General features: G+C 46.8%; 54 protein-coding genes and 2 other annotated features (2 of these 56 only partly in view). Of the genes, 48 read left to right on the top strand and 6 right to left on the bottom strand.

Annotated elements, in window-relative coordinates; translation table 11 throughout:
* The 8 genes from hemA to ysxE form a co-directional block, all read left to right on the top strand.
* Positions 1-575, top strand: partial view of a glutamyl-tRNA reductase gene (gene hemA, locus AC4E8B_RS18610; protein WP_490214799.1) — the 3' end only. The gene continues 775 nt to the left of window position 1, outside the view; 575 of the gene's 1,350 nt are visible here — the last part of the coding sequence; its start codon lies off the left edge, out of view; it ends in the stop codon at positions 573-575.
* Positions 576-590: 15 nt separating this feature from the next.
* Positions 591-1,424: a cytochrome C assembly family protein gene (locus tag AC4E8B_RS18605; RefSeq protein WP_490214798.1), complete on the top strand. Its 834-nt coding sequence runs from the start codon at positions 591-593 to the stop codon at positions 1,422-1,424.
* A gap of 59 nt (positions 1,425-1,483) precedes the next feature.
* Positions 1,484-2,419: a hydroxymethylbilane synthase gene (hemC, locus tag AC4E8B_RS18600; protein ID WP_490214797.1), complete on the top strand. Its 936-nt coding sequence runs from the start codon at positions 1,484-1,486 to the stop codon at positions 2,417-2,419.
* A complete protein-coding gene (locus AC4E8B_RS18595) occupies positions 2,416-3,195 on the top strand; it encodes a uroporphyrinogen-III synthase (RefSeq protein ID WP_490214796.1) in 780 nt (259 codons plus the stop codon). Before hemC ends, AC4E8B_RS18595 begins: the two co-directional genes overlap by 4 nt.
* A 1-nt stretch (position 3,196) precedes the next feature.
* Entirely contained in the window at positions 3,197-4,177 is a 981-nt protein-coding gene (gene hemB, locus AC4E8B_RS18590; protein ID WP_490214795.1) for a porphobilinogen synthase, read from the top strand.
* Positions 4,178-4,235: 58 nt separating this feature from the next.
* Positions 4,236-5,525 carry a glutamate-1-semialdehyde 2,1-aminomutase gene (gene hemL / locus AC4E8B_RS18585; protein ID WP_490214794.1) on the top strand — a complete coding sequence of 430 codons (1,290 nt, stop codon included), beginning with the start codon at positions 4,236-4,238 and terminating at the stop codon, positions 5,523-5,525.
* Positions 5,526-5,753: 228 nt separating this feature from the next.
* Positions 5,754-7,046 (top strand): LysM peptidoglycan-binding domain-containing protein, encoded by a 1,293-nt coding sequence (locus tag AC4E8B_RS18580; RefSeq protein WP_490214793.1) that lies wholly within the window; start codon positions 5,754-5,756, stop codon positions 7,044-7,046.
* A 117-nt stretch (positions 7,047-7,163) separates the two neighbouring features.
* The gene (gene ysxE, locus AC4E8B_RS18575) at positions 7,164-8,237 is read left to right on the top strand and encodes a spore coat protein YsxE (protein WP_490214792.1); all 1,074 of its coding nucleotides are present in this window, start codon (positions 7,164-7,166) and stop codon (positions 8,235-8,237) included.
* 5 nt (positions 8,238-8,242) lie between these two features.
* Here the strand turns inward: ysxE and AC4E8B_RS18570 are convergent, their stop codons facing one another.
* Complete coding sequence (locus tag AC4E8B_RS18570) at positions 8,243-8,434, bottom strand: hypothetical protein (RefSeq protein ID WP_009796068.1); 192 nt, start codon at positions 8,432-8,434, stop codon at positions 8,243-8,245.
* 160 nt (positions 8,435-8,594) lie between these two features.
* Positions 8,595-8,832, top strand: a binding site (T-box leader).
* Positions 8,833-8,903: 71 nt separating this feature from the next.
* Here AC4E8B_RS18570 and AC4E8B_RS18565 point away from each other — a divergent pair.
* From AC4E8B_RS18565 to AC4E8B_RS18550, 4 genes are all read left to right on the top strand, one after another.
* Positions 8,904-11,546: a valine--tRNA ligase gene (locus tag AC4E8B_RS18565; protein WP_490214791.1), complete on the top strand. Its 2,643-nt coding sequence runs from the start codon at positions 8,904-8,906 to the stop codon at positions 11,544-11,546.
* 77 nt (positions 11,547-11,623) lie between these two features.
* Positions 11,624-12,937, top strand: coding sequence for a bifunctional folylpolyglutamate synthase/dihydrofolate synthase (locus tag AC4E8B_RS18560; protein WP_490214790.1), 1,314 nt, complete (start codon positions 11,624-11,626; stop codon positions 12,935-12,937).
* A 119-nt stretch (positions 12,938-13,056) separates the two neighbouring features.
* A complete protein-coding gene (locus AC4E8B_RS18555; RefSeq protein ID WP_490214789.1) occupies positions 13,057-14,781 on the top strand; it encodes a sensor domain-containing diguanylate cyclase in 1,725 nt (574 codons plus the stop codon).
* A 196-nt stretch (positions 14,782-14,977) separates the two neighbouring features.
* Positions 14,978-17,839 (top strand): VWA domain-containing protein, encoded by a 2,862-nt coding sequence (locus AC4E8B_RS18550; RefSeq protein WP_490214788.1) that lies wholly within the window; start codon positions 14,978-14,980, stop codon positions 17,837-17,839.
* Between the two features lie 52 nt (positions 17,840-17,891).
* On the opposite strand, the gene AC4E8B_RS18545 is transcribed toward AC4E8B_RS18550, so the two are convergent.
* The 3 genes from AC4E8B_RS18545 to AC4E8B_RS18535 are packed head-to-tail and all read right to left on the bottom strand — an operon-like array spanning position 17,892 to position 20,977.
* Entirely contained in the window at positions 17,892-19,883 is a 1,992-nt protein-coding gene (locus AC4E8B_RS18545) for a hypothetical protein (protein WP_490214787.1), read from the bottom strand.
* Complete coding sequence (locus tag AC4E8B_RS18540; protein ID WP_490214786.1) at positions 19,873-20,478, bottom strand: PilW family protein; 606 nt, start codon at positions 20,476-20,478, stop codon at positions 19,873-19,875. The genes AC4E8B_RS18545 and AC4E8B_RS18540 overlap by 11 nt, the downstream gene beginning before the upstream one ends.
* Positions 20,462-20,977, bottom strand: coding sequence for a type IV pilus modification PilV family protein (locus tag AC4E8B_RS18535; RefSeq protein ID WP_490214785.1), 516 nt, complete (start codon positions 20,975-20,977; stop codon positions 20,462-20,464). The genes AC4E8B_RS18540 and AC4E8B_RS18535 overlap by 17 nt, the downstream gene beginning before the upstream one ends.
* Positions 20,978-21,206: 229 nt before the next feature.
* On the opposite strand from AC4E8B_RS18535, the gene AC4E8B_RS18530 reads away from it, so the two are divergent.
* The 30 genes from AC4E8B_RS18530 to pheA all read left to right on the top strand — a co-directional run bounded on the left by AC4E8B_RS18530 (position 21,207) and on the right by pheA (position 48,925).
* Positions 21,207-22,502 (top strand): hypothetical protein, encoded by a 1,296-nt coding sequence (locus AC4E8B_RS18530; RefSeq protein WP_490214784.1) that lies wholly within the window; start codon positions 21,207-21,209, stop codon positions 22,500-22,502.
* A 78-nt stretch (positions 22,503-22,580) separates the two neighbouring features.
* Positions 22,581-23,339, top strand: coding sequence for a PRC-barrel domain-containing protein (locus AC4E8B_RS18525; protein WP_490214783.1), 759 nt, complete (start codon positions 22,581-22,583; stop codon positions 23,337-23,339).
* 20 nt (positions 23,340-23,359) lie between these two features.
* Entirely contained in the window at positions 23,360-24,739 is a 1,380-nt protein-coding gene (locus AC4E8B_RS18520; RefSeq protein ID WP_490214782.1) for a G5 domain-containing protein, read from the top strand.
* Positions 24,740-24,763: 24 nt separating this feature from the next.
* Positions 24,764-26,425, top strand: coding sequence for a GspE/PulE family protein (locus AC4E8B_RS18515; RefSeq protein WP_490214781.1), 1,662 nt, complete (start codon positions 24,764-24,766; stop codon positions 26,423-26,425).
* 11 nt (positions 26,426-26,436) lie between these two features.
* Positions 26,437-27,477: a type IV pilus twitching motility protein PilT gene (locus AC4E8B_RS18510; RefSeq protein WP_490214780.1), complete on the top strand. Its 1,041-nt coding sequence runs from the start codon at positions 26,437-26,439 to the stop codon at positions 27,475-27,477.
* A 1-nt stretch (position 27,478) separates the two neighbouring features.
* Positions 27,479-28,684: a type II secretion system F family protein gene (locus tag AC4E8B_RS18505; RefSeq protein ID WP_490214779.1), complete on the top strand. Its 1,206-nt coding sequence runs from the start codon at positions 27,479-27,481 to the stop codon at positions 28,682-28,684.
* A gap of 116 nt (positions 28,685-28,800) precedes the next feature.
* Entirely contained in the window at positions 28,801-29,250 is a 450-nt protein-coding gene (locus tag AC4E8B_RS18500) for a prepilin-type N-terminal cleavage/methylation domain-containing protein (protein WP_490214778.1), read from the top strand.
* 14 nt (positions 29,251-29,264) lie between these two features.
* On the top strand, positions 29,265-30,011 hold the full coding sequence (locus AC4E8B_RS18495) for a prepilin peptidase (protein ID WP_490214777.1): 747 nt from the start codon (positions 29,265-29,267) through the stop codon (positions 30,009-30,011).
* Positions 30,012-30,023: 12 nt separating this feature from the next.
* Complete coding sequence (pilM, locus tag AC4E8B_RS18490) at positions 30,024-30,995, top strand: type IV pilus biogenesis protein PilM (protein WP_490214776.1); 972 nt, start codon at positions 30,024-30,026, stop codon at positions 30,993-30,995.
* A gap of 2 nt (positions 30,996-30,997) precedes the next feature.
* A complete protein-coding gene (locus tag AC4E8B_RS18485; protein ID WP_490214775.1) occupies positions 30,998-31,621 on the top strand; it encodes a PilN domain-containing protein in 624 nt (207 codons plus the stop codon).
* Complete coding sequence (locus AC4E8B_RS18480) at positions 31,618-32,421, top strand: pilus assembly protein PilO (RefSeq protein WP_490214774.1); 804 nt, start codon at positions 31,618-31,620, stop codon at positions 32,419-32,421. Before AC4E8B_RS18485 ends, AC4E8B_RS18480 begins: the two co-directional genes overlap by 4 nt.
* A 26-nt stretch (positions 32,422-32,447) precedes the next feature.
* The gene (locus AC4E8B_RS18475) at positions 32,448-32,906 is read left to right on the top strand and encodes a type II secretion system protein (RefSeq protein WP_490214773.1); all 459 of its coding nucleotides are present in this window, start codon (positions 32,448-32,450) and stop codon (positions 32,904-32,906) included.
* A 110-nt stretch (positions 32,907-33,016) separates the two neighbouring features.
* Positions 33,017-34,138, top strand: coding sequence for a hypothetical protein (locus tag AC4E8B_RS18470; protein ID WP_490214772.1), 1,122 nt, complete (start codon positions 33,017-33,019; stop codon positions 34,136-34,138).
* A 177-nt stretch (positions 34,139-34,315) separates the two neighbouring features.
* Positions 34,316-34,891 carry a Maf family protein gene (locus AC4E8B_RS18465; RefSeq protein WP_490214771.1) on the top strand — a complete coding sequence of 192 codons (576 nt, stop codon included), beginning with the start codon at positions 34,316-34,318 and terminating at the stop codon, positions 34,889-34,891.
* 69 nt (positions 34,892-34,960) lie between these two features.
* Positions 34,961-35,632 carry a RadC family protein gene (radC, locus tag AC4E8B_RS18460; RefSeq protein WP_490219775.1) on the top strand — a complete coding sequence of 224 codons (672 nt, stop codon included), beginning with the start codon at positions 34,961-34,963 and terminating at the stop codon, positions 35,630-35,632.
* A gap of 157 nt (positions 35,633-35,789) precedes the next feature.
* A complete protein-coding gene (locus tag AC4E8B_RS18455) occupies positions 35,790-36,809 on the top strand; it encodes a rod shape-determining protein (protein WP_490214770.1) in 1,020 nt (339 codons plus the stop codon).
* Positions 36,810-36,895: 86 nt separating this feature from the next.
* The gene (gene mreC, locus AC4E8B_RS18450) at positions 36,896-37,762 is read left to right on the top strand and encodes a rod shape-determining protein MreC (protein WP_490214769.1); all 867 of its coding nucleotides are present in this window, start codon (positions 36,896-36,898) and stop codon (positions 37,760-37,762) included.
* 3 nt (positions 37,763-37,765) lie between these two features.
* Positions 37,766-38,290 (top strand): rod shape-determining protein MreD, encoded by a 525-nt coding sequence (mreD, locus tag AC4E8B_RS18445; protein ID WP_490214768.1) that lies wholly within the window; start codon positions 37,766-37,768, stop codon positions 38,288-38,290.
* A gap of 425 nt (positions 38,291-38,715) precedes the next feature.
* Complete coding sequence (gene minC / locus AC4E8B_RS18440; protein ID WP_490214767.1) at positions 38,716-39,396, top strand: septum site-determining protein MinC; 681 nt, start codon at positions 38,716-38,718, stop codon at positions 39,394-39,396.
* A 1-nt stretch (position 39,397) separates the two neighbouring features.
* On the top strand, positions 39,398-40,201 hold the full coding sequence (minD, locus tag AC4E8B_RS18435; RefSeq protein WP_490214766.1) for a septum site-determining protein MinD: 804 nt from the start codon (positions 39,398-39,400) through the stop codon (positions 40,199-40,201).
* 451 nt (positions 40,202-40,652) lie between these two features.
* Complete coding sequence (locus AC4E8B_RS18430; RefSeq protein WP_490214765.1) at positions 40,653-41,429, top strand: peptidoglycan DD-metalloendopeptidase family protein; 777 nt, start codon at positions 40,653-40,655, stop codon at positions 41,427-41,429.
* A complete protein-coding gene (locus AC4E8B_RS18425; protein WP_490214764.1) occupies positions 41,422-42,288 on the top strand; it encodes a M50 family metallopeptidase in 867 nt (288 codons plus the stop codon). The genes AC4E8B_RS18430 and AC4E8B_RS18425 overlap by 8 nt, the downstream gene beginning before the upstream one ends.
* 50 nt (positions 42,289-42,338) lie before the next feature.
* Positions 42,339-43,817 carry an Rne/Rng family ribonuclease gene (locus AC4E8B_RS18420; protein ID WP_490214763.1) on the top strand — a complete coding sequence of 493 codons (1,479 nt, stop codon included), beginning with the start codon at positions 42,339-42,341 and terminating at the stop codon, positions 43,815-43,817.
* A gap of 81 nt (positions 43,818-43,898) precedes the next feature.
* Positions 43,899-43,980, top strand: a sequence feature (ribosomal protein L21 leader region).
* Between the two features lie 13 nt (positions 43,981-43,993).
* Positions 43,994-44,302, top strand: coding sequence for a 50S ribosomal protein L21 (rplU, locus tag AC4E8B_RS18415; RefSeq protein ID WP_009796103.1), 309 nt, complete (start codon positions 43,994-43,996; stop codon positions 44,300-44,302).
* Between the two features lie 10 nt (positions 44,303-44,312).
* A complete protein-coding gene (locus AC4E8B_RS18410; RefSeq protein ID WP_490214762.1) occupies positions 44,313-44,645 on the top strand; it encodes a ribosomal-processing cysteine protease Prp in 333 nt (110 codons plus the stop codon).
* Between the two features lie 12 nt (positions 44,646-44,657).
* A complete protein-coding gene (gene rpmA, locus AC4E8B_RS18405) occupies positions 44,658-44,948 on the top strand; it encodes a 50S ribosomal protein L27 (protein WP_009796105.1) in 291 nt (96 codons plus the stop codon).
* 406 nt (positions 44,949-45,354) lie between these two features.
* On the top strand, positions 45,355-45,900 hold the full coding sequence (locus AC4E8B_RS18400; protein WP_490214761.1) for a Spo0B C-terminal domain-containing protein: 546 nt from the start codon (positions 45,355-45,357) through the stop codon (positions 45,898-45,900).
* 128 nt (positions 45,901-46,028) lie between these two features.
* The gene (obgE, locus tag AC4E8B_RS18395; protein ID WP_490214760.1) at positions 46,029-47,321 is read left to right on the top strand and encodes a GTPase ObgE; all 1,293 of its coding nucleotides are present in this window, start codon (positions 46,029-46,031) and stop codon (positions 47,319-47,321) included.
* 106 nt (positions 47,322-47,427) lie between these two features.
* Complete coding sequence (locus tag AC4E8B_RS18390; RefSeq protein ID WP_490214759.1) at positions 47,428-47,883, top strand: ACT domain-containing protein; 456 nt, start codon at positions 47,428-47,430, stop codon at positions 47,881-47,883.
* Between the two features lie 154 nt (positions 47,884-48,037).
* Positions 48,038-48,925 (top strand): prephenate dehydratase, encoded by an 888-nt coding sequence (pheA, locus tag AC4E8B_RS18385; protein WP_490214758.1) that lies wholly within the window; start codon positions 48,038-48,040, stop codon positions 48,923-48,925.
* Between the two features lie 59 nt (positions 48,926-48,984).
* Here the strand turns inward: pheA and AC4E8B_RS18380 are convergent, their stop codons facing one another.
* Together AC4E8B_RS18380 and AC4E8B_RS18375 are read right to left on the bottom strand one after the other, a co-directional pair.
* Positions 48,985-49,527, bottom strand: a complete 543-nt coding sequence (locus tag AC4E8B_RS18380) for a transcription repressor NadR (RefSeq protein WP_490214757.1) — start codon at positions 49,525-49,527, stop codon at positions 48,985-48,987.
* A 61-nt stretch (positions 49,528-49,588) separates the two neighbouring features.
* Positions 49,589-50,746 carry an IscS subfamily cysteine desulfurase gene (locus AC4E8B_RS18375; protein ID WP_490214756.1) on the bottom strand — a complete coding sequence of 386 codons (1,158 nt, stop codon included), beginning with the start codon at positions 50,744-50,746 and terminating at the stop codon, positions 49,589-49,591.
* Between the two features lie 104 nt (positions 50,747-50,850).
* Here AC4E8B_RS18375 and nadB point away from each other — a divergent pair, with 104 nt between their 5' ends.
* The 6 genes from nadB to AC4E8B_RS18345 all read left to right on the top strand — a co-directional run.
* Entirely contained in the window at positions 50,851-52,437 is a 1,587-nt protein-coding gene (gene nadB, locus AC4E8B_RS18370; protein ID WP_490214755.1) for an L-aspartate oxidase, read from the top strand.
* Positions 52,406-53,254, top strand: a complete 849-nt coding sequence (nadC, locus tag AC4E8B_RS18365; RefSeq protein ID WP_490214754.1) for a carboxylating nicotinate-nucleotide diphosphorylase — start codon at positions 52,406-52,408, stop codon at positions 53,252-53,254. Before nadB ends, nadC begins: the two co-directional genes overlap by 32 nt.
* Entirely contained in the window at positions 53,254-54,360 is a 1,107-nt protein-coding gene (gene nadA / locus AC4E8B_RS18360; protein ID WP_490219773.1) for a quinolinate synthase NadA, read from the top strand. The genes nadC and nadA overlap by 1 nt, the downstream gene beginning before the upstream one ends.
* A 264-nt stretch (positions 54,361-54,624) precedes the next feature.
* Positions 54,625-56,151, top strand: a complete 1,527-nt coding sequence (safA, locus tag AC4E8B_RS18355) for a SafA/ExsA family spore coat assembly protein (RefSeq protein WP_490214753.1) — start codon at positions 54,625-54,627, stop codon at positions 56,149-56,151.
* Positions 56,135-57,124 (top strand): phosphotransferase, encoded by a 990-nt coding sequence (locus AC4E8B_RS18350; protein WP_490214752.1) that lies wholly within the window; start codon positions 56,135-56,137, stop codon positions 57,122-57,124. The genes safA and AC4E8B_RS18350 overlap by 17 nt, the downstream gene beginning before the upstream one ends.
* A gap of 87 nt (positions 57,125-57,211) precedes the next feature.
* Positions 57,212-57,671 carry the 5' portion of a YhcN/YlaJ family sporulation lipoprotein gene (locus AC4E8B_RS18345; RefSeq protein WP_490214751.1) on the top strand. The gene runs 149 nt beyond the window's last position, so only the first 460 of its 609 coding nucleotides appear in the window; its start codon is at positions 57,212-57,214; its stop codon lies beyond the right edge, outside the window.

The following is a 57,671-nucleotide window of genomic DNA, read 5'->3' as shown; positions in this document are numbered from 1 at the left end:
AAGAAATGATGGTTCATGTAGAGAAGATGCGCAAAGGCAAACCGCTCTTTATGGTGGATATTGCTGTGCCGCGCGATCTTGATCCGAAACTTTCCGAGCTCGACAGCGTCTTCCTTTATGATATTGATGACCTGGAAGGCATCGTAGAGGCAAATCTTCAGGAACGCAAGAAAGCGGCAGCAAGCATCATGCTGCTGATTGAAGGCGAGATTGTGGAATTCAAGCAATGGCTCAACCTCCTTGGGGTTGTTCCAGTCATTTCCGCCCTGCGTGAGAAAGCCTTGGCCATCCAGTCCGAAACCATGAACAGCATTGAAAGAAAACTGCCTCATCTCAGTGAGCGCGACAAAAAAGTGCTGAACAAACACACGAAGAGCATCATCAACCAGATGCTGAAAGATCCAATCCTGCAGGCCAAGGAAATGGCTGCACAAGCTGATGCCGATAAGGCCCTGGATTTATTTGTGAAAATCTTCAATATAGAAGACCTAGTTGCAGAACATGATGATGAAGTGAAGGCAGCAGCACCAATGCGGGCAGCAGTGAAGCAAGCCGTGCCTTCCCTTCAATCATAAGCGGGGTTCTGGGCAATGTTTGACATCTATATGACAAGGCTGCATGAACTAACAGTCGTACTGTATGCTTTATGCGTGCTTTTATATTTCATCGACTTTCTTCACAATAACCGGAAGGCCAACAGGGTTGCCTTCTGGTTACTTGCATTTGTGTGGACTTTGCAGACGGTTTTTCTGTTTCTATATATGAAGAACACAGGGCGTTTTCCGGTCCTGACCATTTTTGAAGGGCTCTATTTTTATGCCTGGGTGCTTATCACCCTTTCGCTCGGGATCAACCGCCTGCTCAGGGTGGATTTTATCGTCTTTTTCACGAATGTGCTCGGTTTTGTCATCATGGCCATCCATACCTTCGCACCTGTTCAGTACGAATCTGAAGTCATGGCCCAGCAGCTTGTATCGGAATTGCTCCTGATCCACATAACAGTCGCAATCCTTTCATACGGCGCCTTTTCACTGTCATTTGTCTTCTCTTTGCTGTATCTTATTCAGTATGACCTGCTAAAGAGGAAGAAATGGGGATCCAGGCTCCTGAGAATTGCAGATTTGTCGAGGCTTGAGCATATGTCATATGTATTAAATGTAATCGGTGTACCAATGCTGATTATAAGTCTGATCCTCGGGACGCAGTGGGCCTATATTAAGGTAGCTGATATGCATTGGTATGATGCGAAGGTCATTGGCTCATTCATCGTGCTTGGCGTATACAGCGTATACCTGTATGTGAGGGTGGCAAGGGGGTTTTCCGGCAAATCGCTGGCCCTGTGGAATATCGCATCCTTTTTAATTGTACTCATCAACTTTTTCCTGTTTGGAAGACTTTCATCCTTCCATTTTTGGAATTCGTAATAATGGTTTATATCAGGGGGCTTGGCAAAAGCCTTGCCCCCTATACATAGGAGGCTGTCATGAGAAAAATTATTGTCGGTTCTAGACGCAGCAAGCTTGCATTAACACAGACAAACTGGGTGATGGACCAGTTGAAGAAGATAGACGATTCTTTCGAGTTTGAAGTGAAGGAGATCGTGACTAAAGGAGACCGGATCCTTGATGTGACTTTATCCAAGGTGGGCGGAAAAGGCTTATTTGTAAAAGAAATTGAGCAGGCTATGCTCGATGAGGAAATCGACATGGCTGTCCACAGCATGAAAGACATGCCTGCGGTCCTTCCGGAAGGGCTTGTTATCGGATCTATCCCTGAAAGAGAGGATCACCGCGATGCATTGATTTCCAAAGGGCATCAGACGCTGGATCAGTTAAAGCCGGGATCGGTAGTCGGCACAAGCAGCCTGCGGAGGGGCGCACAGCTGCTCGCGAAGCGCCCTGATCTTGAAATCAAATGGATCAGGGGCAATATTGATACGAGACTTGCAAAGCTTGAAACAGATGAGTATGATGCCATCATTCTGGCTGCAGCTGGTCTATCAAGGATGGGCTGGACATCTGATACTGTTTCGGAATTCCTGGAGCCTGAAGTTTGCCTGCCGGCCGTTGGACAGGGAGCCTTATCCATCGAGTGCCGCGAAAGCGACAAGGAGCTGCTGGAGCTGCTGAGCAAATTCACTTGCCAGACAACCAATCAGACAGTCCTGGCCGAGCGTGCATTCCTGCATAAAATGGAGGGCGGATGCCAGGTGCCGATTGCAGGGTATGCCGTGCTGAATGGCCAGGGCGAAATCGAGCTCACGGGCCTTGTGGCATCACCTGACGGCAAGACGATTTATAAAGAAAAAGTCAAAGGTGCCGATCCTGAAGAAGTCGGCCTGAGAGCTGCAGAAAAGCTGATTGAAATGGGCGCAAAAAAGCTTATTGATGACGTGAAAAAGGAGCTTGACGGAGAATGACCGGCGAGAGCCTTCCTCTTGCAGGCAAAAACGTGCTTGTACCAAGGGGGAAGGATCAGGCGGAACCATTTTCGGAGCTGATCCGCAGCTATGGCGGCATAGCGGTTGAGATCCCGCTGCTTGCATTCAGGCCGGCAGCAGAAACTGAAGAAATCCTTCAAGCTGTCAGGGAGCTTCCTGCATACGACTGGGTTATTTTCACAAGTAAAAATGCTCTTGAAACTTTTATATCTTTTGCCGGACAAAACGCATCCTTTCCCAGGATTGCCGCCATTGGCGCGAAAACAGAGAGAGCTGCAAAAGAGCTTGGGCTTGCCGTCAGCTTTACTCCTGCCGAATTTGCCGCCGAGGGATTTATAGAAGAGTTCCTTCCCTTTGCTGAAAATGGCATGAAGGTGCTGATTCCAAAAGGCAATAAAGCCAGGAGCTATATTGCAGACCAGCTCAGGCAGGCGGGTGCTGAGCCGAAGGAGATCATTATCTATGAAACGGGCTTTCCTGAGGAAAGCGCAGAAAAGCTTGCCATGATGCTGAAAAGCAGGTCATTGGACGTACTGGCTTTCACCAGTCCGTCGACAGTTGAGCATTTTATGGAAATTGTCCGCCAGTCTGATGCTGAAGAAAATATCAGGGGCTGCCTTGTAGCCTGCATCGGCCCGGTTACACAGAAAAAGGCAGAAGAGCTCGGGCTTGATGTCCGGGTGGTCCCTGCAGAATATACAATTGAAGAAATGGTAAAAAGCATTGTAAGTGAATTGAATCCGAGGAGGAAATAAAATGGATATGCAGTTCAGCAGATACCGCCGCTTACGGCAGACTGCCAGTATGAGAGCGCTTGTAAGGGAAAATCATCTCCGTATTGAAGACTTGATTTATCCCATCTTCGTTGCAGAAGGAGAAAACATTAAAAGGGAAATCGCTTCTATGCCAGGCCAGTACAATCTTTCTCTTGACCGCCTTGAGGAAGAAATGGAAGAGGTTGTATCGTTAGGAATCAAATCTGTCCTTTTATTCGGGATTCCGCTGGAAAAGGACGAATGCGGACAACAGGCCTATCATGATCATGGAATTGTCCAGGAAGCCACAAGGCTGATCAAGTCTAAGTTTCCCGAAGTGGTCATCATCGCTGATACCTGCCTGTGCGAATATACGAGCCACGGCCATTGCGGGCTGATAGAGGATGGCAAGGTGCTGAACGATCCTTCCCTTGAGCTCCTTGTCCAGACGGCAGTCAGCCAGGCTAAAGCAGGCGCTGACATCATTGCCCCCTCCAATATGATGGACGGTTTCGTTGCAGCCATCAGGGCCGGACTGGATGAAGCTGGCTTCCTGGATGTGCCGATCATGTCATACGCAGTCAAATATTCTTCTGCATTCTACGGCCCTTTCCGTGATGCAGCCGGCAGCACCCCTCAATTCGGGGACCGGAAAGCTTATCAGATGGATCCGGCAAACCGCATGGAGGCTCTCAGGGAAGCAGAAGCCGACCTGCTCGAAGGTGCAGACTTCCTGATTGTAAAACCTGGAATGCCTTATCTGGACATTGTAAGAGACGTGAAAAATGCAGTGAACCTGCCAATGGTCATCTATAATGTGAGCGGCGAATATTCAATGGTGAAAGCAGCTGCGCAAAATGGCTGGATTGACGAGAAGAACATTGTGATGGAGATGCTGACGGGGATGAAGCGCGCCGGCTCTGATTTGATCATCACCTATCATGCCAAAGATGCCGCAAGATGGATTAAAGAACAGCAGTAATGCTAGGTAAAGCCATCCTATTCTTGAATAATCCAAAAAGAAGAAAAGAGGGAAAAGCATGCGTTCTTATACTAAGTCGGCTGAAGCCTACAAGGAAGCTAAATCGCTGATGCCAGGCGGCGTCAACAGCCCGGTCCGTGCATTCAAATCGGTCAATATGGATCCGATTTTCATGGAGCGCGGAAAAGGATCGAAAATCTATGATATTGACGGAAATGAATATATCGATTATGTGCTGTCCTGGGGGCCTTTAATCCTTGGGCACACAAATGACAGGGTCGTGGAAGGGATCAAGAAGATCGCGGAACTCGGTACAAGCTTCGGCGCCCCGACCATTGCCGAAAATGAGCTGGCCAAGCTTGTGATTGAACGGGTGCCGTCCATCGAGATCGTCAGGATGGTTTCTTCAGGTACAGAGGCGACAATGAGCGCCCTGCGCCTTGCCCGCGGATATACAGGCCGGAATAAGATATTGAAATTCGAAGGATGCTACCATGGCCATGGCGATTCCCTGCTGATCAAAGCAGGCTCAGGTGTCGCCACGCTCGGACTTCCTGACAGCCCCGGGGTCCCTGAAGGCATAGCCAAAAATACCATTACAGTACCTTATAATGATATGGAAAGCGTCAAATATGCTTTTAAGCAATTCGGTGATGATATTGCAGGTGTCATCGTAGAACCTGTTGCCGGCAATATGGGGGTTGTCCCTCCGCTGCCAGGTTTCCTTGAAGCATTAAGGGACATTACGAGTGAATATGGGACACTGCTGATTTTTGACGAAGTCATGACAGGCTTCCGCGTCGGCTATAATTGCGCGCAAGGCTATTGCGGCGTTACGCCTGACATTACCTGCCTCGGCAAAGTAATCGGGGGCGGCCTGCCGGTAGGCGCCTATGGCGGAAAAGCGGAAATCATGGAAAGAATCGCCCCGAGCGGCCCGATCTATCAGGCAGGAACATTATCAGGCAATCCGCTGGCCATGACTGCCGGATACGAAACGCTGAGCCAGCTTACCCCTGAATCTTACACAGAATTTGAACGGAAGTCAGACAGGCTGGAAGAAGGGCTTTATGCAGCAGCGAAAAAGCATGATATCCCCTTGACCGTTAACCGTGCCGGTTCAATGATCGGCTTCTTCTTTACAAACGAAGAAGTGATCAACTATGAAAAAGCTAAAACCTCCAATCTGGACTATTTCGCTTCTTATTACCGTGAAATGGCAAATGAAGGAGTCTTCCTGCCTCCATCCCAATTCGAGGGTCTATTTTTATCAACCGCCCATACCGATGAAGATATTGAAAAAACACTGAACGCAGCCGAGCTTGCATTTTCCAAGCTGAAAGGCTGATTGAAGCAGGCCGGATGAATCCGGCCTGTTTTTTAATGTATCTCCGTTTGACCAGCCCTGCTCCCAGCGCGTCTTTAATAATAATAGTCCCCTCCTAGAGTACATTGCCCTTTCTCGTCTCCTTCCTGCCCATAAGTTTTCACAATCTAATCATAATTAATATCTGCCGTTCATAGAGTGTTAATGACATAGTGATTATACGTGAAAGTGCTGAAAGGGGGAGTCGCTTTGTCCCAGGAAGATCAATCTTGCCTGCGCTTTTCTTTGGAAGAATCCGTCTGGTTCCAAAAAGGACAGGAAGTATCTGAGCTTGTTTCTATTTCGCTTGATCCGAATATAACCATCCAGGAGCATGAACAATATGTATCAATCCAAGGATCGCTGAAACTGGCAGGAGAGTACAGGAAAAATGAAGAAGCTGAACAGGAAGAACCGTTTTCCAGTCCAAAGTTCATTCAATCCGTTGAAGAGAGGGAAGGGGGGATCTTCGAATTTTCTCACCATTTTCCGGTTGATATAACCATTCCGAATAATAGGATAGGAAGCGTCTATGATTTGGATGTCTATATTGATTCTTTTGATTATCAGTTTCAGGAAAGAAGCTGCATGAGGCTGACAGCTGATCTGACCATCACCGGCCTGTACGGGGAACAGCAGCATCCTGCCGCTGAGTATGAGGGGGAGGATGGTGCACAGGAATACGCTGAAAGGCCGGAAGAGCAGGAAGAAGAGGCAGATGCTCAGGAAGAGGAGCCGCAGCAGGATCATTTTGAGCCATTGCTGGCAGAAGAAGCGGAGACTGAAAAGGAGCTGGAGCCTTTATTCCGTTCGGCAGCGCCGGCAGAGTTAATAACAGAGAACAATGAAGAGGTGCAGCTCCCGGAATATACTGGCTACAAGGACTCTATTTATAAAGCCGGGGCAGGAGCGGAAGAGGAAGAAGAAACAGAAAACACAGAGGGATCAGATATATTTGCCCCTTTTACTGCCGAAGCGAGAAAGCAGCCGGAGGAGGCTGAAAAAGAAGAAAAGCCTGCGGCGTTTTTTGATGCCATCAGCAAAGATCATGAGCTTCCGGCACCAGAAGCAGCATACCATGCTGAACCAGCAGAACAAGTGCCTGACATTGCCTTTTCATCGTTCAGGAGTGAAATTCCAGCAGATAATACTTATGCCGGCGATAAGAAGACAGAAGTGCAGCCTGCAGAAATACTGACCGGCTTCAAGGCGCAGCAGGAAGAAAGCGAATCTTCCTCTGACCAGGCGCCAAAGAAGAAGAAATCAGCTGCTAAGAAAAAAAGCAAGAGCTTGTCGCTGGCTGAGTTTCTTGCCCGAAAGGAAGAAGAGCAGTCTGCCAGGATGAAGGTGTGCATCGTTCAGCAGGGCGATACGCTCGATATCATCGCTGAAAGATATGAGGTTCCTGTTCCGGCGCTGCTAAGAGTCAATCACCTGGAGCTGAGCCAGGATATTTATGAAGGCCAGGTGCTTTATGTTCCTGCACATGCCTATCAGAAATAGCCGGCTGCAGCCAATAAGGCAAGTTTGAAACAGGCTGGGCAGGTATGCAGGTACCTGTTCAACTGTTTCTTTTATTTCCGGAGTATCACCAACCCAATAAGAAAGTGGGACACTCGTATGGAAGGAAGCAACAGATTAGCAGCGGTTTCCCCGATTTTAAAGCACTATGCTGTCCAGCCCCACTTTGTGGAGGACTACGGCAGGACCAGGAAGATTTATTCCGATAAAGGCGTATTTGCTCTGAAAAAGCTGAAAGCCCAGCAAGGGACCGATTTTATCAGGCAGGTGCAGTCCCTTTATCAGAGAGGCTACAACCGGATCGTACCGATATATCCGGCTGCAGACGGCCGCTATGCTGTTTTTCATGAAAGTGAACTGTATTATTTAATGCCATGGCTGGCCAACGAAGAAAAGGAAAACCGATTTGAACGCCATCAGCAGATGTTCCGGGAGCTTGCAAGGCTGCATACGCTCTCATTGAAGGAAGTCAATGTGACCGGTGAGGAGCGGCAGGAGCATTATGAGAAGACCCTGCTTGCCTGGGAGAAAGAGACCGAGTTTTGTGAGGGATTCATTGAAGAATGCGAAAGAAAGCAGTATATGGCGCCATTTGAGCTTCTGTTCTGCCTGTATTACCATGATATAACCCAGGCCCTGAAATTCTCGAAAGGCAAACTGAAGGACTGGCATGAAAAAACGAAAGATGATGAAAAAGCGCGGACCGTCATTATCCATGGGAAGGTCTCGACAGAGCATTTTCTGTATGATGAAAGAGGCTACGGCTATTTCAGCAATTTTGAAAAGTCGCGCCAGGCTTCCCCGCTGCATGATCTCCTGCCGTTTCTGTCACGATCGCTCAGAAGTTACCCGAAGCGGAGCGATGAAAGTGTTGAATGGCTGTATACTTACTTCAAATATATGCCGTTCAAGCAGGATGAAATGCTTTTGTTCCAGAGCTATCTTGCCCATCCGGGCCCTGTTCTGAGGGAGGCGGAAACCTATCACAAAAACCGCGGTGCCGCAAATGAAAGAAAGCTTGTCCAGCAGTTCCAGCGGCAATTCTGGCTGCTGAAGAACACCGAATACATTGTCATGAGGATCGATGAAGTCGAGAGGCAGAAGCAGCAGGCCCAGGAAGCAGCCGCAAAGGCACAGGCCGAACAGGAAGGAGCCCCGGACAATTCGTCCTGAGGGCTCTAAATGAATTCAAGATGCAGCGCCAAAGCAAGCAAAATAAAGACCGAAAGCAAAAGAACATCAAAGGTGGTCGGAATGAGAATGGTCCGTATTCCCTGAAAAACGCAGAAGGGAATAATGAATTGGGCACAAACGCTTCTAAAGGTCCTCAGCCACGGAGGCAAAGTATAAGGATTGAATTTCCTCTTCATCTGTTCTCCCCCTAATCTCTTTTACTCCATTCTATGACCCCTTCCCTGGTTAAGTGCCTATTTTTTAGAATCGTACGGGGTGATGTATGATTTTAAAAAATATTGCCGATACTTATTGACTATAAACAGCGAAATTCGGTACTATATCATATATATCATCAGAAAAGCATTGACAGGGAAGAGTACAGTGCAAGCTGCTTAAAGAGAGGAAAACCGGAGGCTGAGAGGTTTTTCAGGCAGAATCATTGGAATGTCGCCCTTGAGCTTCTTCCGCGAACAGAATCTGTTCACAGTAGTGGAAGACGGGAAAACCGTTATCTTATTAAGCGCCTGGCAGGACTGCAATACTTGCCCGGAAAAAAGGTGGTACCGCGAAATCAACTCCATTCGTCCTTTTATTGACGAATGGAGTTTTTTATTTGTCCAGGTACTTAAAACACGCATAGATACAAGGAAGGAAGGAAATCAAATGGAAAATAATGAACTGGCGATGCCAACAAAGTATGATCCCCAGAATATTGAAAAAGGACGGTATGAATGGTGGATCGGGAGCAAATTTTTTGAAGCGAAGGATGATGAAAGCAAAGAGCCTTATACCATCGTCATCCCGCCGCCGAATGTAACAGGCAAACTGCACCTGGGCCATGCCTGGGATACGACGCTGCAGGATATCCTTACCCGCATGAAGCGGATGCAGGGCTATGATGTATTATGGCTTCCGGGAATGGACCATGCCGGCATCGCAACACAGGCGAAAGTCGAGCAGAAGCTGAAAAGCGAAGGGAAATCCCGCTATGACCTTGGCCGGGAAAAATTTGTTGAAGAAACCTGGAAGTGGAAAGAGGAATATGCAGAGCATATCCGCCAGCAATGGTCTAAGCTTGGCCTCGGGCTCGATTACAGCCGCGAGCGCTTCACAATGGATGAGGGGCTTTCAAAGGCAGTCAATAAAGTATTTGTCTCTCTTTATAAAAAAGGGCTGATCTACCGCGGCGAATATATCATCAACTGGGATCCTGCAACAAAGACGGCTCTTTCAGATATAGAGGTTATCCATCAGGATGTCCAGGGCGCCTTTTATCATATGAACTATCCGCTTGCTGACGGGTCAGGATATATTGAGGTTGCCACAACCCGTCCTGAGACCATGCTTGGCGATACAGCGGTAGCGGTTCACCCAGAAGACGAACGCTATCAGCATCTGATCGGAAAAATGGTTGTCCTGCCGATTACCGGACGTGAAATCCCGATTGTTGCCGATGATTATGTGGATAAGGAATTCGGATCTGGTGCAGTAAAAATCACTCCTGCCCATGACCCGAACGATTTTGAAATCGGGAACCGCCACGATCTTCCGCGCATCCTTGTTATGAACGAGGACGGAACCATGAATGAAAATGCCGGCAAATACAACGGCCTCGACCGTTTTGAGTGCCGCAAGCAGATCGTGAAGGACCTGCAGGACAGCGGTGTACTCTTCAAAATTGAAGAGCATATGCATTCTGTCGGCCATTCTGAGCGGAGCGGAGCTGTTGTCGAGCCGTATCTGTCCACACAGTGGTTCGTCAAGATGCAGCCGCTGGCAGATGAAGCGGTGGCCCTTCAGCAGAAGGAAGACAAAGTCAACTTCGTCCCTGACCGTTTTGAAAACACGTACCTCCGCTGGATGGAAAACATACGCGACTGGTGCATCTCCAGGCAGCTTTGGTGGGGCCACCGGATACCGGCATGGTATCACAAGGAAACAGGCGAGGTGTATGTAGATTCCGAGCCGCCGGCTGATGCGGAGAATTGGACCCAGGATAATGATGTTCTTGATACCTGGTTCAGCTCCGCCCTGTGGCCATTCTCTACAATGGGCTGGCCTGATGAAGAAAATCCTGATTTCAAACGCTATTATCCGACTGCAAGCCTTGTAACAGGCTATGATATCATTTTCTTCTGGGTATCGCGGATGATCTTCCAAGGCCTCGAGTTCACAGGAGAGCGCCCATTCAAGGATGTACTCATCCACGGACTGGTAAGAGATGAGCAAGGCAGGAAAATGAGCAAATCACTCGGCAACGGAGTAGATCCGATGGACGTAATTGCCCAGTATGGTGCCGATTCACTCCGCTACTTCCTTTCGACTGGCAGCTCGCCTGGACAGGATCTGCGCTTCAGCATGGAAAAGGTAGAAGCGACGTGGAATTTTGCCAATAAAATTTGGAATGCCTCCCGCTTTGCTCTTATGAATATGGCCGGCCTGAAATATGAAGACATCGACCTGACAGGAGAAAAGTCAGTAGCTGATAAATGGATCCTGACAAGATTGAACGAAACGATTGAAACGGTAACCAGGCTTTCTGACCGCTATGAATTCGGGGAAGTCGGCCGGGTGCTTTATAACTTCATCTGGGACGATTTCTGCGACTGGTATATTGAAATGGCGAAGCTTCCGCTTTATGGTGAAGACGAAGCTGCGAAGAAAACGACCCGTTCGATCCTTGCTTATGTACTGGATAATACCATGAGGCTCCTACACCCGTTCAAGCCTTTCATTACAGAGGAAATCTGGCAGAACCTGCCTCACAGCGGCGAATCAATCACGATCGCCGAATGGCCGAAGGTGAAGGAAGAATACTCTGATAAGAAGGCAGCAGGAGACATGAAGCTGCTTGTTGAAATTATCCGATCTGTCCGGAACAGCCGTGCAGAAGTGAATACACCATTGAGCAAAAAGATTAAGATGATCCTGAAGCCGAATGATGAGGAAGTTCTTGCTACACTCTCATCCAATAAAGCTTATATTGAGCGTTTCTGCAATCCGGAAGAGCTTGAAATCAGCCGCACTGCCGCAACACCTGATAAGGCGATGACAGCAGTCGTTTCCGGAGCTGAAATCATCCTGCCGCTGGAGGGCCTCATCAACATCGATGAAGAAATTGCCCGGCTGCAAAAAGAGTGGGATAAGCTGAACAAAGAGGTCGAGCGTGTACAGAAGAAGCTCTCCAATGAAGGCTTTGTTAAAAAAGCGCCTGAAAAGGTCATCGAAGAAGAGCGCGCCAAAGAAAAAGATTATACTGAAAAGAGAGCAATTGTCGAAGCTCGCTTAAATGAACTAAAAGGGTAAACCACCCATACAGGAAAAGGCGGATCCAGGCAGGATTCGTCTTTCCGTATGGTTTCCTATGTCAGGAGGCAGACACTATGTTTCAAACGTACGAAGAAGCAGTATCCTGGATCCATTCCCGCCTTCGCCTCGGTATCAAGCCAGGGCTCAAGCGGATGGAATGGCTGATGGAAAAATTGGACCATCCCGAGAGAAGGCTCAAGAGTGTACATATCGGGGGGACGAATGGCAAGGGCTCAACGGTTGCCTATCTGCGTTCCATCCTTGTAAATGCCGGCTTTAAAACGGGAACGTTCACTTCCCCTTATTTTGAACAATTCAATGAAAGAATCAGCCTGAACGGCCAGCCTGTGAAGGATGAAGAAATCCTCAGTCTCGTTAACGATATTTACCCGCTCAGCGAGGAGCTTGAAAAGACGGAGCTTGGGGCACCGACTGAATTTGAAGTCATCACTGCAATGGCCTTCCGTTATTTTGCCGATGTAAACCCGGTGGATATCGCCCTGTTTGAAGTCGGCCTGGGAGGAAGGTTTGATTCGACCAATATTGTCCACCCGCTTCTATCCGTCATTACCAGCATCGGCCTTGACCACACGGCGATCCTTGGAGATACCTATGAACAGATAGCCTTTGAAAAAGCGGGAATCATCAAAAGCGGCGTCCCTGCCATAACGGCAGTTTCGCAGGAAGGGGCACTCTCTGTTATTGAGAAAACCGCCAAAGAGAAAAAAGCAAAGCTGTACCGGCTAGGCAGTGAAATCGGGATCATGGGCCATGAATCGATTGACCATGGAGAAAGATTCACCGTCAGCACGATTTTCAGCGAATATAAGGACCTGGAAATCAGCATGCTTGGCTCGCATCAGACAAAGAATGCCGCGCTGGCTGTTGCAGCTGCAGGCCTCTTAAATCAGTACTACTCATTCATGATCGAAGAAAAAGATATCAGACAAGGCCTTGCTGAAGCCTATTGGCCAGGCAGGCTTGAACTTCTTTCGGAAGAGCCTGTCATCCTGATGGACGGCGCCCATAATGAAGAAGGCATCACGGCTCTTGCAGCAGAGCTGGAAAAAAGGTATCCGGGCAAACGCATTTCCATTGTTTTTGCGGCACTGTCAGACAAAAAGCTGGATAGTATGATCAGGATCCTTGATGAAGCTGCCGATAAAATTACATTTACCCAATTTGATTTCCCAAGGGCTGCAGATGCTGAAATGCTTGCCGGCCTCAGTGCATCCAAAAATAAAGCGGCATATGCCAGCTGGGAAGAGGCCATCGGGGCAGAGCTGACGAGCCTGCATTCTGCTGATGTTCTGGTAGTGACAGGATCGCTCTATTTCCTCTCTGCCGTTAAACCATTCCTGAAATCGCTGCTTGGGGAAAAATGTTAAATACTTTGGCGGAGCAGCGCATTATTAGAGTGACAAATATTTGGAAATTTGATACAATAATATTTATTTTGTGACTATTCTACCAGTTTGGATATATTTAGGGTTTTTGAGGCGGAAGGATGGAGATCATGGTTAAGCAGGGAGCGATAAAATACATATGGATCATCTGGGCGCTGACTGTGCCTGCCGGAGTCTGGCTTACCTATACCCTCTATCCCCCGCAGCCTGGGGCTTTGAACATTGATGTGCTGGCATTTATGCTGCTGATGTTTTTTGTGTCATCCATGCCGATCATCATCAATAATGTACCGGTGTTCATGCTGCAGTGGGTGGCATTTGCCGTTTTTTTATCTTTCGGCATATTTATCGAGCTGCTCCTTGTACAGGCTTCAGTCATCTTTCTCCTCCTGAAGCTCAGGCTAACGAAAAGCCAGACCTACAGGTTTCCGCTCAATTCATTCATGTTCTTTGTGGTGTCCTTTATAAGCGGGGTGTTCTATTATTCCCTTGGCGGGAAGCAGGGAGCCGACCTGATGGAGCACGGCCCATCCTTATGGCTGTCCATTCTGTATCCGATTGTCTATTATGTTGTGAATCAGCTTGTCCTTTCCCTGATCCTCTTTTTCCTGCACAAGCAGAAAACAGATTTCTTCGGGAAGGATTTTATATGGGAGTCGCTTACATCGCTTATGACGCTGCCAGTTGGATTCATGCTTTATATCCTCTATCGTGAAGTGGGGCTATTATCCATCCTGTTTGTGGGCGTCCCGTTCGCCAGTTTGTCTATCATCCTTGGACTCTATAATTCCAGTGAAAAGGTGAACGATTATCTGCACAAAGCAGCCGAAATCGGCCATCAGCTTGCTGAGCGCCTCAACAGGAATGAAGTGATGGAGCTTTTTATCGAAAAGCTGATCGGCATGCTGCCGGTTGACTATGCGTATATCCTCGATGTGGTCGATGAGTCGGAGCTCAAGCTTCTTTACCAGGTAGAGGATGGAGAGAGGACTGCACCGTCAGCACTTCCGCTGCGCAGAAATGAGGGCATCAGCGGGCTTGTATGGGCGACAGGGAAAGCTGCCCTTTTCAGCACGAAAAAAGAATGGAAGAAGGCTGCCAAAGGCTATATGCCGAAAGAGGTCGAAAGCGTCCTCTGCGTCCCGATCGCCCGCTCAAGCAAAGTTGTCGGCGTTCTCCTTCTCGCTTCCCGAAAGAAAAGGGCCTATGAGAAATATCAGCTGATGATTGTGGACATCCTCTGCTCCCACTTTGCCGTCGCCATTGAAAATGCAAGGAACTATGAAAGGACGAAGGAAAACAGCGAACGATGCGCATTGACGAAGCTGTATAACTACCGTTATTTTGACGGACTTCTTGCAGAAGAATTCACTGAGATGGAAGCTGGAAAAAGGAGCGTCCTCTCGCTCATCATCCTGGATATCGACCATTTCAAAAGCGTCAATGATACTTTTGGGCACCAGAGCGGGAACGAGATCCTGGTCGAGCTGGCAGAAAGGCTTTCCATGCTTACCGAGCCATTTGGAACTGTAGCTCGATATGGCGGAGAAGAGTTTGTCGTCCTGCTCCCTGACACGGAAAAGCAGGATGCTCTTGAACTGGCCGAAGTCATCCGCCTTGCCATCGCCACCCAGCCTTTTACCATCAGCCAGCATATGGACGGAGACGGCTCCAGCCTCCCTGTCAGCATCACATCCTCGATCGGCGTCGCCTCTGCACCAATGGATGCAGATGATCCGCTCGCCCTCATCCGCCATGCCGACCGCGCTTTGTATGTAGGCGCGAAAAGGGCAGGGAGGAATCGGGTGGCGGAGTATGTGAAATAGAAAAATCCCATGTGAGGGATTTTTTTATTTGTTCCTCTTTTTTGTAAGTTCCTGTGTTGAAGAATCAAACTGCAAAATATGATAAATTCCGCAAGATAAAGCTTTGGAATCTATAGGTAAATTGGTATAATAATAGTAAAAATGACACAGCTGACATCTGAGAGTTTTATATAAAGGAAAATGAGAAAGGGGGAACATGATGAGGAAATATAATAAAGCTATATCTGCCATCCTGATGCTGCAGCTGCTGATCCTTATGCTTTCCTATACAGGAAAGGACACAATGGCAGCAGAAGAGGCAGGGGTGGATTTTAGCGCAAAGGCATCGCAATCTGTCATCGTCAAACCGCAGAACGGCAATGCCGAGGGAAGCATCGATTTCCACCTGACGCCCAAAGGCAAAGCCACAAATGCCAACCGCGACCCGATTGATGTAGTGTTTGTATTTGATAAGTCGGGTTCGATGAATGACTCAGGCAAGAATCCGCAAAAGTTCCAGAGCGCCAAAGATGCCATGACGGCAGCTGTGAACTTTTTTAAGGAAAATGCCGGGCCAAATGACCGGTTTGGCTTTGTGCCGTTCGATGATGATGTTGAAACAGGGAAGGTTGTCACATTTTCTCCCAACAATAATGTAGCCAGCCTTAACCTGATTAACTCCAATTCTAATAGCCTTTCAGCAGTTGGAGGGACGAACTATACGCAATCTCTGGATGCTGCTTTAGGTATGTTTGGGAATAGCACTAATAATAAATATGTATTGTTTATGACGGATGGGGAGCCGACGTTTTCAAACGTGAATGAAAGGGTTACCTACAGATCCTGTGCATATATTTTCTGGGGCTGCGATAACGTATCAGCAGTGAAGGAAGTGCATTATGAAATATATGGGCAAAAGCCTAACTTAAGCAACTCAGTTTATTTTTATAATGGCAGTCAAAAGACTTCTATTAGCAAAACAGTTAACGAAACCGTTGACAGTATAAGAGCCCATGGAGTCAATATGGCCCAAAAACTTGCAGAGAAGGATATAAAGCTTTTTTCCATAGGTTTTGGCAATAACACTGAGGTTGATATGAATTATTTGAGGAGCCTTTCGTCTGTAACAGGTGTAGCGGCCAGGCAAGCAACTCAGGAAAATATTGCTTCCATTTTCCGTGATATTTCTGCTGACATGGATACGCCAGCCATCGGCGGGGAGATAAAGGTAGATTTGAAGGAATACAGCAATAAGGTAAGTTTGATTGAAGGCACCGGAGCAAGAATTGATGAACACGGCTTCGCCAGCATCAAGTTCAATCTGCCGTATCCAATAAATCAGAATGCACCACAGCCTATAGATTTAAACCTCCCGCTGAGTTTTAAAGATCTGGGTATTTATACTTTTGATAATATAAGCATGGTTTATACAGATTTGAGCGGGCGTAAAATCACAAAGCCTCATGGCTCAGTGACAATTGAGGTGAAAGCTGACGCTCCACCTGGCTTCAAAGGGACCATGGGCCTTAGCGGGACAATCAACACTCCTGACAACCTTATTAAAATGAGCGGGTCGAGTGAGAAGACAAATGAATTTGAAGTGCAGTATTCGCTAAATCCGTTTGGCCTTGTCAACAATACTGTAAAAGGCTCGCTGACAAATTTGAGGATAGTGCAGCCGCTTCCTGAAGGGGTTTCACTGGTAAACTCAGCAGGAGCAGCAGCCATCGATCTTCCGGACGGCCGGAAAGCGATTGAATTATCTTTAACAAATTCGGTCGGCTACAGCAATGGCCGTTTTACACCTGAGCTAGTGACAGGAGCTTTCAAGCTGAAGGGCGACTGGGCGCTCAGCAATGTCAAAATGCCGGCTGCTGTTTTATACTATAAGGATAGCCGTTTTGGAAACCAGCAGACGACAATCGCGGCTTCAAGCCAGGTCATTAATATGAAAGTCCGGCTGAAGGACACGACAAAGCAGCAGGCGTATGATGGTGATGCAGCAGGGATCATCAGCAAGATAGACCTTAGCGACAATGGGAAAAAGCTGGCGCAGACAGGCTTCCCGAATGATCAGGGGCTGCTTAATAAGCCAATCATGGATATGCGTTTCACTGATAACAATAAATCAATTGAAGTTATATACAGTGATGGCAGCAAGGCTACAATTTATCTGGTCCTTGATTATGAAATGAAAGGTGCAGACACGGGTAAATTATATAACAGCAGCGACAAGGTGAATGAACATGTCAACGTTAAACTGACAAAGCTGGTGGCAGGCCAGGGTGTTAAATATTATTACAAAATCATAAACGAAAAAGGCACAACTGAATGGAAAGAGTTCTCACCAGATGAAGACATCCTTCTGACAGAGCCTGGGGAAAACACCATTATGATTAAAGCAGTTGGGGGATTTTCGGCTACTGACCAGCCAGTTACAAAAACACTTACAATTGAGAAAAGAATAGAATCTATCAGCATTTCACCTAATCCAATTGAAGTGGAAATAGATAAAACAGCAGCATACAAAGTAGAAATCCTGCCGGTGGATGCAACCAATAAAAATTTGGAGATATCAATAGCAGATACCGAAATAGCAAGCCTGGTGGGAGATAGTTCTGTTTATGGTCATAAAAAGGGTGAAACAGAATTAATCGTCAAAACGACTGATGGATCAAAGCTCGAAAAAAGGGTCAAAATAATCGTCAAAGATCCATACATTGCCCTTGAAGAGATTAAATTTAAGAAAGCCGTTTATAAGCTGGAGAAGAATAAGAAAGTCAATATTGAATCACTATTGATATTCAATCCAGAAAAAGCTACAAAGAAAAAAATAGTTAATGTATTTTCAAATGAACAACCGAATGGTCCGATCGATAAGAAGCAGAACTTAACTATAGAGATAACTCAAGTTGGAGACCAGTTCTATTTACAAGCGAAGGATATTGGCTATTTAACTATTTCAGCTGTTGCCGAGGAACAAAGGGATAAATCCAAACCAAAAGCTTCGGCTCTGTTTGAAGTAGTCAATCCGGATGGATCTGGAAATGACGGTTCAGACAGCGGAGGACGCTGGTAAATAAATTTATGAAGTACAAGAAAAGGTGCTGCAGCAAGTGCAGCACCTTTTCTTATTCTACCAGCAGTTCATCTGAGAATATTTGCAGCTGTTCAGCGAGCGGTAATAATTCAATCCTTTTTAGAAGTACATCCTGGTCGTATTTTACTGCAAATCTGGAGAACTTCCCTTCCTGTGTTGAAGTTGGCAGATTATCTATATTTGAACCAACTTCTCCGCGGATTGCATTAATCGTCAGATTCTCCTTGGCAAAAATTCCGCCGTTTATATAAAACAGCGATCCTACTCCATATAGCACAGCATTTTCTTCAGTATAGAAAAATCCTTTTAGCGGTTTGATCTTTGAATCATTTTCAGGAAGATAAGGTTTAGCATCCTCATTTTTATCATCATAGTTATTAAATTCATCGATTCTTGTAATCATTAAATCCTTTTTGGCCAGCAAGATGATTTGCTGTTCCTCACCATCTTTCGATAAACCTAGAATATTTGCATTAGAAATGGAAGCCTTCCCCCCTGCATAAACAACGGAATCAAATTCCACGGCGTCGTCTTCCTGGACGGCATCAGAGTTTTCTCCTTTAACTGTAAATTTATCGGCAGCGATGATGTTTTCTCCAATTTCTATAGAAGTATTGGAAGGCAGAATGGTCAGGCTTTCCCCTGTCAGTATATCGCCTTTTGCTTTTAATTTGGCTCCTTCATGGGACTCGGCCATTATTGAATCTGCAGATATGACTTTTTTCTGTATATCGAGGTTTCCATTTAAGTTCAAAATGTAGGTTTTACCTGTTACATATACATTATCCATTAACGTTAGATTTTGATAGCTGGTAAGATAAAGGTCTCCTTCAACAATCAATTTACCGGCGAAGGTAATCGGGTTTTGTGTGCTCATGACCACAAGATTTCCATATATCTTAAAGTCGTCCGATATATAAAGTCCCTGTTCACTGCTGTCAATAATATAACTGCCAGCGGCAGGAGTTATATTATCACCGAGAGTAGATAATGGACTGCTTTGCCCTTCAATCACTTTTACAAAGCCATCCTCCGTAATTTCATAAGCCCTTACAGGCAAGGCGGAAATTTCGCTTCTGAGTTTTTCTTTAAAGCTTGTCCCTTCATCAGCGACGGATGGGCTGATTTCAGTATCCTTCAGCATATCCCGCAGACTTTGCCTGAAGGTTTTATCGTAATCAATATTGAAAAACTGGCTGTCATGCTTTAATGGAGGGGTGTCCCCTTTGTAGAAATTATCTTCATCTTTAACAATGTCAAGCAGATGGGATGAACTGCTGTACAAATCCCCCATTAGGGAAGGCATTGGTGTTCCATGTCTTTTCTCTGTTCCCCCGTCATCTTCATAGTGAGCGTCCTCGTCGATATACAGCCTGTTCGCATAAGTATTACCAACGATATTAGGGGAGCCATTTAAGAATAAGCCGGAATCCTCTTCATCCGACTCTGAGCCGACCGCATACTTTAAAAAGCTTGGCAGCGGCGACAGAATGATCCGCTTTTTGATGGTACGGGAGATCTCGCCTTCTGTTTCCTGAGGATTATTAGTCACTAAAACTAAATCAAGTACCCTGGTAAAATCAGCTTTTGTTTCAATTGCATAGTCGGCCTGATCGAAAGAGAGTTGTTTCCCACAGGTAACGGCAGGATCGATCGGAACTTCTGAACCTTCGCTGATATCTACAATATTGATGCACTCAAGCTGTGCTGCGTTCTCAGCCCTGCTTTTTTCAAGCACATCTTCTAAAATACTGTTCAGCAGGGTATTATAGCCGCTTTCCACTTCCTTTTTGTCATAATTCATATAATCTTCCAAATCCAAAGCTGACAAGGAGCGGGAAAGGTCAGCAGTCATATTCTCAAGCACTTTTATACTGCTGTATGTTAAGTCGATGTCCGATTCCCTCGTCTCCGTTCTTTTGGCACCTCCAATGGCAGAAGCAATAATGCTCAATCCCAGAATAGTGAATATAAGGGAAATGAGCAGAACGGTAATTAAAGCATTTCCTTGTTCATTCTTCATCAGGCGGCCCTCCTGCAGAAAAACCAAATTTGCTGTGAAGGTCTAGAGCTTCTTCCAGACGATGATTATCCAGGCTGAAGTCCAGATTGACCATGCCCTTTCCGCATGCAGCCTCTTCAGCCTCATTAGCACAGTTATAAACAAGCTTTGAGTTCTTAAAATCAGATTCTACTTCAAGCGGTTTTCCGTCAATTTCGAAAACCCGCAATGTTCCATCTTCTGTATCCTTTTCTGTCAATTCGATTCTCACAGAGGTTTCGATTGTATTTTTCTTATTGCGGTACACCCCATAAAATGTTGCCCCATTGCTGTTGTTTTTAACTTTGTCTACTCCGGTAGAGGTTGAATTGACCAGCTCGATGCATCCATCACCGCAGCTTTTAACATAATCAAATGGGTAGGAATAGAAAGCATTCATAATCATAGTAGAGGTATAGTCTGCATCATCACGCAGCTGCCCTTCGACCTGAATTTTGTTATAAAGCTTAATGCCTGAAGAGAAAACGCCGTATATTACCGGCAATACGATAGCTGTTATTGCTAGAACAGCGAGCAATTCATATAAGGTAAAACCTTTATTATCGAAGATCTTCACTTTTAATGGCTCCTTCAATTTCGACTGGCGTTTCGTTGCCTTCCCATTCTACAGTGGCCTTAAGCGGGATGGAGGATGCGGCAGGTTCAGCAACATGTCCTTCTGGCATCGCAATTGTAACATCGTATTCTACATTATTAATTACTATCGGAGTAGACGTGCAGCTTTGACCATCTTCAGCCTCAGTTGAATGCAGGTTGCTTCCATCTTTCCATTCTCCCCTGTAGCTCACATCGCAAATTGTGATCTTCATATTCTCAGCAGGATCATCAACAAATTTTTTTCTGATTTCTATAAAACTTTCATTTTCTATGTACATCAAAGCATTTCTTGCTACATTAATGCCAGCAGTTTTGTTTTGGCTGCCGCTGGTATAGCTGTATGCCTGTGTGAAAAATTTCATTGAGCCTAAAAGAACGATGCTTAAGATTGTAAGGGACAGGAGGACTTCAACAAGGGTTAGTCCATTGGAACTATTTATAATTTTTTTAAGTTTCATAAAGACCCTTCTTTCATTCTTTCTTCTTATATTATACAATATTTTATAGCTATAATTGTCTTAATAGGTCGAAAAAGACAAGTGAAATATAAAAGGAGATTAAAGCAAAAAGTTCAATAGGACTAAATTACTACTGAAAGGAGTAGTGTTTTTGAGCACATATATATTTGCAATGATTTCTCTATTGCTGCTCATCCCAATTGTTTATTTCTTGCCTATGGGCCTGACATTGAAAGGCAAGATGATTACTATTTCTGTTTCCCTGCTGTTTGCACTAATGGGGGTTGCTGCACAAGCAAGCTTTCTGTGGTGGCAGATTATACTGCTTCTGCTCGTTTTAGTGCTGGCGGCTGCTTATTTCATGGGAAGCAGAATGCCTGATGCCTTGTTTTCTTCTAATTCTGATGTTGAAACAGAAGAAGATCCTTTTATAGGCTTCAGTTATCCTCATGAAGAGTCAACTGCTATGAAGATTGAGCCTGATTTAGAAAGAGCTGCAGAAGAGGAAGCAGGTGTACAAGTTGCGCCGGATTTTCCAATTGAAACCGAACCGGTTATGGAGGAAGCTGGCGAACAGGGTGAATCGGCAGATTTCAGTGCCGGGTTGGAAGAAGAAGATCTGGAAGATTTATTTTCAGGAAGAAATCTTGAATCTGCTGAGGAAATAGAGGAACTTACTCCATTAGCAGACATCAACTCTGAAAACGAGAGAGAACTAGCATTATATGAATCAGGCTTACAGGATGATGAGGAAATAGAACCTATTCTCGAGTTCAGCTTAACAGGGGCTGAAGAGGAAGAAGAAGAGGAAGAGACCAAAATAGGGGAATCAGATCTTCCTGTTCCGGAATATATGGCAGATTTAGAAAAGCTGATGTCTGAAGAGACTGACTTGCCAGGAGGAAACGACAGCGAAGAAATAAGTGATATTCCATTTGTGCAGCAGGAAGAAACATCTGTTAACGAAGAATCTGATATTCCAATTAGCACAGGGGACACTATTGAAGAGATTTATGAGTTAAACAGACAAGCTGAGGCAGAATTACTTTTTGAGGCAAAAGAGGCAGAAGAATATTCTTATGAAGCTGCCGTTCATAATGACGAAGACCCTGCCCAGGAAAATAACGGCCTTATATTAACCGATTTTGAAAAATTGGACCCAGCCTTGGAAAACAGCGATGCTCCATATGAAAACCTTGATTCTGAGGAATTGAACGATAGAGGAACAAATGAACAGGCAATGCTGCAGAATCAGCTTCTTCACAATCTGCTGGCTCAATTGCAAGCATCTAAAAATGTTATTGGAATGAGTCAATATGAAGAGATGGTTAAAAGCTGTTTAAGCCCAAGCCTTCCGCTTTCTGATTATTATACATTTGCAAGTCTGCTCATTAAGCACTATGCAGGTTCAAAAGAATATCAAAAGCTTCAGCTGCTGCTGGATGATTTGGAATCAAAATACAAAGAATTTCCGGTAATTTTACAGGAAATCCATTTTTTACAAAAAATATATTTGTCGAAATAGAGTGTTGCTTGAGGAAAAAAGCTGTAATATAACTGTTATGAATGTAACGAATTTAAAATATAGGTGTGGTGACATAAATTGAAAACGAGTTTACAAATTACGGGTCTCCCGATTATCAGTATTTCAGATGGACAGCAAGTAGGAAAAGTAAAATCTTTAGTCATTAATCCTGAAAAAGGCTCTATTGATTTCCTGACCATTGAGCACGAAGATTGGCAAGTGAGCGTCAAAGCCATTCCCTTTAAAAAGGTGGTCGGTATTGGTGAATATGCTGTAACGGTAGAAAGCGATAATGCTGTTATAGACCTGAATGAAATCCCGATTGCCAATCAGCTTGTAAACAAAAAAATCAGGATTACCAATACAAAGGTCATGACTCGAAAAGGGGAATTGATCGGCGAAATTTCCGAATTCTATGTGGATGATGAGACAGGCAATATCCTTGGAATGGACATTAAGACCGGCAGCACTGAACAAATCCTGCGTTCTGATTTTGTATTAACATATGGCAAGGACATCATTATTGTAAAAGAAGATGCCGCTGATGGCTTCTTAACTGATGCAGCCCTTCTTGATCCGAACCAGGCTGCGCACGAATATAAAAACGAGGAAGCCACTGAAGCTCGCAGCAATTTCGAGATCGATGAAGAAGTCCAGCTTCTAAAGGAAAAGCAGGTTGAACTTCTTACTGGAAAAGCTGTCCTGAAGGATATATACGGTTTGGACGGTGAAGTGATCATCAGCAAGGGAACGATTTTAACAAAAGAACTTATTCATAATGCTCAAGAGGAAGGCCCTAATATCGTTGTTGAATTATCCATGAATGTCGAAGCCTAATGCAAGGGGGGCATCTTGCTGTGAAGTCTCAACAAATAGTAAAGCTTTCAATCGTTTTAATTCTGTGTACGGCTTACATCTATTCATTTTCAAAATTTGGAGCTTTGGCATTCAATAATGCTGTAAATCCAAATGAAGCATTTGAAAATGGCACTATCATTGCCGATACAGATATATCGGGACTTGATCATTCTGGTGCAATGGAAAAACTGGCTGGCAAAACTGCGGAGTGGGTCGGAGGCACGAAGCTGGTTCTAAAATATAAAGAGAAGGCAGCCAGCCTGCCTTCAGATCTCTTTACTTTCGATCTGGAACAAACGGTCGGCTCAGCAGTATCTGGCGAAGAAAATCTTTTGATTGCCAATATTGAGGAAGCAGATGTAAAGGATATTCTGGCTGGGATTTCTCCTGATTTAGCTTCGGAAAGCTTTGAGTTTTCAAGGTTCAAGTCAGACCTTTTGTTGTATCCGTCAGCGCTTCAGTCTGGAGAACATGCCATTAAGCTTGAAAACTACCTTCCGCTTCAGGAAGATGCGGCAACGCTGTCGGAGGCTGTTTTGAAGGATGAACAAACGGCAAAGGATCTGGCTGATTGGGCCAAAAGGTTTCCGAAAATCGAAATTCTGCCGCAATCAACCTTTTCCCTGCTTGAGTTCCTGGAAGAAAGCAATGTTACTTACAATGAACAATCTCTCGGTGCTGTAGCCAGCACCATTTATAAAGCTGTTATGCCGACCAATTTTACTTTTGCTGAGCGCCATATCGGAAGAAATCTTCCCGATTATGCAGAACCAGGGTTTGAAGCGAAGGTCAGCAAAGACAAAAACATGGATTTAATTATTGCCAATCCCAATGACCAGGCGTACATTCTTGAGTTTTCGTATAATGACAACCTCTTCTATGCAGCCCTTAAGGGACAGAGCTTTGTTTATTCTTATAATATCCAATTAAAGGACAAGGAAGCCTTTAAGCCGAAGACTGTCGTCCAATTTGATGCAAAGCTGAGATTTGGAGAACAAAGGACCGCTGTTGAAGGAGTGGACGGGATGCTGATCAAGGTCTACCGGGATACAGTAGACAGCGATGGGAGCATCATTGAAACAGAAGCCATTTCAGAAGATTTTTATCTTCCGGTACATACAGTCATCATTCATAGTTTAACAGTTAAAGAGTCTGCTAACTTGAATAACGGAGGCAGCGTACAGGAAAACAATGGAGAAACTGCGGATATGCTTCCGGAAGAACAGAACGGCGCGATTGGAGATCCAGATCCTGAGGATTCTTCAAATGATGCAGAATCCGGTAAAAAGCCCGCCGGTCCTCAAAACGGAGACGAATCCAGCCAGTCTGATACAGAGTCTGACAGCCTTTGGGGAAAGCCGAATGAAGCAGCCAAATAATACGAAGAAAAAGCAGGGATATCAATGAAACAGACAAGAAGGCGTTTAGGAGATTTGCTTGTTGATTCAGGTCTGATATCGGAAGAACAGCTGCAGCAGGCGCTGAAGGAAAAGCACAAGGATCAAAGGATCGGGGACGCTCTCCTGCAGCGGGGCTATATTACAGAACAGCAGCTGATTGAAGTGCTTGAATTCCAGCTTGGAATTCCGCATGTCAGCTTGTATCGCTATCCGTTTGATGTAAAGCTGTTCAGTATGGTTTCCAAAGACCTGGCGAAGAGAAATCTGATCATCCCTTTAAAGAAAGAGGGGGAAAAGCTTTTCGTCGCCATGGCTGACCCTATGGATTTTTACACGATTGATGACCTGCGGCTGTCAACCGGATTCCATGTAGAGGCTGCCATTGCTACGAAGGATGATATCCTCCGCGCCATTAATAAGTACTATGATATGGACGAAGGCTTTGAAGAGCTGCTTGATGCTTCACCAGGCACAAAAGAACTGCAGGATGATAAAATCGCCGACGAGGATTCACCGATTGTCAGGCTCGTCAATCAAATCCTCGGGAACGCTGCCTCCATGAAAGCAAGTGATGTACATATTGACCCTCAGGAAACAAAGGTGGCAGTAAGGTACAGGGTTGATGGGGTGCTCCGGACAGAAAGAGTGCTTCCGAAGCACATGCAAAGCGTGCTGACAGCCAGGATCAAAATCATGGCCAACCTTGATATAACAGAGCACCGAGTGCCGCAGGATGGCAGAATTAAGATAAATCTGGATTTCCATCCTATCGATCTCCGTATATCAACTTTGCCGACAGTGTACGGCGAAAAAATCGTTATGCGTCTGCTCGACCTGGGCAGCTCATTGAATGACATGAACAAGCTTGGGTTCAACAAACTTAATTTGAACCGTTTCACTTCCATGATCAATAAGCCGACTGGCATTGTCCTGTTGACAGGCCCCACAGGATCAGGGAAATCATCTACACTTTATGCAGCGCTTAATCAGCTGAACAGCGAAGAAGTCAATATCATCACTGTCGAAGATCCTGTTGAATATCAGCTCGAAGGCATCAATCAAATCCAGGTGAACTCCAATGTCGGGATGACATTTGCCAAAGGCTTGAGGGCCATCCTGAGACAGGACCCCAATATCATCATGGTTGGGGAAATCCGGGATAAAGAAACAGTAGAGGTTGCCATCAGGGCTTCTCTGACAGGCCACCTTGTTCTGAGCACCCTGCATACGAATGATTCGCTTGGTTCAATAACAAGGCTCCTTGATATGGGAGTAGAGCCTTTCCTGGTAGCATCCTCGCTCAGCGGAATTGTTGCCCAAAGGCTTGTCCGGCGTGTATGCCGGGATTGTGAAGAAATTCAGGCGCCTACAAAAAGAGAGATTGAAATCTTTTCGCGGCGCGGCATGAAGGTAGAAACGATCAAGCGCGGCAGAGGCTGTTCTTCCTGCAATATGACAGGCTATAAAGGCAGGATTGCCATCCATGAGGTACTAGTGATCGATGATGAAATGCGAAAGGTTATCATGAATGGGGAATCCTTTACAAGGCTTCGTGAGCTTGCAATTAAGAATAAGACTATATTTTTGATTGATGATGGCCTGCTGAAAGTAAAACAAGGCATTACGACGACAGAAGAAGTCCTTCGTGTCGCCATACCTGATTAGGAGCAATGATCATGACTGAAGCAATTGATATTCTTTTAAGAGCCGGCTTCGAATTGAAAGCCTCCGATATCCATCTGACCGTTGGAGTGCCTCCCATATTCCGGATCAATGGCGAGCTGAAGCGATATGGCAAAGAAAATCTGCTTCCTGCACATACAGAGTCAATGGCTAAAGCCATCATCCCGGAAAATATGTGGGAACGCTTCAGGGAAAAAGGAGAACTCGATTTTTCCTATGGTGTCCAGGGGGTATCCCGTTTCCGGGTCAATGCCTATTTTCAGCGTTCATGCATTGCATTGGCCGTCAGGGTAGTGCCGACAAGAGTCCCAACGATAGATGAGCTGGAGCTGCCGAATATTCTCAAGAAGATAGCAGGAAAACCACAGGGACTGGTACTGGTTACAGGCCCGACAGGAAGCGGAAAATCTACCACATTGGCTTCCATCATTGATTATATGAATCAAAATATGAGGAAGCATGTCATCACGCTTGAAGATCCGATTGAATATCTGCATAAGCATGGCAATTGCATCATTGACCAGCGTGAAGTGGGTTTTGATACAAATAATTTCGCTAATGGCTTGCGGGCTGCCCTCAGGCAGGATCCTGACGTCATATTGGTCGGGGAGATGCGTGACCTTGAAACAATTCAGACGGCGATAACCGCAGCTGAAACGGGGCACCTCGTTTTTGGTACCCTTCATACTTCAAGTGCACCAGCGACGATCAACCGGATCATCGACGTGTTTCCGCCATCCCAGCAGGCACAGATCAGGATACAGCTTGCCTCTGTACTTGTTTCAATTGTATCCCAGCGCCTATTCCCTATCATCGACCGGAAAGGGCGCAAGGCTGCAACAGAAATCCTGATCAATAATTCGGCAGTGGCCAATCTGATCCGCAATGAAAAGGTCCATCAGATTGCCAACATCATGCAAACCTCAAGGGCTCAGGGCATGCATACTCTTGATGCAAGCATTAACGAGCTCGTGCAGTCAGGAAAAGTATCCAAGGAGGCGGCCATGCCATACCTCCAGGAAAAGGTGAATTGATATGCCCCGGTATAAATACAGCGGCCGTGACATGAAAGGGAAGAAGTCTGGAATTATAACTGCAGCCTCAAAGCGGGAGGCCATGTTGCAGCTAAAGAAGGATAGTATTAGGGTTAGTGATCTTAAAGAGATTCCAGAAACGCTGCTTACAAAAGAACTGACGATTGGGAATCCAGTGAAGCTGCAGGATTTTGTCATTTATCTGCGGCAGTTTTCTACGCTGCTTCGGGCGGGGGTGACGGTGGTGGATGCTACTGGGATACTCTCTGAACAAACTGAAAGCAAGGCCTTAAAAAAGGCTCTAGTAGAAGTTGAGCAGGATCTTAGAGAAGGTAATCCTTTATCAGACGCTGCCGCAAAGCACAGAAAAATCTTTTCCAGTATGTTTGTCAATATGATTAAAGCTGGAGAAGCAGGCGGTAATATGGATGATACACTGGAAAGGCTCGCTGTCCATTTTGAAAAACAGCATTTCACTAAACAAAAGATTGTTTCTGCACTCGCTTATCCGGTGGCAGTAGCCATTATTGCTGTTGCGGTAGTCATCTTCCTCCTCGTAAGTGTGGTGCCTACCTTTGTAGAAATGTTTAAGGATTTTGGAGGCGAACTGCCTGCTATCACCCAATTTGTTCTAAGTTCGAGTGAATTTATGCAGGCATACTGGTGGATCGTTGTGATATTGTTTATAGCAGTCTTTATCGGCTTTACTGCTGTTAGAAGCAATAAAAGCTCTAAATACTATCTGGATTTTGCATTGTTAAGAATGCCGATTTTTGGAAAGATGCTTCAGAAAGCGGCTCTTGCAAGGATGACGAGAACATTAAGCTCTTTGTTTGCAAGTTCGGTACCCATTCTTCAGGCAATAGCTATTGTGGAGAATGTGGTGGAGAATGAGGTTGTTGCCAAGGTCTTGAAAAAATCAAGAACTTCGCTTGAAGAAGGACGTTCGCTTACTGAACCAATGAGAAAACACTGGGTCTTCCCGCCGCTCGTATCACAGATGATAGCCATCGGAGAAGAAACCGGGTCCCTGGATGAAATGCTCTCAAAAGTAGCTGACTTCTACGAAAGAGAAGTAGAAAGTTCGACAGACCGGCTGAAGTCACTGATTGAGCCATTAATGATTGTATTCTTGGCCGGAATTGTAGGAACTATCGTCACATCCATCATGGTGCCGATGTTTGAAATCTTCAACCATGTCGGATAACGCGAAAAATTTACAAAATCATTTAAAATACGACTTTAGTTATTGTAAGAATCTAGTATAATAGGAGTAACCTACTAAAGTAATGGGCTGAAACTCACAATGAAAGGGAGAGAAATATGATTAAGAAATTAGGTCAAAGACTTAAAAATGAAAAAGGTTTAACGCTGATTGAGCTTCTTGCAGTTATTGTTATTTTGGGGATTATTGCGGCGATTGCGATTCCGAGTATTGGGGGAATTATTCAGAAGTCGAAGGAAGATGCTGTTAAGGCGGATGCGATTCAAGTGTTGAATTCCGCAAAATTGTATGTAGCAGCGAACGGTATACCTGCTGCAGCCTTGACTGCTACAGATTTAGCTTCGTATGTAGATAATCCTGACTTGGATACAGGTTATACAGTAACTGTGACTTCTGATGGAACAACAACAACATTTAATCTTACAGGTAAAAAAACTTTTGACAATAAAGCAGTTATTACTTTCACAGCAGCGGACATTAAAGCAATAGACGCTGACAATGGTAAGGGAACAAGAACAATTACGGCTCCAGCTTCTAAAAATCCTTAATAAGGGGTTAATTTATGTATGGGATTCTAACCTTCCTCTACGGCCTCCTCCTAGGCTCCTTCTACAACGTAGTAGGCCTGAGGATCCCGTTAAAGCAGTCAATAGTCAAGCCACGGTCACGATGTCCATATTGCCAGCATACTTTAAGGCCCTATGAGTTGATTCCGGTAGTGTCCTATCTGCTGCAGGGAGGGAAATGCCGGCGCTGCAAAGCGCCGGTTTCATTTCTGTATCCTGCTGTTGAACTGGCGACCGGCCTGTTATTTGTCCTTGCCCCGCTCCTGATGGGATGGACAATGGAGCTGATCATCGCTTGGACGCTGATTTCTCTGATGATCATTGTGTTTGTATCGGATATTAAATATATGATTATTCCAGATAAAGTCCTGCTTGTGTTCGCAGTGATTTTTTTATTGGAAAGGATTTTCCTTCCTCTGTCGCCATGGTGGGATTCACTGCTGGGTGCGGCAGCTGGCTTTTTCCTTCTTCTGTTCATTGCCGTTATCAGCAAAGGGGGCATGGGCGGGGGAGACATTAAGCTATTTGCCGTAATCGGCCTGGCTCTTGGAACAAAGCTTGTCCTTTTGACGTTCTTCTTTGCAACCCTATTTGGAGCGGTTTTTGGCATTGTGGGGATGCTGATTGGAAAGGTGGAAAAAGGAAAGCCCATCCCTTTTGGTCCATACATAGCACTAGGAAGCCTTACTGCCTATTTTTTTGGCCAACGTATTCTGGATTGGTATCTTTATTCATTCATTTAAGGAGAAATTGATATGGCCCCTCTATTTTCATTCGGGAAAAATCGAATCATCAATATTACGATCAAGGATCATGTCATCCGGATGGCCGAACTGAAGAGCAGTAATGAGCCCGAGCCTCTGCGCTGTGAAGAGCGTTTTTTGCCGAATGGAATTATTAGGGAAGGCAGGATCCAGGATTTTGAAACACTTTCCAGCATTCTTGAGGAATGCGTGAGCGACTGGAAGATCAAGAAAAGAAATATCTCCTTTTTAGTGCCTGACCCTTTTATCATCATTAGAAAACTGGATATTCCCGAAGATGTGACGAGTGAAGAAATTAAAGGTTATCTGTATATGGAGCTCGGGACTAGCATTCATCTTCCTTTCGAGGATCCAGTCTTTGATTTTGCCCCCTTGCAGGAGGAATCAGAAAAGAGGCAAATTTTGCTGTTTGCAGCTCCTGAAGAGGTTGTAAATGAGTATGTTTCCCTTTTTGAAGAAGCTGGTTTAAGGCCGTCTTCTGCGGATATCTCCTGTCTTGCCTTGTACCGCCTCTATTACGAATACGACCTTCCGGCTCCTGATGAACATCTCATGATGGTGCAGTTTGATGCACAGCAGGTGAATGTCAGTATTTTTGAAGGACATGAACCGGTTTTTATGCGCCACCTTATGATTGAAGCAGATCATGATAAATGGGAAGCAGAACCGGGGAGCGGTTTGGTGTATAAAGGCGACAAAAGCGAGGTTCTCCTTCCGCTCGAAGATATCTACAAAGAATTGGATCGGGTCATGAACTTCTACAGATATTCCTTGAATCAGGGCAATAAACAGATCACTAAGATATTGGCTGATGGCGATCACCCCTGGATGGAAGACATCCGCTTAAGTCTTGCGGAAAGGTTTGACGCCCCTCTGGCCGTCCTCGACGGGGAACATAAAACAGAACAAATGATTAAGCCCCAATTTAATCTTAATGTTGGCTTGGGCTTGAAAGAGGTGTAGACATGCTTGTAGATATTAATCTACTTCCCCAAAAAGAAAAGAGAAGCAAAGCAGCATACATCTCCCTGGCTGCTGCAGGTTTGGCAGCTGTCATTTTGTCTGTGTCCCTCTATATTTACTTAGGCAGCCAAAAAGAAGAAATAAAACAGGTTGAAAATCAAATTGCCCAGACGAACGAAATTCTGGAAGCACAAAGAATGAAGCTTGCTGATTATGAATCTTCCAATTCAGCTGGGGAACTGGAGAATGCTATTTCCTGGGCAAAAGAGCAGCCTTTCAGCATGGTGTACATCTTGAATGAAGTGACAAAGCTATTGCCGGAAAGAGGCTACATAACTGAGTTTGAAAAAGATGAAGAAAACAAAATCAAGCAAATTGTACAGTTTGACACTAAAAGTCAGGCTGCCTATTATTTGAATTCTTTGCTCTCTTTGGGATGGCTCGACGAGGCCGTTTTGACTGAGGCAAAAACTACAGATGTTCTGAAAGATGATGATGAAGAGACCTCTGCGGCTGAAGAAGAAATCCTGCCGCGTTATTTTGCAGCTTATGAATTGCAGATAAACTCCAGCTTGCTTAAGCAAGAAATTGAGGAGAAGGAAGCTGAAGGGGGGACTGCCCCTTGAACCTCCAATTATCCAAAAAACATCTGCTGATCATTTTTCTCTCCATCCTTATACTTGGCGGGGCAGTCGCTGGCGCCTATTATTTGCTTATTCTGCCTGTCCATGAGCAGTTGGACAGAAAGGAAACCGAACTGAAGCTGGCCAGCCAGGAATTGACTATTATAGAAAACAAACTGGCTGAAACCGGTGAAAAGACGATTCTCAGCACAATGGAGCTGCAGAAGCAGGTGCCTGTCAAACGGATGCTCGATCAGCTTTTACTTGACCTTGAAAAAGCAGAAGTTATTTCTGATACGAATATCATAGAGCTAAAGCTGGACGGAACAGAAGGTGATGAGGAAATAGATCTTGTTGCCGAAGCTGCAAAAGAAGATGATTCTAATCAGGAAGAGGGTACATCAGGTGGTCAGGAAGATGCCGGTGGCAGCACTGGCGAAGTGGATTCACCTGTTGAAGAGGTCCTCCCCAACGGGATCCGGAAAATCTCCATGACGCTGAACGGCGAAGCAGCAACCTATTTTGAGATGGAGAAATTCATCAAAAGCCTGGAATCGCTGAAGCGGATCGTAAAGGTGGAGGTCCTTAACTTCAACGGACTGCCCGAAATTTATTCAGTTGATCAGGATTCGGAAAATGTAGAATTTGAAGTCTCACTTGCTGCTTATTATTATCCTAATCTGGAAGAGCTGCAAAAGGAACTGCCTCCTTTGGACGTTCCTGCTGTTTCTAATAAGCAGAACCCCTTGAGCGGTTTCTCCAGCCTGGAGGGCGTCGAGGGAAAAGAAGATACTCAGCCTTAATCTATTCTATAGAAACGGGGTCTAGTATGATGAAGAGCTTTGCTAGACTGAATGACAAGGGATTAACTTTAATAGAACTGCTGGCTGTAATCGTAATCCTGGGAATTGTTGCCGCAATCGCCACTGCTTCCATACTGAGCTTGGTCCAGAATTCCCGGGATAAAGCCTTTGTCGGCAATGCCTATGCGCTGAATGAAGCAGCGGGCTATTTTGTAAAGCGCGAAGTGACTAGCGGCAATACACTCGCTCAGCGGATTACTTTCAGTATGGTTTCAGAAGCCGGCTTCATGGAAGCTTTTAAGGATCCGTATACTGGCAATTACATTGAACCTTCAGACGCCAGCTATGTAGAAATAGACGGCGAGCATATCAGGACTGTATGCCTGTATGGCGAAAACCGAAATCTTTGCTCTTACCAGGGGACATCAGGCAAACCGATCCCGGTTCGCGAGCTATCAATAGATTTGATTGTAAAAGACAACTGAAAAATTTGACGAAAGCATCCTATAACAAGACGACAAAAGTCTTGTTATTTTTTTTTGTCCCTGTGTTAGGATGAAGGCAAATCCAGCAATCGACACGGGGAGGACAAGCTGTGGAAAACCAAGGGAACGGCCGGACAATTACAATTAAGCTGAACGGCAACGATCGGGAAGTCATGCATGTGAAAGATAAAAATAAAAATGCTAAAAAGGAAAGAGATCCTGTAGAAGAAATACCGCCAAAAGAGAATGTGGAGGAAGAGCCGGCAGAGGGAGAGATTCTATCAGAGAACGAAAACATTGCTGAAATGGAGGCAGCTCCTGCCAGTGAAGGGGCAGATGATGAGTTTGACTGGATTCTCCCTGAGATCATGGAGGAAGATCCAGAACCGAAGGAATATACGGTTGCTGCAAAGCCGGAAAAAGGCAGCGGGAAAAAAGGCAGTATCTTCAGCTCGCCGGGGAAACCAACCAATCAGAAAGCACTGGTGCGTTCGGTCGTGGTTTCTGTTTTCTTTGCAGTGCTGTTCGGGACAAGCCTAGGATTTTTGATGCTGAAGATGGTGATTCATGACGGCACCGCTGAAGAGCCGGAAGGCACTGCACAGACAGCAGCAGGGAATGTCAGCAGCGCGGACCCGGGAAGTGCTGCGGGAAGCGGAACACTGTCCCTAGAGCCTCTATCTGTTTTTGTTGTCCAGGGCGGTGTCTTTTCGACGAAGGATGCAGCTGAAAAAATCCAAAGCACGATTTTTGAGAAAGGTGCTCCGGCACAGCTGATGGAGATGGAAGGGAAATCATATCTGTTCCTTGGAGCTGCCGGTTCCTTGGAGGATGCGAAACAGCTTGGAACAGATTATAAGAGCAAGGGCATGGATGCATTCGCCAAGGAATTGGCTGCCGGCGGAAAAACACTGGAGAAGCTGCAGGAGGAAGATAAGAAATTCCTGCAAATGGCTCCGGAAATATACCAGTCCATGGCTACCGGAATTGGGGCTGCTTCACCTGGAGCCGCGATCCCGGAAGAGGCATTAAAACAGGCTGCCGATAAATCAGCACAGCTTGCCGGCCTTGATGATGCAAAGCTGTCTGCGGACCGTGCCGGGGTCATGAAGAAGGAGCTCCTAGAAGCAGCAGATCTTATGGCCAGCTATCAGAAAAACCCGGATGAAAAAGGCTATTACGCGATTCAGCAGCATCTGCTGTCATTCATTGCAGCGTATACAGCCCTTTAATAAAAGGGTGAATATTTTCCAGGAAATATCGCACATTATAGGGGGCTGTCGGAGATTATTCGACAAGCTCCCATTTTTTTTGACAAAACTCTTTTAAAAATTGTTAGAACCTATAAATTTTGGTACGATTAGTTTGTATCTCCCAAAATGATACAAGTAAAGGATAGGGTGATTTTTTTGCAGAACCTCATATTAGCCTCTTCTTCTCCACGGCGAAAAGAACTTCTTGAAAATCTTCAGCTGAAATTTGAAGTCTCCAGCAGTGATGTGGACGAAACATTCGAACCGGGGATGCTTCCCGAAAAAGTTGTCATGGAGCTCGCTGCCAGAAAAGCAGAGTCCGTCGCCCGGAAGAATCCGTCTTCATTTGTCATCGGTTCGGATACGATTGTCTTTGCTGATGGTCTTATTCTGGGAAAACCGGATGGGCGCGGCGAGGCATTTGATATGCTGTCGCGTTTGTCCGGCAGGGTGCATTCTGTTTATACGGGAGTTTCTATTATTACTCCAGAAAAAAGCAAGTACGAATTTTTTGAAAAAACGGATGTGGAATTTTGGGAGCTGACAGATGACGAAAAGTCGGCATATATCGAAAGCGGCGAGCCCTTCGACAAGGCTGGATCGTATGGGATCCAGGGCCTTGGCGCAACGCTCGTGAAAAAGATCAGCGGTGATTATTTCGCGGTCGTCGGGCTCCCGCTTTCAAGAACAGCAAGAGAATTGAAAAAGGCCGGTTTCCAGCTGCCTTTTTAAACACATGGCGCTCATCTGCCTCCCTTTCCCGCCGGCAAGGGAGGAAACATATTGAAAACAGAATCATTGATGATCCGTGATTTTCCGCAGGATGAAAGGCCGCGCGAGCGCTTTGTCCAGAATGGCCCGGAAAGCCTGTCCAACCATGAGCTGCTGGCTCTTATGCTCAGGACCGGGACAAAAGAGGAGTCTGTGCTACAGCTGTCAAACAGGCTTCTTACCCATTTTGAAGGCCTCCGCCTCCTGAAGGATGCGACGCTTGATGAGATGACCAGCATCAAAGGGATCGGCATGGCAAAGGCCATCCAGGTGCTGGCCGCGGTCGAGATAGGGAGGCGGATTTCCAGCCTTTCCTATGATGACCGCTTTGTGATCCGTTCACCTGAAGATGGCGCCAAATATGTCATGAATGACATGCGCTTCCTCTCTCAGGAGCATTTTGTCTGCCTTTACTTGAACACCAAGAATCAGGTTCTCCATAAGCAGACCATTTTTATCGGCAGCCTGAATGCTTCGATCGTCCATCCCAGGGAAGTTTTCAAGGAGGCCTTCAGGAGGTCGGCTGCGTCCATCATCTGCATCCACAACCATCCTTCTGGCGATCCTGCCCCAAGCAGGGAGGATATAGAAGTCACGAAAAGGCTGGCGGAGTGCGGGAAAATCATCGGTATTGATGTGCTCGATCATTTGATTATCGGGGAAAACAAATTTGTCAGCTTAAAGGAAAAAGGTTATTTATAACACTATGATTTTACCGATTGTTAAGATATAATATTATTTATGATTTTTTAGACTAGAATAAGTCTGCCAATTGCTATTTAGGCTGCTTTTTCAGCCTTCTTCGAATATAAAAATCACCTTAAAAATTGCATTTCGTATCAGAAAGGGAGATACAGCTATGTTTGGAATCGGAACACGGGACCTCGGGATCGACTTGGGGACTGCCAATACACTCGTTTATGTAAAAGGAAAAGGAATCGCTGTAAGGGAGCCTTCTGTTGTTGCCATGCAGACCGATACTAAAAGCATTGTCGCTGTCGGCAATGATGCAAAGAATATGATCGGCCGTACGCCGGGCAATGTTGTGGCGATGCGCCCTATGAAGGACGGCGTCATTGCTGATTATGAAACAACTGCTACTATGATGAAGTATTATATCAGACAGGCTGTCAAGAAAGGTTTTTTTGCCGGCAAGCCTTATGTGATGGTATGTGTGCCATCAGGCATCACAGCTGTAGAACAGCGTGCCGTCATTGATGCTACACGCCAGGCTGGCGCCCGCGATGCTTACCCGATTGAAGAACCGTTTGCAGCTGCAATCGGTGCGAATCTTCCTGTCTGGGAGCCGACAGGCAGCATGGTTGTTGACATCGGCGGCGGGACGACAGAAGTGGCGATCATTTCACTTGGCGGGATCGTTACGAGTCAGTCGATCCGCATTGCCGGAGATGAAATGGATGATGCGATCATCAATTATATCCGCAAAACTTATAATTTGATGATCGGAGACCGCACGGCTGAATCCATTAAAATGGAAGTTGGCTCCGCCGGTGAGCCTGAAGGCATTGAAAACATGGAAATCCGCGGGCGCGATCTTCTGACTGGACTTCCGAAAACGATTGAAATCACTGCAGAGGAAATTGCAGCTGCCCTTCGTGATACTGTTTACAGCATTGTGGATGCCGTGAAGGTCACCCTCGAAAAGACGCCGCCTGAATTGGCTGCTGATATCATGGACCGGGGCATTGTCCTGACCGGCGGAGGGGCGCTTCTCCGCAATTTGGACAAAGTGATTGCAGAGGAAACAAAAATGCCTGTGCTCATCGCCGAAAATCCGCTTGACTGCGTGGCGATCGGAACAGGGAAGGCGCTTGACCATATTCACTTATTCAAAAACAAATCCAAAGATTCTTATTAATAAACAAAAAGGGCGGCTCCGGGCATGAAGCAGTCATTCGCTTATAGCCTGGAGTCTCTTCTTTTAAAGAAATAGAGGTGTGAACCATGCCACAGTTTTTCCTGAATAAACGCCTGATCATCCTGCTTGTCAGTATCATTATTCTGGTGGCATTAATCGGATTTTCCCTGAAGGAAAGGGAAAAGCTTTCATGGGCAGAGCAATTTGTGAAAGATACAGCGAGCTGGGCGCAGACCATTGTCTCCAGGCCGGCCAGCTATGTTGCCGGATTCTTCGAAAATGTAAAAGATCTGCAGAATACATATGAAGAAAACAAGGAACTGAAGAGCCGGCTTGATCAGCTTGCCATGCTTGAGGCCGATGTCCAGCGCCTGAAGGATGAAAATGAAAAACTGCAGACGATTCTCGATAAAAAAGGTGATTTAAGCAAATATAAGCCCATCCAGGCGACTGTGATCGCGCGGAATCCCGACCGCTGGGAAGAGACGCTGATCATCAATAAAGGTGAAAAAGACGGTTTGGAAAAAGATATGGCTGTTATAACAGCCGGCGGCTTGATTGGGAAAGTGAAAAATACGAGCCCTCTTTCTGCAAGCGTCCAGCTCCTCAGCAGCACCGATCCTGCCAACCGGATTTCTGCCGTCATCAATGAAAAAATCTATGGGACGATCGAAGGGTATGATACGAAAAGGAAACTTCTTTTACTAAAGCGGATTCCGTATGATGCCAAAGTTAAAAAAGGAGAAGCTGTATCAACCTCCGGACTTGGCGGTGTATTTCCGTCTGGATTGCCTGTAGGGATAGTAGAGGAAGTTGTGCCCGATGAGTTCGGCTTGAACCAGACTGCTTATGTGAAGCCCGGAGCTGATTTTTATGATATTGAGCATGTGATGGTCGCAAAGCTCTCAATGGAGAAGCACGATCTGGATAAATTGGAAGAAGAGGAGGAATAAAGAATGAAGCGGTTTCTTCTTCCTCTTCTCGTTTTATTTTTTTTCGTCCTGGACAGCGTTTTTGTCCAGCTGCTGTCTGCAGAATTGTATAACAGCAAACGGATTATGGTTCCTCATTTCCTGGCGGTCATCATCATTTTCCTGACCATCTACGGCAGCAAAAAACATGGGATCATATACGGACTGATTTTTGGCCTGCTGTTTGACATTGTTTATACAGATATCATCGGCATTTATTTATTCATGCTGCCGCTGCTGGCCTATCTTGCGTCCAAGGTCATCCGGATCCTGCATACCAATCTTGCTGTCGTCGCCCTCATCACTTTGTTTGAGCTTTCGCTGCTGGAGCTGGGGGTGTATGAAATGAATTTTCTTATCCACCGTACAAGTATGGAATTTACAGCATTTCTTGAGCAGCGGCTGCTGCCGACGCTTGTGCTGAACCTGGCTTTTATTGTTCTGGTGTCCTTTCCTTTTAAGAAATTTTTCGAAAAGTTTGCACGCGAGCTTGATGAATACGGCCAATAATGTGGAAAGCGCTGCTGGCCAGCCGATAAAAATAGTAAAGCAGCAGGCAAAACAGCACAGGCGAAAAAAAGGATTTTGTGAGCTTATGTCGAATTGTATTATGTGGAGCCGCAGAAAAGGCATACATTAAATTTATGTATGACTTACGGCTCTGTATCCTTGCCAGTGACAGCCCGGCTGTTCTGAAAAGGATGGGAAGCCGGACAGCCGGCTGAAATGACTTGGCAGATGCCAGGTTTTTCTAATCTAAATAAGAAAGTTTATTTTTTTCTAATCTGATCACTGTCTAGCTCCAGCGCCTACCCTCGAGGTCACAAGCCAATCCTTCCAAAAAGGCAAAGAACGCCTTTCCGGGAGGATCGTCTTGTGCTTGTCGGGGGTGAGCAAGGCGCTTGCGCTTTTCTTATTGAGGTGAACATCTTGCAATGAAGAAAACACAGAATGTGACAATAAAAGGGACAAAGGATGGCCTGACTCTTCATCTGGACGATTCCTGTTCCTATGAGGACCTGAAAAAGGAGCTTGATAGAAAGCTTTCCGAAAGTGCCAGGACCAATGTTGACCGCCCGCTGATGTCTGTAAGGGTGCAGGCTGGCAACCGCTATCTTACCGCTGGTCAGGAGGAAGAGCTGAAAGACTTGATCAGGGCAAAGAAGAACTTTGTCGTTGATTCTGTCAGCTCCAATGTTCTGACTAAGGAAGAAGCTGACAGGGAGAAAAAAGAAAATGAGATTATGTCGGTGGCAAAGATTATCCGCTCAGGCCAGGTCCTTGAAGTTCCGGGCGACCTGCTATTGATCGGGGACGTTAATCCAGGCGGGACCGTCATGGCAGGAGGAAGCATTTTTATCATGGGCAGCCTAAAAGGAATTGCCCACGCCGGCTGCTATGGGAACCGGCAGGCTGTCATTGCGGCAAGCATGATGAGGCCTTCCCAGCTTAGGATCAGCGACTGCATCAACCGGGCGCCGGATCACAGCAAGGATGAGGATATGAGGGAAATGGAATGTGCCTACATAGACGGAAATGAACAAATGATAGTTGATAGATTGCAGGTTTTGATGCATCTCAGACCAAACTTAACGAGATTGGAAGGGGGACACTAGTGTGGGAGAAGCTATTGTAATTACTTCAGGCAAAGGCGGTGTGGGCAAAACGACCACATCCGCCAACATCGGCACGGCTTTGGCTCTGCAGGGCAAGAGGGTCTGCCTGGTCGATACGGATATCGGCCTGCGCAACCTGGACGTGGTGATGGGGCTTGAGAACCGCATCATCTATGATCTGGTGGATGTGATCGAAGGCCGCTGCAAAGTCCACCAGGCTCTTGTGAAGGACAAGCGCTTTGAAGATCTTCTTTATTTGCTGCCTGCTGCCCAGACAAGTGATAAAACCGCTGTGAATCCTGAACAGATGAAGGTGCTGGTAGAAGAGCTGAAGCAGGACTATGATTATATCATTATTGATTGTCCTGCAGGGATCGAACAAGGATACAAAAATGCCGTTGCCGGGGCAGACAGGGCGATTGTCGTGACAACTCCGGAGGTTTCAGCCGTCCGTGATGCCGACAGGATCATCGGCCTGCTCGAAAAGGAAGAGAATGTCGAAGCGCCAAAACTTGTCATCAACAGGATCCGCAGCCATATGATGAAAAATGGCGATATGCTGGATGTGGATGAAATCACGGTCCATCTATCCATCGACCTGATCGGGATCGTTGCTGACGACGACGAAGTCATCAAAGCATCCAACCATGGCGAGCCGATAGCACTCAACCCGAACAGCAAAGCATCAGTCGCCTACCGCAACATCGCCCGCCGCATCCTCGGCGAAGCCGTTCCGCTTCAGCAGCTCGAAGAAGAAAACACAGGCATGTTCACCAAACTGAAAAGATTCTTTGGCGTTAAGTAAAAGCTGGTGCATAATGCATCCATTCAAGTCGGTTTTTTTAAAAGCAACATAAAGATTTAATTGGTGTAATTAATCTTTATTTTTAATTGGTTGTATTGCCATAAAAGTTTAAAAAACCCTGTTGATTGGAGTGGAAGGCACGAAGACTCCTGCGGGATTGCAGCGGAAAAGTTGAGACCCCACAGCGCGCAGCGCGAGGAGGCTCAACTCCGCCCCGCGGAAAGCGAAGTGCCTGGAACGCAAATCAACAGCCCCATACTAAGCGCAGCAAAAAATCTATTCTTGAACAAAAAAGCCGTTAATTTCGGCTTTTTTATTTTGGATTTTTATATAATATTCAAGCAGCGAAGCTCCCAATCAATCTCCCCCCTCTTTCTCCCCCAAAATGTCATACTCCCCCCAAACCCCTCATAGACTTGTACAAATCAGTTTAGGGACAGGTGGGGAGATTATGCGTTCAAGAGCAGACGAAATACGCAAAAGAATTGAAAAGCGGAAAAAAGACCAGGAGCGGATAAATAAACAGATTCAGCACAGGCTTCCCTGGGCAGAAGAAGAGGAAAAGCACGGCTTCGGAAAGATGCCTGCCTATGAAGGCGCATCTCCAGAAGGGGAGCATCCCCTTTTCAAAAAGGAAGTCTTCTTTTTTAAGCTGCTGGCCTCTGCCTGCCTTGTGCTGGTCACGGCCATCCTTTTTAAAAACCCGTCGGCCGCCTTTGAGCCGGCCAAAAGCTTTGTGGCAAAAACGATGGAAACTGACTTTCAGTTTGCGGCTGTGTCGGAATGGTATGAAGAGCAGTTCGGCGAGCCTTTAGCACTGGTGCCTTTTACCGATTCGAAAAAAGAGCGGGATGAGTCAGTCCCTGCCCAGGAGTATGCCCTTCCGGCCTCCGGCAGGATTCTTGAAGAGTTCAATGAGACAGGCCAGAGGGTAACCATTGAAATTGCGAAGGATGCAAATGTAGAATCCGTGAATGAAGGACTGGTGAAGTTTGCCGGCATTAAAGAAGGATTTGGGCAAACGGTCGTTGTCCAGCATGCTGATAAAAGCGAGACATGGTATGGCAATTTAAGCGGAATCAAGGTCAGCCTTTATGATTATATCGGCAAAGGCGTCGCAGTGGGAACAGCCGCCGAAGTGCTGGAGAGCGGCAAAGGATTGTTTTATTTTGCACTAAAGCAAGGTGATGATTTTATCGATCCGATCCAGGTGATGCAATTTGATTAAATGGCTCCGTTTATTTCAATATGTCCATATCCATCCTCTGCTCTGGGCTGTCATCGGGCTGGCAGTGGCAACGGCCCGTTTTCAGGAGGTGATGATGCTCCTGCTGATCGTCTTTGTGCACGAAATGGGTCATGCATGGGCGGCATCACACTTCTCCTGGCGAATCAAAAGAATATCATTGCTTCCGTTTGGCGGGGTAGCCGAAATGGATGAGCATGGAAACAGGCCGCTGAAGGAAGAAGCGGCCGTTATTTTGGCCGGGCCGCTCCAGCATGTCTGGCTGATTGCCTTTTCCTTCATCCTCTTTAGGCTGTCAGTGCTGGATGGAGCACTGTTCGAGCTTTTTTTTCAATATAATGCGATGATCCTGATCTTTAATCTCCTGCCTATCTGGCCCCTTGATGGGGGGAAGCTGCTGTTTTTATACCTCTCCCAGAAGAAGGCGTTCCCTGATGCCCACAAACAGGCCCTGAGGATTTCGCTTGCTTCTGCCATCATTTTTGCAGCTGTTATGCTGCTGGCAGCTCCCCTTAATCCGAATATCTGGATTGTGCTCGGCTTCCTGCTGTTTTCGCTGCATTTTGAATGGAAGCAGCGGCGATTTATCTTTATGAGGTTCCTGCTTGAGCGGTATTATGGGAACCGGAATGAATTCAAAGTACTGAAGCCTTTGATCGTCCAGGAAGATGAGATGGTTTACGAAGTGCTTGAGCGTTTCCAGCGCGGCACCAAGCATCCGATCATTGTTGAAAAGGATGGGAAGGAGCATGCTGCCCTTGACGAAAATGAGCTGCTTCATGCTTATTTTTCCGAAAAGCTTACTACAGCCCGGATGGCTGATTTGCTTTATGCCTATTAAAGCTTGATAATGATAGATAAAGATTTTATCGATCAAAGCGGGGAATAAAGTTGAAAAAATTAGTCATCAATTATGCAACAAGGGAAAAACGCTATGCCGTGCTGAACGAATCGGGCAAGCCGGAAAAGGTGATCATCGACCAGCCGAAAAATCTTTCAGCAGTCGGCAGCATTTACCTCGGGACAGTAGCAAAGGTGCTGCCCGGGATGAATGCTGCCTTCGTTGAGATTGGCGAAGAAAAGAGCGGGTTTCTGCACCGCGACAGGCTAGCGTCATATATGCGTTCAACCGAAGATAAAGAGAAAAAAGACAAAAAATCTATTTCTTCTTTTGTCCGTGAAGGTGAAAAGCTGCTTGTCCAGGTTGAAAAAGATGCGGCAGGGACGAAAGGTCCCCGGCTTACCAATATCATCGAATTTCAGGGAGAAAAGCTTATCTATATGCCATATGGCCGGTATGTGGCCGTTTCGAGGAAAATCGGGGATGAAGTTTTACGGGAAGATCTGAGGACACTCGGGATGAAACTGAAGGAAGAAGAAGAGGGGCTCATCTTCCGTACTTCTGCCGAAGAAGCATCAGAAGAAACGCTGCAAACAGAACTGGAAGAGCTTCGTGCCGAACACATGGAGCTCGCTAAGGCGGCTTCCTCTGTGAAAAAGCCTGCCAAGCTTGCAGAAAAAGAAACCTTTCTGGAGGAAGCGGCGGCTGAGATGGCCAGGCTTGGAGCCGGCGAGGTGCTGGTTGACGACCTTGCTGTAAAGCAGAGGCTTGAAAAAGCAGCGGCAGAAGCCGAGGTTGTCTTTTATAATAATAAGGAAAGCATCTTCTCTGCCTATAATCTTGACCAGGAAATCGAGAAGGCCCTAAAAAAAATCGTCTGGCTTGATAACGGGGCATATCTTATTTTTGACGAAGCAGAGGCGCTGACTGTCATTGATGTGAATACCGGAAAATACTCCGGCCGGGAAAACCTGCGCGACACGGTTCTCAGGACAAATGAGTGGGCTGCGGCAGAGGCTGCGAGGCAGATCAGGCTCAGGGACATCGGCGGCATGATCCTGATTGACTTCATTGATATGAAAGAGGAAAGAGACCGCCAGCATATCTTGCGGATGATGGAAAAAGAGCTCCGAAAAGATGAGCGGAGAACGAGGATCGTCGGGTTCACCCCACTTGGCATATTGCAGATCACAAGGAAAAAGACGCGGGCGGCCCTTTCTGAATCACTCACCGTCAAGTGCTCGGCCTGTGAAGGGACCGGGCGGATGATCAGTGCAGAGACAGCGGCCTTCCGGCTTGAACGGGAGATTTGGGAGCATCGGGGGAGCGATTATGAAGCTGCCCTGGTCAGGCTTTCAGCAGACGTCCTGGACGTCTTTTCCGGCGAGCAGGGAATCCATCGGAAAAGGCTGGAAGATACATGCGGTCTCAGGCTGTTTTTTGCTGCAGAAGACTCAAGGACTCCCTTTTATGAAATCCGCCAGCTGGGAAGCCTTAAGGAAATTGAAGCAAAGCATAAAAAGCAATGAAGCTCTCTGATGAAAACTGGGATCATGTATTGACACACCCTGTGAATATATGATAGTATTTTTATGTTATGTTTGTAGCGCACCATGCTACAACCGCTCAGAGCAGGTATTAAAGCTTTTGCTTACGGCAGAACGCCTGCAATTGGCGAGTCTTAGTCTATAAGGAGGTGCAGTTCATGTACGCTATTATCGAAACTGGTGGAAAGCAGATCAAAGTTGAAGAAGGCCAAGCTATCTTCATTGAAAAGCTCGACACTGTAGAAGGCGAAACAGTTACTTTTGACAAAGTTTTATTCGTAGGCGGCGACAATGTAAAGGTAGGAAGCCCTGTAGTTGAAGGCGCTACTGTAACGGCTAAAGTTGAAAAACAAGGCCGTGCAAAGAAGATCATTGTCTTCAAATACAAAGCGAAGAAAAACTATCGTAAAAAGCAAGGTCATCGTCAGCCGTTCACTAAAGTTGTAATCGAAAAGATCAACGCTTAAGGTTGGCAGGATGATCCATACGACGATTATTCGTACTGAAGCCGGCCGCGTCAAATCCTTTTCTTTGAGTGGCCATGCCCTCTTTGCCAATCATGGCAAAGATATCGTATGTGCAGGCGTTTCTGCAGTGTCCATCGGTGCCATCAACAGCATCATGGCCCTGACAGGAGTCGAGCCTGGCATCGAACAGGAAGACAGCGGCTTTCTCCGATGCGATATCCCGCAGGATCTTCCTGAGGAGACGCAAGAGAAAGTCCAGCTGCTGCTGGAGGGCATGATTGTTTCATTGGAGACGATTGAGCGCGAGTATGGCAAGCACATAAAAATAACCTTCAAAAAATAGGAGGTGAAACAAATGCTAAGATTAGATCTTCAGTTTTTCGCTTCTAAAAAAGGAGTAGGTTCTACAAAGAACGGCCGTGACTCAATCTCTAAGCGCCTTGGCGCTAAGCGTGCAGACGGTCAATTCGTATCCGGCGGTTCTATCCTTTACCGTCAGCGCGGTACAAAGATCTACCCTGGAGTGAACGTTGGACGCGGAGGCGACGATACTCTTTTCGCGAAAGTGGACGGAGTTGTCAAGTTCGAGCGTGTAGGCCGTGACCGCAAGCAAGTGAGCGTTTATCCAGCTGCTCAAGAAGCTTAAGCTTACTACAGAAAACTCTAACCGACAGGTTAGAGTTTTCTTTTTTCCTTTAAATGCGATTCCTGTCATAGAGCTGATGATCGAGCGTGAACCGCGGAAAGGGCATGGATCCCAAACAGGCTGCCGTGGCTTTTCCGCGGTTCGCCGGCTTGTGCCCGGCCGCCGGGATATTTAAATTTTAAGGCTGTGTTAGTGTACCTTGTTGATTTTGGGCTCATTCGTGTGAAACTCTGTTTTGTTTCACACGCATTTCAGCACAGCTGAATATCTGGCTAAAATGAGCCCAAAATCAACAACAATGTTTAACAAAGCCATTTTTAAAGGAAATTGCTTACTCCTATCTTCTTTTTTGATATACTATCAGCAGGCAATCTTATGACACTAATAATTGTGTAGGAGTGCATTTATGGAAAAAGATTGGAGCACAGTTGAGGTTTTGCGGCATGCACGCCATGACTGGATGAATAAAATACAATTAATTAAAGGAAATCTTTCCCTAAGCAAATATGACAGGGCCAAGGAAATCATCGACGAAATTGTTGTAGAAGCCCAGAATGAAGCAAAGCTTTCCAACTTGAATATTCCTCAATTTGCCTCCCTGCTGTTTACCTACAATTGGGAAAACCATTCGTTCCAGATTGATTATGAGGTGCTGGATGACGTCAAATGCAGAAAACTGGATGACCAGTTGCTTGAAAGCTGGACAAGGTCCTTTTTTGCAGTGCTGGACGGTTCGGTTAAACCTTTTCATGATAACCATTTATCTGTATTGGTAGAGCCTCAGGAGGATGGAATCCGTTTGTTTTTTGATTTTAGCGGAATAATATTAGAGAGAGAATACATCAGGTCTTATCTGGAGGAGCCGCATAAGGCCATCAGGATGAAGATTGAGGAGCTTTCTGGGCAGGAGATGGCCCTGGAAGTGTTTATGCCATTCAGCGGGGGATTATAGCAGCTGGGTGAGCCGGGCAGGAAGGCTGGGGGAAAGACGCCGCTGAACTTGCTTAGGGCAAAGCAGATTTTTTACTGGTGCATCTTTGCATTACTGTGAAGATACAGCAGACAGGAGGAGTTTTTAATATGTTTGTCGATCAAACGAAGATATATGTGAAAGGCGGCGACGGAGGCAACGGCATGGTTGCTTTCCGCCGTGAAAAGTACGTGCCGAAGGGCGGCCCTGCAGGCGGGGACGGCGGCAAAGGCGCAGATGTAGTGTTTGTGGTGGAAGAAGGTCTGCGGACCCTCATGGATTTCCGTTATAACCGCCATTTCAAAGCAGCGCGCGGTGAACATGGAATGTCCAAAAACCAGCATGGCAGAAACTCGAAGGATATGGTTGTCAAGGTTCCGCCGGGAACGGTCGTGAGCGATGCAGAGACGAACGAAGTTATTGCAGACCTGACTGAGCACGGACAAAAGGCCATCATTGCAAAAGGCGGCCGCGGAGGGCGCGGCAACACAAGATTCGCCACTCCTGCCAATCCTGCACCAGAGCTGTCAGAGCATGGCGAGCCAGGCCAGGAGCGGGAAGTGGTTCTTGAACTGAAGCTTCTCGCTGATGTAGGGCTTGTCGGCTTCCCGAGCGTCGGGAAATCGACCCTGCTTTCGGTCGTGTCTTCAGCCAGGCCGAAAATTGCCGAGTACCATTTTACTACGATCGCCCCGAATCTGGGTATGGTTGAAACAGAAGATGGAAGAAGCTTTGTAATGGCCGATCTGCCTGGGCTGATTGAAGGGGCACACTCGGGCGTCGGGCTGGGACATCAGTTCCTCCGCCATATTGAAAGGACCCGCGTCATTGTACATGTCATTGATATGGCAGCAGTGGAAGGCCGGGATCCTTATGAGGATTACCTTACGATCAATAAAGAGCTGAAAGAATACAATCTTCGCTTGACAGAGCGCCCGCAGATCATTGTAGCCAATAAAATGGACATGCCGGATGCAGAGGAAAACCTGAAAGAATTTAAGAGCAGGCTGACCGAGGATCATCCGGTATTCCCGGTTTCCGCCATTACGAGGCAGGGCCTCAGGGATATGCTGTTTGCGGTTGCTGACAAAATTGAGCAAACACCTGAATTCCCTCTAATGGAAGAAGAAGAAGAGGACAACGGCATAAACAGGGTAGTCTATAAACATGAAAAACCGCAGACTGAGTTTGTGATCACAAGGGATCCGGACGGCAGCTTCGTCCTTTCCGGAGATGCAGTAATCAAAGTCTTCAAGATGACCGACTTCTCAAGGGAAGAATCTGTCCGCCGTTTCGCCCGCCAGCTGAGGGGCATGGGCGTGGACGAGGCATTGAGGGAGCGCGGAGCCAAGGATGGCGACACGATCAAGCTGCTTGAGTTTGAATTTGAATTTGTTGAATAGCCAGTAAAGCCAGCTGCGCCGGCACCTGATGGGCCGGCGCGGGCTGCTTGGCTTTTTTCATACATACATATGAGATGGACACTGCTTTATGCGAAGGGGTGAAGGAATGAGACAGGATAAGTCAGATAGGAAATTTTATTTGGTCCGTGAAGATGTCCTTCCGGAAGCCATGAAAAAAACGCTGGAAGCGAAGGAAATGATTGATAGGGGAAAAGCGGAATCGGTGTGGGACGCTGTCCAAAAGGTTGACTTAAGCAGAAGTGCCTTCTATAAATACCGGGATACAGTTTTTCCTTTCCATACAGTGATCAAGGAGCGGCTCATCACCCTGTTTTTCCATTTGGAGGACAGGTCAGGAACATTGTCCCAGCTGCTGGGGACCGTAGCATCCTCAGGCTGCAATGTATTGACGATCCATCAGACCATCCCTCTGCAGAGCAGGGCGAATGTCACCATGTCCCTAAATACAAGCGGCATGGGTATAGAGATTGATGAGCTTTTGGCCAGGCTGAGGAAATTGGAATTTGTTGAAAAAGTAGAGGTGCTGGGATCGGGTGCATAGCCTGATTCGGGCTCCTTTTTTTAATCTTGGCAGCCTCCATTAACGAAAGTATAAATTTAATCTTTTTCAAAGTTTGAAAAATTAAGGACATACATAGTGTGAAGTGTTAAAGTATATAAAAAAGCTGTGGATCTGTTTGGGAGGAGTATTGACTATGAAAGCAGGCTATCTGGGGCCAAAGGCCACATTCACCGACTTGGCAGTAAGGGCAATGTTTCCGGGGATGGAATCTATCCCTTACCGCACGATTCCAGGCTGCATGGATGCTGTCTTGAATGGCGAAATTGATTTTGCGGTTGTTCCGATTGAAAATGCGCTTGAAGGATCTGTCAATATTACACTGGATTATCTGGTCCATGAAGTGGATTTGCCGATCTGCGGGGAAATAACGGCTCCGATCAGCCAGCATCTCATGGTGCATCCGGAACATGCAGAAAAGTGGCAGGATACTGAAATCATTTACAGCCATTCTCATGCGATTGCCCAATGCCATAAATTCCTGCACCAGGATTTAAGGGGCATCCCATCTGAAAATATGACCTCTACGGCTGCAGCCGCTCAATTTGTAAAAGAAAATCCGGAAATGAAGGCAGCTGCCATAGCCAATGAATTGGCTGCAGAGGAATATGGGCTTTCTATTGTGAAGAGGGATATTCATGATTTTCAATATAACCACACCCGCTTTGCCGTTATTTCGAAAAAACCTGTTAAGCTTGATGGATTAAAGGCGCTTGGCCACAAGACAACCGTTATGGCCACCTTGCCCTCAGACCGGGCGGGCGCGCTTCATCAGGTTTTATCTGCATTTGCGTGGAGAAAGCTCAATTTGACGAAGATAGAATCAAGGCCGATGAAAACGGGCCTGGGAAATTATTTTTTCATCATTGATATTGATATGGAAGCAGACGATATCCTGATACCCGGAGCGGTTGCGGAGCTGGAAGCGCTGGGGTGCGGAGTGAAGATACTGGGAAGCTATCCGTATTTCCAGATTGGCAGGAAAGCGAAGGATAAGGCGCCCAGCATACATGAACGGATATAAAGGAAAGGCCAGGCTTTGTGAAGCCTGGCCTTTCTTTTATATATTTACATGCGTATCCTCTATGGAAGGTCAACGAGGAAATCAGCTTCCGCCAGGGCCTGTTCTGCCGCATCCAGGATTGCTTCTGAAGGAGCGGTGATTGTATGGAGGTGAAAGCCTCCGGTAAGCTCTGAGAGGAAGGAAGCATTGGTTTTCCTGATTTTTTCCAGGAATTGCTTGACTTCGCGCCGGTTGGAAACCATGATGGATGCTGTCAGATCTCCATACACAGGATGCTCGATCTTTACATCTTTAACCGTTGCCCCGTGGTCTACAAGCAGATTCAGCTCATCTTCTGTTTTGTCTGGAGAGTGGGAGCAGGCGACTGTCCGTTCAAACAGCTGGGCGGGAGGGACCTGCTGAAGATAGAGATATCCCTGGCTGGTAGCGATGATCGGCTCATTCTTTGCTTTAAGAAGCGTGATGTCGCCGACGATGACCTGCCTGCTTACATTCGCTTTTCTGGCCAGTTCGCTCCCTGTGACAGGCTCCTGGCGCGATTTCAGGAGATCCAGCAGCATGGTGCGCCGTTCATCCCCCAGCACTTTTTTCTGTCCGTTCATAAAAACTCTCCTAACACCATTTATAATGAACCATTCTAACACAGCCTTTTCCTGAAAGCGATCATTCAGCGGCAGGCTGGTGCAGGCTGTATTCCCTGATGATGCCGGCGATGCTGCTGCCAAGTTCTTTGATATCCTCCAGGGAAGAGGTGCGCCCAAAGGAAATCCGGATAAATTCTTTTGCTGCCGCATCTTCCAGCCCCATAGCCTTCATGGTCTTGGAAGGATTCTGCATCCCTGTCTGGCAGGCGCTGCCTGTTGATATCGCGAATCCTCTCCGATTGCATTCAAGCATGATCCATTGTCCTTCAATGCCCCTGACGCCAAGCCCGACTGTAGAGGCAAGCTGCTCCCCGGGACAGCCGGAACCGTATACCGTAATGGGAAGGTCCGCCTCTTTCAGCACTTCAAGAAATTCTTTTCTTTGCCTGGCAGCAAGCATCGAAAAGTCAGCCAGGCTGCTGTAAGCCTTTCCTGCTGCTTCTGCCATAGCCGCTATGGCTGGGACGTTTACTGTGCCGGGCCTGAAACCATTCTCGTGAGAGCTGCCCGGGTAATAAGGCTTCCAGGAAAGATCGGGTCTGACGTAGACAGCCCCAGTTCCTTTAGGGCCGTAAAATTTGTGTGCGGAAATAGAAAGGCTGTCTACATGATCAAGGATGCCGGCTACATCCCATTTCCCGAACGAGTGTACCATATCGCTGTGCAGCAGGATTCCATTCTTCCGGCAAAGAGCGCTTATTTCCATCAATGGCTGGATGGTCCCAATTTCTGAATTGCTGTGCTGGATGGCAGCCAGCACTGTATCTTCTCTTATGGCGGCTTCAAAGTCGGATGTTTTGATTCTTCCTTTTTCATCAAAAGGAAGGAAGGTTATTTCGCAGCCGTCTTCCATAAGACGCCTGAGCGCACTGTGGACAGAAGAATGTTCTGCCTTGCCTGCTATAACATGCTTTCTTTTCTTTCCCGCAGCAGAAAGCAGGGCATGGATGGCAAGGAAATTCCCCTCGCTTCCCCCGCTTGTAAAATAAATGCCTTCTTTTTCGGCCCCAAGCATGAGGGCAAGCTGGGAGCGGCAGCTTTCAAGAAGGGATGCCGCCCGGCTGCCTGTGTCATGCAGGCTGCCTGTATTGCCGAAATATTCCCCGGCCGCTTTCAAATATACTTTTGCCGCATCCTGATCCAATGGACAGCTTGCAGCATAATCAAAATATTTCATAGGAAACCAACTTCCAATCTATTAATGTTAAAAATCACTTGTCATAAGTTTAAATCTATGTAAATATAGGTGTCAAGACACCTGTAAAACAGGAGGGCATAAGAATGGCGAATCGCACCGATGTCATCATCATTGGAAGCGGTGTGGCAGCTTTGCAAATGGCAAAGGAGCTCAGCCGTGATATGAATGTGATTATTTTCACAAAATCGAAAGCGACAGATAGCAATTCCTATATGGCTCAGGGCGGCATTGCTGCAGCCCTCGGCAGTCAGGACAGTCCTTCTCTCCATTTGGAAGATACATTGGAAGCGGGACGCTGGCATAATGATGTGAGGGCGGCAAGGCTTATGACAGAAGCGGCTCCTCAATTGATCAATGATCTGCTTGCTTCCGGATGCCCTTTCGACAGCAGTCCATCAGGGGAGCTGCTCCTTGGGATGGAAGGGGCGCACCGTGAGAAACGGATTGTCCATGGGGGCGGCGACGCAACCGGAAAGAAGCTTATTGAGTTTTTAATAAGACAAAGAAATGAAAATGTAGAGATCATTGAAGACTTTTTTGTTTATGATCTTATGACAAATGATTCTGGCTGCTATGGGGTAAGGGGCATAGGGCAGGATGGGAGCCGGGCTGAAATTTACGCAGATCACATTGTGCTGGCCACCGGGGGCTGCGGGCAGCTGTACAGTTTTACCTCCAATGCAGAAACTGTCACAGGAGATGGAATCGCCTTAGCCTACAGGGCAGGGGCAGCGGTTGCAGATATGGAGTTTATTCAGTTCCACCCTACCCTGCTGTCAATCAGCGGAAAAGGCGCAGGACTGATTTCTGAAGCTGTAAGGGGCGAAGGAGCAAGGCTTGTCACTGCGGATGGCCGCGCCATCATGGAGAACGTCCACCCAATGAAGGATCTGGCTCCGCGCCACATCGTATCGCAAACCATTTTTGATTATATAAATAAGGGAGTTGAAATCTTCCTTGATATTTCCGCTATCCCGAACTTCCCGGCCAGGTTCCCTACGATAACGGAGATGTGCAGGAAAAACGGGATTTCCCTGAAGCAGGGGCTGCTGCCGGTCATACCAGGCAGCCACTTCCTGATGGGCGGGATCAGGACCGATCTGGACGGCAGGACGTCAGTCAAGGGCCTTTACGCCATAGGGGAGGCTGCCTGTACGGGTGTGCATGGCGCAAACCGGCTGGCGAGCAACTCATTGCTTGAAGGGCTTTATTTTGGAAGGCGGCTTGCCCGGTATATCTTATCCTGTCCGGTGCAGTGCAATGAGGCGCGGGCCATGAAAATCCCAAAACCGGCATGCAATCCTGTGCCGCAGCTGCCGGATATAAAGGAAATAAAGGAAAGAATGATGAAAAACGCTGGGATAGTCCGTACCCGTTCCGGCCTTCTTTCGCAAAGGGAATGGCTGAAGAGGTTTGAAGTGGAGAAGTGGGTCCATAATCCACTCGACGGGCTTGGGCCGGAGAAAATAAAGATCATTTTCATGCTGATAGCATCATGGCTCATCACAGAAGCGGCCTTAAAAAGGACAGAAAGCCGCGGAGGGCATTTCCGCAGCGACTTTCCATTTGAGGATGACCAGAAATGGCTGAAAGTACAAATAGTCCAGCAGGAAAATCAAAGAGAAGAGGATGGGAAGAATGAACAGATTAAAGCTGCGGCTGCTACTTGAACAATTTTTTCTCGAGGACATCGGGGACCGGGATATAAGCAGTGAACTGATATTTGGTGAAGAAGAGCAGGGGGAAATTGTATTTTTGGCCAAAGAAGATGGCATTTTCTGCGGAGCTGATATTCTTTTGACGGGCTTTCCTTTACTGGACAGTGCCGTTGATATACAGCTGCTCGCAAAAGACGGCGGTCAGATAAGATCCGGCCAGACTCTTGCAAGGGTGAGCGGGCCGGTCCACAGCCTCCTGAAAGGGGAGCGTGTCATTTTAAATCTGGTGCAGCGGATGAGCGGGATTGCTACAAAAACAAACAGTGCTGTACAGTTAATGGCCGGAAGCCGCACGAGGATCACGGATACAAGAAAAACGACCCCCGGTTTAAGGATGCTGGAAAAGTATGCAGTCCGGACAGGCGGGGGCTTTAACCACCGATATGGTTTGTATGATGCAGTCATGATCAAGGATAATCATATTTCTTTTGCAGGCAGCATTTCAAATGCAGTCGAGGCGGTCCGGTCAAGATTGGGGCATATGGTGAAAATAGAGGTGGAAACAGAAACAAAGGAACAGGTGCTTGAGGCTGTCTCAGCGAAGGCGGATGTCATTATGTTCGATAACCGGACTCCCGAAGAAATCCGCGAATGGCTGCCGCTCGTACCGGAAGGAATCACAACAGAAGCATCAGGCGGAATTACTATGGAGACTCTTGCCGCATATGGGGAAACGGGAGTTGAGTATATTTCGCTCGGCTATCTCACGCATTCTGTCAAATCGCTGGATATCAGCGTAAAAGTCAATATGCTTCAGGAGGTAAAATGATGAATATCTTTGATATAGCGGAGCAAGGGGCAAAAATGCTGCCGGAAAAATATAAATCGATGTCAGCGGAAGAGCTTGAGGAGAGGGTGCGGGCTGTAAAAAGCAGGCTTGGAAAGAAGCTATTCATCCCGGGACATCATTATCAGAAAGATGAAGTCATTCAATTTGCCGATAGCACAGGGGACTCGCTGAAGCTTGCCCAGCTTTCTGCTGAGAACAAAGAAGCAGAGCATATTATATTCTGCGGAGTCCATTTCATGGCTGAAACAGCAGATATCCTGACCACAGAAAATCAAAAAGTATATCTGCCGGACATGAGGGCCGGCTGTTCTATGGCAGATATGGCCGACATCCGCCAGACAGAAAAGTCATGGAACCGCCTGACGGCCATGTTCGGGGACACAATGCTGCCGCTTACTTATGTCAACTCAACGGCCGCCATTAAAGCGTTCGTCGGGGCGCATGGAGGAGCTACCGTAACCTCTTCAAATGCAGAGCAGATGGTGGAGTGGGCGTTTACGCAAAAAGAAAGGCTGCTATTCCTGCCTGATCAGCATTTAGGAAGGAATACGGCCTTCAATCTTGGCATCCCGCTTGACCGGATGGCCGTCTGGAATCCTATTTCAGAGATTCTGGAATATGATGGCCTCCTGGAGGATGTAAAGGTAATCCTGTGGAAAGGGCATTGCTCTGTACACGAAAACTTTACTGTCCAGAACATCGCGCAGGTTAGGGCAGACAACCCGGACATGAAAATCATCGTGCATCCTGAATGCCGGAGGGAGGTAGTGGAACTCTCTGATCTGGCAGGATCGACCAATTACATTATCCAGGAAATCAAAAAGTCTGCCCCGGGAACGGCCTGGGCGATCGGGACAGAAATGAATCTTGTGAACAGGATCATCCAATCACATCCGGACAAAAGGATCATCTCGCTCAACCCGAATATGTGCCCGTGCCTGACCATGAACAGGATCGACCTCCCGCATCTGACCTGGTCGCTTGAGATGGCGGCGGAAGGGAATGGAGTGAACAGGATTACAGTCCCGGAGCCTGATGCTTCCAATGCCAGGCTTGCCCTTGAGAGGATGCTTGCCCGGTCCTGATCTGTTTAAAGAATGAAAACAAATAAATATCGAAGCTTTTCAGCAGTCCCTCTTCTTCCGTGTTATATGGCAAGCCTGCCATTCATATCATGGAAGACGAAGGGACTGTTTTATTTTGTTTTTTTCAAAAGGCGCTGTATGGCACCGCTGCACGGCCTGAGGCACAAAGTTGATCCAGAACCGCATAAGTTTTTTTGATAATGATTAGCAATTTGCCCATTCCGTCATACAATGTATGGACTTATGCATAGGAGGGATATCAGAGTGAAGATCCATATCGTACAGAAAGGGGATACTCTTTGGAAGATCGCCAAGAAGTACGGCGTGAACTTTGAAGAGCTGAAGAAGATGAATTCGCAGCTCAGCAACCCTGATATGATTATGCCCGGGATGAAGATAAAAGTTCCTACAGCAGGGGGAAGTATAAAGAAAGAAGCCCCGATGGGAATGTCTCCTGAAGCAAAAATCAATATGGGCGCGAAGAAGGAAATGCCAAAAGCAGAGCATCCTTTTGCAAAAGAAAAGCCAATGCAGGCTGTGGAAGCGCCGCAGCCAAAGAAAGAAGCACCAATGCCGCAGGTGACGGCTCCAAAGATGGAACAGCCGAAAGCACCTTTTGTTCCAAAAATGCCGCAGCCGATCATTCCGGATATTGATATTAACAATTACTATATGATGAACATGCCTGCCCCTAAGCCGCAGCCAAAGCCAAAGGCCATGCCGAAGCAGGAATACAAGCCGAAGCCGATGGAAGAGCCGGCAGCCCAGATGCCGATCACTATGCCAAAGCAGCAGCCGCAGCTGCCGCCGAAGCCGATGAATATTCTTCCTGGCCTTAAGCCTATTGGTGAAGAGAGCCCTGAAATGGAAAGTCCAGAAACAGCGCAGATGCCGCTGCAAGGAGGTTATAAACAGCCTATGTACCCTTATCAGCCAAACTATTATCAAGGATCTCCGGTGAACCCGGGGCATGGTTATCAGCAGCCTGGCCCATATCCGCAGGTTCAGGGGGCTTCCATGCCATACCAGCAGCAGATGCCATACCAGCAGCAGATGCCGTACCACCATGGCATGATGCCTGGAATGGAAGGTGCCGGCCAGATGCACCACCATTATGAAGAATCTTCTTCCTTTATGCCTATGGCCAACACGAATCCAATGTATGCCCAGCCGACAGGTGTTATGGGAATGTCAGATCAGCAGCAGCAGCTGCCATTATCTCCTATGTCCCAGCAGCAGCTTCCGCTCCAGCCGACCCAGACCATGCCTGCCATGCAGCAGCAATATCCATTTCCTCCATACCCAGCTTGCCTGCACCCGGTTTCACCGGTAATGCCTGGCCCTGGACACGGTGCCTGTGAACCAGGTATGCCATACGGATACCCTCAGCAGCCTATGGTACAGGGGGCAATGGAAGGATACGAATCACCAGGCATGGCCCAGATGCCATTAATGCCTTCACAGAGCCAGATGCCGCTCATGCCTTCGGAAGCACAGATGCCGCTCATGCCTCAGCAGGGCGTCCAGGGAATGTCTGATGACTGCGGATGCGGCTCAGGCATGCCGCAAATGATGCCGGGCATGCACCCGGGTATGCAGCAAGGAATGCATCACATGGGGATGGGAATGCCGCAAATGGGCTATGGAGCCCCGTATCAGCCTCAGTATGGGCAGCAGATGGGCTACGGCCAATCTCCATACATGGGCCAGCCGCAGGGATATGGCCCGATGGGCGGCCAGGCATTCGGAATGCCGCGCTTTGACGATGAGAGCTATGAATTTAATGGATAAAAGCTGGGGAGACGATTCTTTTTGCAATCGTCTCCTCTCCTATTTGCGTCAAATCCTCCCTTTTCCGATAAAAAAAATCTCGCCGATCAGAAACAATGTCATGCTGATTGATACCGGCCAGGGCCTGTATGTGGTGAAGGGATATCCCTCATACCAGCGCCTTAAAGTCCAGGAGGCCTTCACTTCTTCCCTTAAAAAAGAAGGATTTGATTCCGCCTGCAGCTTTGAAACAGTATCTTCTGTACAGCCACTTTATGATGGCCGGCATTATTATGGAGTCATGAAGTACATTGTTCCCGGAGTCCCTTTTTCTTACGATAATGAAGATGACCGCAGCGCCGGGCTGGCACTTTTAGGCCGGTACCATCAAACAGCAGCGAAGATTGCCGGGCGCTATGAAAGGGTGCTGCCGCGATACAGCCAGATAGAAAAATGGCGCGAAAGGGCAGCGCTGTTTTTAAGCAATCAGCCAGTCGTTAAATTTTTTGTCCAGAAAGAAATGATGGAAGAGCTGATGGGCTGGGCGGATTGGTCCATCAAAGGAATGGAGCGGGAAGCGGAGTTTTTTGCAGCTGAAAGTGAGACAGTCCTTCATGGTGATGTGGCTCACCACAATTTCCTCAGAGATGAAGGCGGGAAAGTCCATTTGATTGACTTCGATCTGGTCAGCATCGGTGCAGTGTGTATGGACTATCTTCAGTATGCCAACCGGATCCTGCCGTTTATCGGCTGGTCAGCCGAAGAGCTGGCGAAGTATGATGTGATGGCTTCTTATCTTAACAAAAAGGGATTTATTTATGCCCTGGCGTTTCCCTCCGATATTTTTCGGGAATGGAACAGATTAGTCAGGGAAAGAACATACAGCAACCCTTATAAAACAAGGCAGGTGCTCGATATGACCGCCGGGCAGTTCACCGAAAGAAAGGCTTTTATCACAGAGCTGATGAACCTTGCGAAAGATTTGCCGGAATAGCTGGGCAAATCTTTCAGCATGAAAACGAACCTTCGCTGGAAAGCTACTAAGGAGCTCAGCTCATTATTGGCGAAGGGGGTCAGCTGCTTGGACAAAAAAATTCTGGCAGTACCGTTTGCAGCGTTATTAAGCCTTGGCCTGGCAGGCTGCGGCATGGGAGAAAATGCATCTGAAGCGGGACACCGCACAGAGTCCCTGGGTGCAGGCATGGACCGGAAAAGTGACAATCCGTCCAGTCCGCTCGCAGACTATGACAAGAACTTCTACCAGCGCGATAATCGCTTCAGCCGCAGTGATGCCAATTACCACGGGCATCTTGATGATAATACAAAGGAAGCTAGAAGGTCCTATTACACGGCATATGAAGGGGAGCTTGCGGAAAAGATAGGCGATGAAACGGCAGCTGTCCGGAATGTGGAAGATGTCCGTTCTGTCGTTTATGGCAGCGATGTGCTCATAGCCGTCGATCTCGCCGACTACAGCAGGGAAGATCAGACAAAGCAGGACATACAGCAGGCCGTATCTCCTTACCTGCGCGGGAGGTCCT

This window comes from Bacillus sp. SRL543, from assembly GCF_984799205.1.
Note: the sequence above shows the minus strand (reverse complement) of the source record. Positions and strands in the feature narration are given on the sequence as shown.

What these genes read in the sequence shown, in the direction of transcription:
- AC4E8B_RS18605 (WP_490214798.1), top strand. Translation starts at nt 591, where the DNA reads ATGTTTGACATCTATATGACAAGGCTGCATGAACTAACAGTCGTACTG.
- hemC (WP_490214797.1), top strand. Translation starts at nt 1,484, where the DNA reads ATGAGAAAAATTATTGTCGGTTCTAGACGCAGCAAGCTTGCATTAACA.
- AC4E8B_RS18595 (WP_490214796.1), top strand. Translation starts at nt 2,416, where the DNA reads ATGACCGGCGAGAGCCTTCCTCTTGCAGGCAAAAACGTGCTTGTACCA.
- hemB (WP_490214795.1), top strand. Translation starts at nt 3,197, where the DNA reads ATGGATATGCAGTTCAGCAGATACCGCCGCTTACGGCAGACTGCCAGT.
- hemL (WP_490214794.1), top strand. Translation starts at nt 4,236, where the DNA reads ATGCGTTCTTATACTAAGTCGGCTGAAGCCTACAAGGAAGCTAAATCG.
- ysxE (WP_490214792.1), top strand. Translation starts at nt 7,164, where the DNA reads ATGGAAGGAAGCAACAGATTAGCAGCGGTTTCCCCGATTTTAAAGCAC.
- AC4E8B_RS18570 (WP_009796068.1), bottom strand. Translation starts at nt 8,434, where the DNA reads ATGAAGAGGAAATTCAATCCTTATACTTTGCCTCCGTGGCTGAGGACC.
- AC4E8B_RS18565 (WP_490214791.1), top strand. Translation starts at nt 8,904, where the DNA reads ATGGAAAATAATGAACTGGCGATGCCAACAAAGTATGATCCCCAGAAT.
- AC4E8B_RS18560 (WP_490214790.1), top strand. Translation starts at nt 11,624, where the DNA reads ATGTTTCAAACGTACGAAGAAGCAGTATCCTGGATCCATTCCCGCCTT.
- AC4E8B_RS18555 (WP_490214789.1), top strand. Translation starts at nt 13,057, where the DNA reads ATGGAGATCATGGTTAAGCAGGGAGCGATAAAATACATATGGATCATC.
- AC4E8B_RS18550 (WP_490214788.1), top strand. Translation starts at nt 14,978, where the DNA reads ATGATGAGGAAATATAATAAAGCTATATCTGCCATCCTGATGCTGCAG.
- AC4E8B_RS18545 (WP_490214787.1), bottom strand. Translation starts at nt 19,883, where the DNA reads ATGAAGAATGAACAAGGAAATGCTTTAATTACCGTTCTGCTCATTTCC.
- AC4E8B_RS18535 (WP_490214785.1), bottom strand. Translation starts at nt 20,977, where the DNA reads ATGAAACTTAAAAAAATTATAAATAGTTCCAATGGACTAACCCTTGTT.
- AC4E8B_RS18515 (WP_490214781.1), top strand. Translation starts at nt 24,764, where the DNA reads ATGAAACAGACAAGAAGGCGTTTAGGAGATTTGCTTGTTGATTCAGGT.
- AC4E8B_RS18510 (WP_490214780.1), top strand. Translation starts at nt 26,437, where the DNA reads ATGACTGAAGCAATTGATATTCTTTTAAGAGCCGGCTTCGAATTGAAA.
- AC4E8B_RS18505 (WP_490214779.1), top strand. Translation starts at nt 27,479, where the DNA reads ATGCCCCGGTATAAATACAGCGGCCGTGACATGAAAGGGAAGAAGTCT.
- AC4E8B_RS18500 (WP_490214778.1), top strand. Translation starts at nt 28,801, where the DNA reads ATGATTAAGAAATTAGGTCAAAGACTTAAAAATGAAAAAGGTTTAACG.
- AC4E8B_RS18495 (WP_490214777.1), top strand. Translation starts at nt 29,265, where the DNA reads ATGTATGGGATTCTAACCTTCCTCTACGGCCTCCTCCTAGGCTCCTTC.
- pilM (WP_490214776.1), top strand. Translation starts at nt 30,024, where the DNA reads ATGGCCCCTCTATTTTCATTCGGGAAAAATCGAATCATCAATATTACG.
- AC4E8B_RS18485 (WP_490214775.1), top strand. Translation starts at nt 30,998, where the DNA reads ATGCTTGTAGATATTAATCTACTTCCCCAAAAAGAAAAGAGAAGCAAA.
- AC4E8B_RS18475 (WP_490214773.1), top strand. Translation starts at nt 32,448, where the DNA reads ATGATGAAGAGCTTTGCTAGACTGAATGACAAGGGATTAACTTTAATA.
- radC (WP_490219775.1), top strand. Translation starts at nt 34,961, where the DNA reads ATGATCCGTGATTTTCCGCAGGATGAAAGGCCGCGCGAGCGCTTTGTC.
- AC4E8B_RS18455 (WP_490214770.1), top strand. Translation starts at nt 35,790, where the DNA reads ATGTTTGGAATCGGAACACGGGACCTCGGGATCGACTTGGGGACTGCC.
- mreC (WP_490214769.1), top strand. Translation starts at nt 36,896, where the DNA reads ATGCCACAGTTTTTCCTGAATAAACGCCTGATCATCCTGCTTGTCAGT.
- mreD (WP_490214768.1), top strand. Translation starts at nt 37,766, where the DNA reads ATGAAGCGGTTTCTTCTTCCTCTTCTCGTTTTATTTTTTTTCGTCCTG.
- minC (WP_490214767.1), top strand. Translation starts at nt 38,716, where the DNA reads ATGAAGAAAACACAGAATGTGACAATAAAAGGGACAAAGGATGGCCTG.
- AC4E8B_RS18430 (WP_490214765.1), top strand. Translation starts at nt 40,653, where the DNA reads ATGCGTTCAAGAGCAGACGAAATACGCAAAAGAATTGAAAAGCGGAAA.
- rplU (WP_009796103.1), top strand. Translation starts at nt 43,994, where the DNA reads ATGTACGCTATTATCGAAACTGGTGGAAAGCAGATCAAAGTTGAAGAA.
- AC4E8B_RS18410 (WP_490214762.1), top strand. Translation starts at nt 44,313, where the DNA reads ATGATCCATACGACGATTATTCGTACTGAAGCCGGCCGCGTCAAATCC.
- rpmA (WP_009796105.1), top strand. Translation starts at nt 44,658, where the DNA reads ATGCTAAGATTAGATCTTCAGTTTTTCGCTTCTAAAAAAGGAGTAGGT.
- AC4E8B_RS18400 (WP_490214761.1), top strand. Translation starts at nt 45,355, where the DNA reads ATGGAAAAAGATTGGAGCACAGTTGAGGTTTTGCGGCATGCACGCCAT.
- obgE (WP_490214760.1), top strand. Translation starts at nt 46,029, where the DNA reads ATGTTTGTCGATCAAACGAAGATATATGTGAAAGGCGGCGACGGAGGC.
- AC4E8B_RS18390 (WP_490214759.1), top strand. Translation starts at nt 47,428, where the DNA reads ATGAGACAGGATAAGTCAGATAGGAAATTTTATTTGGTCCGTGAAGAT.
- pheA (WP_490214758.1), top strand. Translation starts at nt 48,038, where the DNA reads ATGAAAGCAGGCTATCTGGGGCCAAAGGCCACATTCACCGACTTGGCA.
- AC4E8B_RS18380 (WP_490214757.1), bottom strand. Translation starts at nt 49,527, where the DNA reads ATGAACGGACAGAAAAAAGTGCTGGGGGATGAACGGCGCACCATGCTG.
- AC4E8B_RS18375 (WP_490214756.1), bottom strand. Translation starts at nt 50,746, where the DNA reads ATGAAATATTTTGATTATGCTGCAAGCTGTCCATTGGATCAGGATGCG.
- nadB (WP_490214755.1), top strand. Translation starts at nt 50,851, where the DNA reads ATGGCGAATCGCACCGATGTCATCATCATTGGAAGCGGTGTGGCAGCT.
- nadC (WP_490214754.1), top strand. Translation starts at nt 52,406, where the DNA reads ATGAACAGATTAAAGCTGCGGCTGCTACTTGAACAATTTTTTCTCGAG.
- nadA (WP_490219773.1), top strand. Translation starts at nt 53,254, where the DNA reads ATGAATATCTTTGATATAGCGGAGCAAGGGGCAAAAATGCTGCCGGAA.
- AC4E8B_RS18350 (WP_490214752.1), top strand. Translation starts at nt 56,135, where the DNA reads ATGAATTTAATGGATAAAAGCTGGGGAGACGATTCTTTTTGCAATCGT.